Genomic DNA, 56,447 nt, shown 5'->3' with positions numbered 1-56,447 from the left:
AAGGCAGCCCGCATTTCAAATGCCGCCGCCAAGCAGGGGCGCAAGGAAGTAGGCCGAAAGGGAGGCGAGTCCGGCGACTACGACGATTGGACAGTGGACAAACTGAAATCCCGCGCCAAGGAACTCGGAATCAAGGGATACTCCGGCAAGAAGAAGTCCGAGATCATTTCACTGCTGCGGAACCACTAAGGCACGCCAGTCTAATCCTGCAGCCTCGGGGCAGGCCGCAACTTCTTCAGCCAGGACTCAGTCTGGGCAATATGCGCGGCCGTCGCGGTGGCGGCCAACGTAGGGTCTCTACGCGCTATTGCGTCCACGATTGCGCTGTGCCCCGCAGTGCTGCCTTCTCGGACTTGGGCCCCCACCGTGCCGTCGAAGATATGGAAGTGTCCACCGCGAGAGCGGAACAGGCTGACAAGTGCCGCGAGAGTCGAATTGCCGCTCGCGCGGCAGATTTCTTCATGAAAGCGTGAATCAAGTTCGGAATATTCGGCAGGGCTATCCGTAGCCTCCATAGTTTCAACGAGCGCCGTTAGCTTGGCCAGGACCTCTGGCGTGACATTCGCCGCGGCAGTTGCTGCAGCGTGTGATTCCATCAGCCTTCGGATCTCGAAGAGTTCTAACAGGCCGTCCAGCGGAAGCAGGTCCACCAGAAGGGCAAAATTCTGGAGGATAACCGTCGGCTCCAAGGAAGACACATAAGTTCCCGAGCCATGCCGTGACTCCATCACGCCCAGGGCAGACATGGCCCGCACAGCCTCCCGAAGGGAGCTCCGCGATACACCAAGCTGGGCGGCCAACTCGGCTTCTGGCGGGCATTTCTGCCCAGCCGCGAGTTCGCCAGAGGCAATCTTGTTTCTTAGGCCCTGCATGGCCGTTTCGACAGCACCCAATACGTCGCCTCCTTCCGATACTCGTAACACGCTACCCCACGCTCGCGGCGCGGGGCTCTGTAAGTCTCATTGTCATACCTCAAAGCACAAGACATCGTACCTATACACTGAGAATCCCGGAAAATCGGCACTTATGTCCGCTGCAATCCCCAAAGTCATCTTATGACTATTTTGGATTGTCCGTTGTCTTGATCGTGTCTGTGATGTAACTTACAGAGCGTTCACTCCTCTCCGACCACGAAGGACATCGTGCTCCCAGTGCCGCTCACGGCCCCGCATCCCATGTTGACCCCCGAGGGCGAACCCTCAATGGCCGACTGGAGCCTCACGCCGTCCAAAGTCCACCTCAATCACGGGTCCTACGGCTCCGTCCCCCGTGCAGCCCAAGCCAAACAGCTCAGCCTCAAGGGACACATGGAGCAGAATCCGTGCCCGTGGTTTATGACTCAGTTCGAACTGGTGGCCACGGCGAGGACAGAGATCGCAGAGTTCCTCAACGTCAAGGCTCAGGACACCGCCCTCGTGCACAATGCCAGCGCGGGCGTGAGCACCGTATACAACTCGCTGAGCTTCGAGCACGGCGCCGAAATTGTGACCACAAACCATGCCTATGGGGCGGTGTTGCAGGGCGCAGAGCGCGTTGCCCGCAGGAACGGTGGCCGGGTGAGGATCGCCGATATCCCTCTCGACGCGGATGCCGGGACCGCCTGCGCTCTCGTCATGGGCGAGGTCACCAGCAGGACGGCCCTCATCGTGGTCGACCAGATCACGTCCGCCACGGCCCGTGCCTTCCCCGTCGAGGCGATCGCCCAGGCAGCCTCGAGCCTGGGGGTGCCGGTCCTGGTGGACGCAGCCCATGCACCGGGTGTGCTCGAGTTCCCCGTACCAGACTTCGAGGGGTTCTGGGTAGGAAATCTCCACAAGTTCGCCTGCGCGCCGCGGGGAACAGCGGCGCTCATGGCACGCGGCCCAGCCGCGGCGACGCTGGAACCAATGATCGATTCGTGGGGCTTCCCCTACGACTTCCCGGAGAATTTCGACCATGTCGGGACGCAGGACGTGACCGCTTGGATGGCCGCCCGCACCGCGTTCGACACCATCGAGGAGCGTTACGGCTGGGCAACCTTCCGCAGCTACGCCCGTGAACTGTGTGACTACGGCCAGACCCTGATTGCCGGCGCCTTTGCCGACGTCACCGGCGAGGATCCAACGGTCAAGGTCGGCATGCCGGTGGGGCCCTTGCGCCTGGTCCGGCTGCCGAAGGGCCTCGCCACCACGCATGAGGATTCGCACGCCGTCCGCGCCTACATTTCGGATCGGCTGGACATCGAAACGGCCATCACGACCTTCGACGGCGAGGGCTTCCTGCGGCTCTCGGCACACCTGTACAACTCGCCCAAGGACTACGAAACCTTTGCGGAAAGGGCGGTCCCGGAGCTCGTCCGGCTCGCGCGCTCCCGCTAGCCGCCACCGCAGTCACCACCGACTATGCCGCCCCACCGGGGCAGCGATTACCCACGCTCACCAAGTCATTGGAGGATCCACGTGAAATCAAGATTCATCATGTCTGCCGCAGCCGGTCTCGCGGCCGTTCTTGCACTTGCCGGATGTGGCGGCACCGAGCCCGCCAAAGACGGAAAAGTCACGCTGAAGATGGTGGAGAGCCTCACCAATCCGACACGTACGGACACCTTGAAGAAGCTCATTTCCGGCTTCGAGCAAGAGAACCCGAACATCAAGGTTGACCTCATCTCTCCGCCAACCGATCAGGCGGACCAGAAGATCCAGCAGATGCTCCAGTCCGGCAAGGGAATCGACGTCGTCGAGGCCCGTGACATCACCGTAGGATCGTTCGGTGCCAACGAGTGGCTGTACGACATGTCGGCCGACCTCAAAGGGTGGGACGGCTGGGACAACCTGACGGACAACGCCGTCAAGTACTCGAAGCAGAACGGCAAGACCTACTACATTCCTTACGGCTTCTACGGCCTCTCACTGTTCTACCGTTCGGACGTCGTCAAGGAAGCCGGCTTCTCCGGTCCGCCTGCCAGCTGGTCCGAGATGCTGGAGCAGGCGTCGGCCATCAACAAGCCTGCAGAGAACAAGTTCGGCTACGCGTTCCGCGGGGGCACCAACGCCAACTCCAACGCAGTCGCCATCATCGAGGCCTACGTGGCTGACGAGATCGACAAGGAAAACGCCTTCAAGCTGACCAACGGCAAGACGATCTTCTCCTCCCCCAAAGCGCAGGAGGCCATGGATCTCTACATTGATCTCTTCAAGAAGGGTTCGCCGCCGTCCTCGGTGGCCTGGGGTTACCCGGAAATGGTGCAGGGCTTCAGCAACGGCTCTACCTCGTTCCTGCTCCAGGACCCTGAGGTCATCGCTACCGTGCGGGAGTCCAAGTCCATCAAGGAAGACCAGTGGAACGTGGCTCCCCTGTTGGTAGGACCGAGCGGGAAAGCCATTCAACCCGTGGCATCCGCCGGCTGGGGAATTGCTGCCGCTTCCACCGCCAAGCCTGAGGCCGTGAAGCTCATCAAGTACCTCGCCCAAGGCGACGCTGCAACCACGTTCAGCAAGGACAACAGCTTGGTGCCGACCCTGAAGTCCGCCGCCCAGGACAGTTTCTACAGCACCGGTCCCTGGGCCGCCTACGTCAAGATGACAGAAAATCCGGAGACGTATGTCTCGGCTGTCCAGCCGCGAAGCGTGTCCTGGTGGAGCGAGTGGATCAAGAAGTCCGACGGCGAACTCCAGCGCGTGCTGACCGGGAAGATGTCCACCAGTGAGTTGTTGTCCAGCTGGGACACTTACTGGTCCCAAAAGTGGGCGGGCTAGGTTCCAGTGAGCCTCGACACCAAACTCCCCGCGAAGAAGGCCGATGCCGGGTCCGTGGCCGCCGCGGGCCATCGGTCCAAGAAGCGGTTCAATCCCAGGACAGCCATCACTCTGCTGATCTTCCTGGCCCCGGCGGCAGTGTTCGTCGGCATCTTCACCTACTACCCGATGATCGCCGGCAGCCAGATGGCGTTCCGCAACTGGAACCTGAACGATCTTTCCGACACCTCGTGGGTAGGGTTCGGCAACTTCGTAAGCCTGCTCGAAACGCCGGAATTCTGGGGCATCGTCCGGAACACGGTGGTGTGGGTGGTTGGGTCGTTGGTGCCACAGGTGATCATAGGCTTTGCTGTGGCGCTGTTCCTGAAGCGAAAGTTCAGGATGCGCGGTGCTTACCAGGCCATGATTTTCTTCCCCTGGGCAGTGTCCGGATTCCTGATCGGCATGCTCTTCCGGTGGATGTTCAACGCGGAATTTGGCGTCGTCAACGACTTGCTGATGAAGGCGGGGATCATCAGTTCGCCCATCCCGTGGCTATCGGATCCCGGATTCGCGATGACCGCCATCATCCTTGCCAACATCTGGTACGGCGTCACGTTCTTCGCCATTATGATCCTCGCCGCACTGCAGTCCGTCTCCGACGAAATGTACGAGGCTGCTGCGCTTGACGGAGCCGGGAAGGTACGCACGTTCTTCAACATCACGTTGCCAAGCATCGCCACCACCTTGGCTTTGACCATCTTGCTGAGGGTGATCTGGATCTTCAATTTCCCGGACATCATCTTCGCCATGACAGGCGGCGGTCCGGCCGACCAGACGCACATCATCACCACCTACATGATCAAAATTACCCAGGAGGGTGACTACGGCAAGGCTTCGGCCCTGGGGCTGATTGTGGTCCTCACGCTTGCCCTCTTCGCCGTCTTCTACCTCATGGCTGTCCGTCCTCGAAAGGAAGCACGATGATCGATCAGCAGAGTTTCGTAGGGCGCGTGGGTAAGTTCGTTTTCCTGGGAGCATGCCTCGTTGCCACGATTTTCCCGCTGTACTGGATCATCCTGACGTCCTTGAAGGAACCCGGCGCTATTTACTCATTGCCGTTGGACTACTGGCCCCGGCAACTCTCCTTCGAAAACTACATCGGGCTTTTCACCAAGTCGGATTTCGGCCAGTACATGCTCAACAGCCTGGTGGTTGCCTTGGTGGCTTCGTCAGTGGCAACGCTGATCTCATTGCTCTCGGCGTATGTCCTGGCCCGGTTCCACTTCTCAGGTCGCGGCGCGGTGCTGGGGGCCTTCTTGATCACTCAGATGATTCCGGGCTTCATTGCCTTGGGACCGCTGTATCTGATGATGACCAATCTGGGCCTCGTGGATTCAAAGACCGGGCTGATCCTTATTTACATTGCGATCTGCATCCCGTTTTGCACCATCATGCTCCGGGGCTTCTTCGAGAACGTTCCTGACGCTTTGGAAGAAGCCGCGATGATCGACGGTTGTTCGCGGCTGGGAGCGTTGTTCAGGGTCCTGGTTCCCGTCATGCTGCCGGGCGTCGCCGCGAGCTTCGTCTTCAACTTTGTCAATTGTTGGAATGAACTCTTCTTGTCGGTGACCTTGATGAACAGCGACAGCAACAAGACCATCCCGACGGCGTTGGCCGGGTTCATCTCGAGCTTCAACATCGACTGGGGGTCGATGTCCGCCGCCGCAGTCCTCACCGTGGTCCCAACGCTGGCCATCTTCGCCTTTGCGAGCAAGTTCATTGTCCAGGGACTAACGGCCGGCTCGGTCAAAGGCTAGTTCCTGCTTGTCCAGAACCGTCGGGCGTCGCAAGACGCCCGACGCCGGGTCACGCCTTTTTCTTGGCCCGCGTCTTTGGCTTGGTGGTCGTTTTGCTGGCGGCAGCGTCGTCGTCGGCCGCTTTTTCCTTGCCGCGTTTCTTGTCCAGGCTCCGCTTCAGCGCCTCCATGAGGTCGATGACGTCGCCGCCCTCGCCTTCGCCTTCCGTGACACCGAAGGTGGCTTCCGTATCCAGCGCCTCGCCCTTTTCCAGCTTGGCCTCGATCAACGTGCGGAGCTGCACCTGGTAGTCGTCGGTGTATTCCTCGGGGTCGAAATCGTGGGCCATGGAATCCACCAGCGCGGAGGACATTTCGAGTTCTTTATCGGAGATCTTGATGTCCGTCTCAAGCGAGGGGAACTTGGCTTCGCGGACTTCGTCGCCCCAGAGGAGGGCCTGCAGCAGGAGTACATCCCCGCGCACACGAAGTGCGCCGAGACGGGTCTTTTGCCGCAGTGCATATTGGACAATTGCGATCCTGTCCGTATCTTCAAGTGTCTGCCGCAGCAACATATAGGCTTTGGGGGACTTGGAATCCGGCTCCAGGAAATAGCTGCGCTCGTACATGATCGGGTCCAGTTGCTCGGCAGGGATGAATTCCACTACCTCAATTTCGCGGCTGTTCTCTTCCGGCAAGGACTTCAATTCGGCCGCCGTGAGAACTACTGTGCGGCCTTCCTCTTCGTAGGCCTTGTCGATATCTTCATAAGCAACAACTTCGCCGCAAATTTCACATTTCCGCTGGTACCGGATGCGCCCGCCGTCTTTATTGTGGACTTGGTGAAGGCCAATATCGTGGTCCTCCGTGGCGCTGTAAAGCTTCACTGGTACGTTGACCAGACCGAACGCGATAGATCCCTTCCAGATGGCCCTCATGCACCCAGTCAACAGCACAAGACAGCAGAGGAGAAGAGGTGGCAGGCAAGCAACAGGAGCGGGTGAACGTGGAAGGCCACGAGCTGACCCTCACCAACCTGGGCAAAATCATCTACCCCGAGACCGGGACCACCAAGGCCGAGGTCCTGGAATACTACGCCGCAGTGGCGCCTTTCCTCATTCCTGCCGCCGCCAACAGGCCCGTCACCCGCAAACGCTGGGTCAACGGGGTGGGCACCGCCGAGCACCCGGGACAGGTGTTCTTCCAGAAGAACCTTGAAGACTCCGCGCCCAAGTGGATCCCCCGCACCGCCATTCAGCACTCGGACCACACCAACGTCTACCCCATGGTCAACAACCTCGCCACGCTCACATGGATGGCACAGATCGCGTCCCTGGAAATCCACGTCCCCCAATGGCAGGTGGACGCTGCGGGTAATTCGCTCCGGCCTGACCGCTTCGTCCTGGATCTTGACCCCGGTCCCGGCGCAGGGCTGCCTGAGTGTGTCGAAGTGGCCAAGCTTGCCCGCTCCATCCTGCAGGACATGGGCATGGATCCGGTGCCGGTGACCAGCGGCAGCAAAGGCATCCACCTCTACACCGGGCTGGAGGGGACGCTTAAGTCCGAGCAGGTCTCGGCCTTCGCCCATGAGCTCGCGCGCGCCCTTGAGTCCGACCACCCCGAGCTGGTGGTCAGCGACATGAAGAAGTCCCTCCGCCACGGCAAAGTGTTGGTGGACTGGAGCCAGAACAGCGGCAACAAGACCACGATCGTGCCCTACTCGCTCCGGGGGAAAGCCCACCCTACCGTCGCGGCGCCGCGCACGTGGCGGGAGCTCTCTTCGAGCACCCTGGACCATCTTGATTACACGGCGGTGATGAAGCGGGTCAAGACGGGCAAGGACCACTTCGCCCCCATCTCCTCACGGCACCTCCCGCCGCACGGAGAGTATACGGATGACGACGACGGCGCTGCTTTGAGCGGGTCCGGCCCTTCCCGCGAGCGCGTGGTGACGGTAGAGAACCGTCTCGCGAAATATGTTGGGATGCGCGATCCGGGCAAAACCCCTGAGCCGTTCCCGGCGTCGTCGGCTGCTTTTGCCTCGGCGTCGCCCGGAAGCTCCTCGTCAGACCAGCCCAAGCCGGGTGACCCTGCACCGCCCGGCGGGATCTTCGTCATACAGGAACACCATGCCCGGCGCTATCACCTGGATCTGCGTTTGGAGCACAACGGCGTCCTTGCGTCCTGGGCTTTGCCGCGTGGTGTCCCCGAAACGCCCGACCGGAACAACCTAGCCGTACATACGGAAGACCATCCGATGGAATATGCGGACTTCGCCGGCATCATTCCCAAAGGTGAGTATGGAGCAGGAACCATGACCATTTGGGACCGCGGCGAGTACACGTGCGAGAAATGGCGGGACGGCAAGGAAGTGATCGCAACGCTAACCGGCCAGCCAGGGGGTGGGCTGCACGGGACCAAGCGTTTGGCACTGATCAACACCGGCGACCGTTGGCTGATCCACTTGATGAAGGAGCAGCCGGGTGGCAGACGGGTTGCCAAGGCTGCTGCGGCACCTAAGTCGGCATCCGTTCAATCCCCTGCTCCCCAGCCAATGCCCAATTACACCCCCATGCTTGCCACTTCCGGCACCGTCGCCGACCTTCGTGGCGACGACTGGCTCTACGAACTGAAGTGGGACGGAATCCGGGCCATCATCACAGGCACCGAGGGCAGGATCCGTTTGATGAGCCGCAACGGCAACGATCTCACTGCCACCTACCCCGAACTAACAGATCGATCATGCTGGCCCGACGGCGATTTCGTGGCCGACGGTGAAATCGTGGCACTTGGCAAGGGTTCACGGCCGGATTTCGGCCGGCTGCAACTACGGATGAACCTGGTGAAGACCGCAGACATCCAGCGGGCCCGGGCTTCGGTCCCGGTGCAGTTGATGTTGTTCGACCTTCTGTACGACGGCGGCACGGATCTGAGCGGGCTGGCTTTCCGTGAGCGCCGGGAGCGGCTTTCGGCATTTGCTGGGCGCTTGCGCGCGGACTGCCCGCTACACCTTTCAGCCGTGTTGGACCACGACGTCGACGACCTCATGACAAGCGCGGCTGAACTCGGCTTGGAAGGAGTGATGGCCAAGAAAGCAGATAGCCGATACGTGATTGGCCGGCGTAGCCGTTCGTGGATCAAACTCAAGCTGGAGCAGAGCCAGGAAGTGGTTGTGGGCGGCTGGCGTCCGGGCGCTGGTGCCCGGAGTGGGACTTTTGGCTCGTTGCTGTTGGGCGTTCCGGATGGCGGGAAGCTGCACTATGTGGGCCGGGTCGGCACCGGGTTCAAGGAATGGCAGCTGAAGGATGTCATGGAGAAACTGGAGCCCCGCCTGGTAGCTGATTCCCCCTTCGCCGATATCCCCCGCGAGGACGCAACAGGTGCCCGGTGGGTCAATCCGGAGCTAGTAGCAGAGGTGACATTCGGCGAATGGACCGGCCCAGGCAGGCTACGGCATCCCGTGTGGCGTGGGTGGCGTCCGGACAAGTCACCGGAAGACGTAAGCCAGCCCAACTGACTGGCATTAGTGGTTGTTCTCAGCGCTCATAACAACCACAAGTGCTAGTTAGTTGGGCTGCCTACGTGGGTCGGCTCGGGTCGCAGCAACTAGGAGGAGTGCGGCATCTGCGGGCGGCTGGTCCGGTGGATCGCCGTCACGGCCGCACCCTGGCCCATACGTCCGCGGGCTTGGTCCTGGTCCTTCGGGTGCCGGCGTTTGCCGCTACCGTCCGGCCAGTGCTGTTCCTGCTCCAAACCCAGAGATACGTCAATGGTTGCCGGTTCAGGCATGGGAGCCATGTCCATGGCCTCCACCAAGTGACTGGCAACCTCGGGATCGATGTTTTCGGCTTCATTCTTTGCAGTCATGGTTCTTCCTTTCCCTATGAAACGAAGGAATTTCAATACTAGGTGGGCCGAAGATGGTTGTCTGCAGGACTTACCTGCGTCCAGGAATCACCAACGGACCTTCTTCTCCGTCTTGGCCTGCTTGCCGCTGGCGGACGTGGGTTTGTGGCCCTTGCCGGTGCTTTGCCAGCCAGCGGGAGCGCCGCCGCCGGACTTGCTGGCGAGCATCGCTTTCTGGGCATCGGTCAGTTTGGACTTGATGCCGCCGGTGGCGGGCTCTTTACTTCCCGACGCAACGGGGTCAGTTCCCGAGGCAGCGCTGTCAGGGGTGTTGTTTTCGGAAGGATTGGCAGTCATAAAAGTGGACTCCTCTTAGATGTGAGTCCTGAAGAAGCACCAAAACCATGGCGTTGCGGTTCGAAAAAAATAGCGTCGACAACGGGAACGGCATGGAGGCAGGGCCTCAACAGGCGTGGATTTTTGTCAGGTGAAACTCGGCTGTGCCATTAAGGGCGGAGGGCCGCTAAGGCGGAGGCCGGTCTACTCAAAAATCAGTGTTCCCATGCGTCATACCCTAACCAAGAATCGACGCTTTTGTGAACCCCTCGGCTAGCATGGCACCCGTGATCTGGAGAATGTCCGTCGCCACCACCCTCCGCGATGCCGGATGCGTTTTCGCGGACGACGAAGCGCAGCTCTTGATTGATGCCGCCACGAGTCCAGACCATTTGGACTACATGGTGGATCAGCGCGTCAAAGGAATGCCCTTGGAACACATCCTCGGTTGGGTGGACTTCTGCGGGAGCCGCATGGCTGTTGAACCCGGCGTTTTCGTCCCACGGCGTCGCACGGAGTTCCTGGTGCGCCAGGCGGCGAAAATCGCACTGCCGGGTGCCGTCGTCGTCGATCTTTGCTGTGGTTCGGGGGCGATCGGTGCGGCACTCAGCGACCTTTTGGGGAGCTGCGAGCTGTACGCCGCTGACATTGATCCGGCCGCGGTGAGCTGCGCGCGCAAGAATGTGGAGCCGCGCGGCGGGCGCGTTTTCGAGGGCGATCTATACGACGCCCTCCCCCCTGAACTTCGGGGACGCGTGGACGTGGTGCTCGCCAATGCGCCGTACGTACCTACGGGGTCCATCGGAATGATGCCGCCTGAGGCGCGCTTGCATGAACCGATGGTGGCGCTCGACGGCGGTACTGACGGTTTGGATGTCCAGCGCCGGGTTGCCCGGCACGCTGCTGAGTGGTTGTCGCCCGGCGGTTGCCTCCTGATTGAAACCTCGGAAGACCAAGCGCCCGAAACCGCCAGGATCATGGACCAGTCCGGAGTGCGTGCACGGGTGGTGACGGATGACGATCTGGATGCAACGGTAGTGCTGGGTATCGCCCGGGCAGAAAGCCAAGCAAGGACTCCCGATCAGTCAGCTTTCGACGCCAAAAACGCCCCGTTTCATGGGCTCAGCTAAACAATTTGGTAACAGCGTGCTCAGCAGGGCAAAAACCCTGCCGATTCCGCGTCATTGCAGGGCAAGACCGGGCAAAAAGATGTAAGACGACTAGGCAAATTGCCCCCTGAAACACCCCATAAATCGGATCTCAACTGGGGTTTGAGGGGGAAACCGCGTAAAATTGAACACCTGCCCGGAGCGGGGCAGCCAGAAGTCGCAAGCAAATGACCTCCCTAGGAGAAGCCCAAATGCCCATAGACCAAAGCAACACCGTCTCTCCGCCAGGCGCAAGGAACGCCACTGGAAACCAGGTTTCGGCCGCTACAACGGCCGCTGCCAACACTGTAAAGAACCCCAAGAAAACGAAGCTCCGCACCAAGCGCCGGTTGAAAGAATCCGACGTCAACGTTGTGGACCAGCCGATGCTGAAGAAAGCACTCGGCGGCACGATCGTCGGCAACACCATGGAATGGTACGACGTCGGCGTGTTCGGCTACCTCATCACCACCATGGGCCCCGTCTTCCTCCCGGAAGCGGACAAGTCCGTCCAAACACTCTTCCTCCTCGGCACCTTCGCCGCAACCTTTATCGCCCGCCCGCTTGGCGGCGTCGTCTTCGGTTGGCTCGGCGACAAGGTGGGCCGCCAGAAGGTGCTCGCAGCAACACTGATGCTGATGGCGGCAAGCACGTTCGCCGTCGGCCTCCTTCCCGGCTACGCACAGATCGGCATCTGGGCCGCCGCGCTGCTGGTGATCCTCAAGCTCGTCCAGGGCTTCTCCACCGGTGGTGAGTACGCCGGTGCAACAACCTTCGTCAGCGAATATGCCCCGGACAAGCGCCGCGGATTCTTCGCCAGCTTCCTGGATATGGGCAGCTACATCGGCTTCGCCCTCGGCGCCGCACTGGTTTCAGTCCTGCAGCTCACGCTCGGACAGGCAGCCATGGAGGAATGGGGCTGGAGGCTTCCGTTCCTGATCGCCGGTCCTCTTGGCCTGATCGCCGTGTACTTCCGTAGCAAGATCGAGGAATCCCCGCAGTTCCAGGCCACCCTGGACGCACAGGAAGCCATCGCCAAGGATGCCGCAGCGCAGGATGTTGACGTCGCCAAGGGCCCGGTTGGCATCATCAAGGCCTACTGGCGCCAGATCGTGCTGGCCATGATCCTCGCCGCCGCAGCCAACACTGTGGGCTACGCGTTGACCTCCTACATGCCTACGTACCTCACGGATTCCAAGGGCTACGACCCCGTTCATGGAACCCTGCTGACCATCCCGGTCCTGGTAATCATGGCCCTCTGTATCCCGCTCACAGGTAAGTTGTCCGACCGTATCGGCCGCCGCCCAGTGCTCTGGATCGGCGCCGGCAGCACCATCGCGTTCTCCGTTCCTGCGTTCATGCTGATCGGCATCGGCGATATCTGGTCCACGCTGGCCGGCCTCGCCCTCATCGCCTTCCCGGTGACGTTCTACATTGCCAACCTGGCCTCGGCCCTCCCGGCACTGTTCCCGACGTCCAGCCGCTACGGCGGAATGGGCATCGCCTACAACTTCTCGGTGGCCATCTTCGGAGGAACCACTCCGTTCATCGTGCAGGGCCTCATTGAAGGCACCGGCGATGACATGATGCCGGCCTACTACCTGATGGGAACGTCCATCGTGGGCGCCATTGCCATCTACTTCCTCCGTGAATCCGCCCAGCGTCCCCTGCCCGGCTCTATGCCCAGCGTGGACACTGCCGCCGAGGCCCGCGAACTCGTTGCCACCCAGGACACCAACCCGCTCATCAACCTGGACGAAATGCCGTTCGACGGCCAGCCCATTGATGACGAAGTGTTCGGCCGGCGTGACAAGGACCTGGACCTGACCCCCGCCTAGGGATCACGTGCCTGTAACTTCTGCGCAGCGATTCAGATAGTTCGCGGCAACCCGCCGCCCACCGTAGCCACCAAGACCAAGGCGCTCTCCTTGGGATTGGTGGCTACGGCTGTTAAGGCTCGACGGCGGCACTCGCCTACGCGACGTCACTCGCCTAACCCGGCAGCAAACCCTTGACCGCGTCGCCGATAATCCGCGCGCCCTCGGGAAATCCGCCGGGATTCGGACCGGCGTAGTTGAGCCTGATGTACGGACCTTCAGGTTCCGCAGGGAACCACTCCGTTCCGGCCGCAATGAGCACCCCGGCCGCTTCGCAATCCTTGGTGAGCTGATCGACGTCGAACCCGTCCGGCATGCGCAGCCACAAGTTCAAGCCGCCTTTGGGCAGGTGGCTGAGGTGCGCCTGTGGAACATGCTCGCGAAGGCTGGTGACCAACAGGTCGCGGCGCGACTGAAGTTGATGACCCAGGCCGCGAAGGTGCGTTTGCCAGCCAGGCTGGGTGACGACGTCCAGCGCTGCAGCCTGGAGCAGGCCGCTGACGTACATCGACTCAGCGGCTTGCGCGCCCATAATTCGTTCCCGGGCGGGACCGCGGGCGATAATCGCTGCCACGCGGATGGACGGTGACACACTCTTGGTCAGGGAGCGGATGTACACCACGTGGCCGGAATCGTCCTTGGCGGCGAGCGGGACGGACTGCGCGGTGATACCGAAATCATGGGCCCAGTCGTCCTCCACAAGGAAAGCTCCGTGCTGACGGACAATCCGTAGGACCTCCTCGCCCCGTTCGGGAGACCATTGGGCACCTGTGGGGTTGGCAAAGTTGGGCTGGGCGTAGAACATCCGGGCCCCGGATTCCTCGAAAGCCCTTGCCAGCTCGTCGGGATCGGGCCCGTCAGGACCGGACGGCACCGGAATGACGCGGACCCCGGCCTGGCCAGCGGCCAGCAGCGCACCCCAGTAACTGGGCGACTCCACCAGCAGCGGTCGCCCATGCCCCACCAACCCGCGGAAAATGGAGCTAAGTCCGCTCTGGCTCCCGGGAAGTACGACGACGTCGCTCGGCTGGGGCGGCGTGACGCCAACCGGCGTCGAGGTGCTGAGCTCGTGCGCGAACCAGGATTGCAGTTCAGGAAGTCCCTGGGCAGGTGGCCGCGACAGCGCAGCGTCGCCGCGGGCAGCCCTGGTAAGTGCGGCTCGGACGAGCCGCTCCGGCAGGAGTTCCCGGTCCGGATAGCCGGAGTGGAAGGCGATGACATCATTCGAAGCGCTGCGCATGGCACCAGAGTTCAAGAGGCGTGGCGTTTGGGCCGCTCGGAGCGCAGCAGTCTGCCAGCCGTAATCGGACGGCCTGGCAGTGCGGTATGCCCGGATGAAGGTGCCAACGCCGGGGCGGCTTTCTATCAGGCCTTGGGCAGTGAGGGTCCTCAACGCCTTCTGCACCGTCACCGGGCTTGCCTGGTACTCCGCCACGAGTTGACGGGTGGATGGCAGCTTGGCTCCCGGAGCGGACCCTGCGATCCATTCCTTTACTCGCGAGACAATGCGGGAACTGCTATCGTTATTCATGAGTCACAATAGTAGCGCTACTACAGTTTCACGGCCAGTGGTATCCAGACGGACGTCGACAGGCGTCTGGTGGGGGCTTCTTGGCGTGGTCGCATTCTCGTTCACGGTTCCCTTCACCCGCGTAGCTGTTGAAGGGTTGTCTCCCCTGTTCATCGGCGCAGGCAGGGCCGTGGTTGCGGCCATTCTTGCAGCATTGGCCTTGGGCCTGACCCGCCAACGCTTTCCGCAGGGCATCCAATGGGTTCGACTGGCTGTGGTGGCCGGCGGCATCGTTGCCGGGTTCCCCTTGCTGACAACCTTCGCTCTGACGTCCACCACCGCCAGCCACGGAGCCGTCGTCATCGCGCTACTGCCTGCGGCCACGGCAACGGTAGCGGTAATCCGGGGCCGTGAACGTCCCCGGCCCCTGTTCTGGGTCCTGACTGCCATCGGCGTTGTAGCCGCGCTGGTGTTCGCGTTGGTTCAGTCCGGCGGCTTTGGTTCGCTTCACTGGGCTGACCTGCTGCTGCTCGGTGCGGTGATCGCCGCCGCCATCGGCTACGCGGAAGGAGGGCTCCTGGCGCGCGAACTCGGCCCCTGGCAGACGATCTCGTGGGCGCTGGTGGTTGCCTCCCCCGCCATGCTGCTGTTGACGTTGCTTTCACTGGGTTCGGGAGCGCCCTCTGCTACACCGGTTCAGTGGTTGTCCTTCGCTTACCTGGGAGTTGTGAGCATGTTCCTCGGATTCTTCGCCTGGTACCACGGCCTGGCGATCGGACCCATGGCACAAGTCAGCCAGATCCAACTGGTCCAGCCGGTCATGACCATCGCGTGGGCAAGCCTGCTCCTGGGAGAATCGATGACGTGGACCACCGCGGTCGGCGGACTCGTCGTGATCCTCTGCGCAGGTGCCGCTGTCCGTGTAAGGCTCAACCCGCCGTCGAGCCCCTGACGGTGCCACCCGAGGGCCCTGATCTCGTAGACTCGGCCCATGCCTGACGCAACTGTGGGTTCGATCCATCACCTTGAGATCTGGGTGCCGCACCTTGAACGAGCCCGGGAGGAGTGGGGCTGGCTCTTGGGCGAGCTTGGTTACAAACCCTTCCAGGACTGGCCCACGGGGTGCAGTTGGAAGCTCAATGGCACGTACGTGGTGGTGGAAGGCACCGATGCCATCACCGCAACCGCCCACCGCCGCACCGATCCCGGGCTCAACCATGTGGCCTTCCATGCCGGCACCCGTGAAAATGTGGACCGGATTCGCGCACTCGGTGCCGACGCCGGTTGGTACGAGATGTTCGAGTCGAAGTACCCGCACGCGGGAGGTCCGGATCACTACGCCGCGTATTTGATCAACACTGACAGCTACGAAGTTGAGCTGGTCGCTGACTAGTAGCTACGTCGGCGGAACCACCGGACGCCACAGGGCGACCCGAGGCCAGCGGGTCAGCCCCAACTCAGCCTCGTGCTCCATGAGCCTGGCCAGCTCCGGCCCCCAGCTGCCGGCGTCGAGCGTTTGGAACCCCAGGCGCCGGTAGTACGGCGCGTTCCACGGCACGTCGCGGAACGTGCTCAGCGTCTGGCGCTGCATGCCATGCCCCCTTGCCCACACCCGTGCAGCATGCAGCAGCTCGCGGCCGAGTCCTTGGTGCGCTTGATCCGGGTGCACGCTTACCTGTTCCACGTGCGCATTGCCATCAACAATGTCCGTCAACAAGTAGCCCAAGGGGTAGTCCAGCCCATCGACCCACACCCAGGCACGCCCGGCAGCCACGTAGACATTCATCTCGTCCAGGGAGAAGGGTTCGTCGTCCGCGATCTGGTCCATGCCCAGGCCCCGGAAAGCTTCCCCAGCTGCCCGTTCAATGTCCTGCAAACGCGGCAGATCGTCAGTTCGAGCTAGCCGGATCACCGTTTATCCAGTGCGGGAGGTGCCTGTCCGACGAGGAATCCGTTGCGGGTTTCGATCAAGTCCTGCAGATATCTGGCCAGAACCAGCTTCTCCAGCAGGCGGCCCAGCGGCCCGAACGGGGCACCGAACTCCACGGTGTCCACCATCAGCGTCCCGCTGCCGTCCTGCCGGAACTCGTGCGTATGGCGGAGGTACTTGAAAGGGCCGCGCACCTGCTCGTCAGTGAACGACGCCGGTGCCTCCATGCGCGTGATGCGGCTGGTCATGCGAAAACGGACTCCGAGGTGCCACGCCTGCCACGTGACCTGCTCGCCTTCAGAGATCAGACCCGTGGTGACGCCATCTATGGCTTTTTCCCTGCTTTTGGTCATCGAGCCCACGTGGGCGTCGATGTTTCGGGACAGGTCGAACAGCTCCTGCGGTGACATGGCGGAGCGGGTTCGGCAGACGAAAGCTACGGGCATACCTTGATCTTCCCAGACTCTGCCGGGCAGCGCTCCAGTGTTGCTGTTACCTTCCCACGAGGCCCATGTGGTGATCGTTGTAGCGGTTGCCCTGCACCCCGATCCTGCTGGCCACGGCATCCAGATCGGCAACTTCATCGGCGGAGAGCGCAACGTTGGTTGAAGCAGCATTCTCTTCGAGCCGTTCCCGACGTCGTGTGCCCGGGATCGGGACAATCCATGGCTGCTGCGCGAGAAGCCATGCCAGCGCGATCTGACCGGGCGATGCACCTTTCGAGGCCGCAAGTTCGGCCACATGATCCACCAGGGCCTGGTTGGCCACCCGGTTTTCTGCGGTAAATCGAGGGATAGTGCCGCGGACGTCACCCTGCGAGAACTGCGTGGATGGATCAACAGTGCCCGTGAGGAATCCCTTGCCGAGTGGGCTGAACGGGACAAAGCCAATGCCGAGTTCCGCGAGGGCTGGCAGGACCTCCGGCTCCGGATCCCGGGTCCACAACGAATACTCACTCTGGACAGCGGTCACGGGAAAGGTTGCGTGGGCTGCACGAATAGTGGTGGCGGAGGCCTCGGACAGGCCGAAGTGGCGTACTTTGCCCGCTTGGACCAGCTCACCCACAGCACCTGCGACGTCCTCAATAGGCACCTTTGGATCAACGCGGTGCTGATAAAAAAGGTCCAGGGTCTCCAGGCCAAGCCTGCGGAGCGACTCGTCCGCGACGCGTTTGATCCGTTCAGGAGAACTGTCCAAGCCAACGGACTTGCCGTCTTCGATGCGCCAGCCGAATTTCGTGGCAATGACCACCTGGTCCTTGATAGGAGCAAGCGCCTCGCCGACGAGTTCCTCATTGACGAACGGCCCGTAGACCTCAGCCGTATCAAAGAAGTTGATTCCAATGTCCACCGCCTCACGGAGCACCTTGCTCATCGCCGCCCGGTCCCCCGGATTTGGGCCGTAGCTTTGGGACATACCCATGCAGCCAAGACCGATGGCCGAGACCTCCAGACCTTGCCCAAGTGTCCGTGTGTGCATGATGCCTCCCTTTGCTTCAAGTAACTCGATTGGTCCAGTCAACAACCTTCTCAACACATATGGGAGGTACTGACGTAAGGGGTACTGCCAGTGCCTTACTACGGGTTGTGACCCGGCTTATGGCGGCCCACCCGCCGCTCCTGATAATTTTCGATACAGATAGCTCGCCCACAAGCCCTGAATGATTGGTGGTGTTTCCCCTGCCCGCATTCATGGCGCATGCCCGCGAGCTCCACAAACTTGGGCCGGCGAACAACGACCGTCTCTCCGCCGTTCGGGTGGCCCTCAGCGTCGCAGTTCCGGGTCTGGTCCTGATTCTGGTAGGCCGTCCGGACCTGATGATGTATGCGGTGTTCGGCGCGCTCACTGGAATGTACGGACGCAATGAAACCCACCAACTCCGGCTCAAACACCAAGCCCAGGCCGCGCTGGTTCTGGTTGGCGGACTCTCCATTGGCACATTTCTTTCCGTCAACCACATCCACTCTTGGTGGCTGGTGTTGGTGGCAACGCTCTTTGCCGGTGCGGGTTCCTTATATGCAGATGCCGTGCGGCTTAAGCCGATCGGGCCTTTCTTCGGCATCCTCGCCTTGGGCGCGTGCGCTTCGGTCCCCACCAGCGTTCCGTTCCTGACTGCGGTGCTCATCGGTACTGCTTCAGCGGCGTTTTCGATTCTGGTCGGATTCGCTGGCTGGCTTCGGCACCGAAGGTGGGAGGCGGGCGCTGCCCGCGATGTCCCCGTGCTCCGCGGGCCCCTACGGCAATCTGCCCTTGTTCACGCGGCCCGCTACACCCTCGCTGTCGGTGCCGCTGGCGTGTGTGGAGTTCTGAGTGGGAGCGGCCATCCGCATTGGGCCATGGCCGCAGCCGCCGTGCCGTTGGCCGGTGCGGACCTCCCGAGCCGCGTCCACCGAGGCATCCACCGCATCGTGGGGACGTTCCTCGGGTTGGCGGTGGTCGCCGTCGTACTTTTCCCAACTCCGTTGTCACCGCTGCAGTATTTCCCGGGCCAAACGGCCATAGTCCTGGCCGTTGTGGTGGTCCTTTGCCAGTTCCCCACTGAGCTGTTCATGGCGCGGCACTACGGCTGGGCCATGGTGTTCTTCACGCCCGTGGTCCTGCTGATCGCCCAACTGGCATCGCCCATGGACCCGGGTGTGCTGGTGATGGAGCGGGCGGTTGAAACGTTCGTTGGAGCGGTGATTGGAATCGCGGTAGCGGTGCTGGTCAGGGCACCTGGCGCTGCAGTTCTTAAGGCTGCAGGGGCCGGCGCGGCGGGCCGGAAGTAAGCTTCGCCGGCAAGATACGCGCAAAGAAGCTCACCACTTTGTATCGACGCGTCGGGATGGAAACAGCCTTGCCCTTGGCGTTGTCCTCCAGCCCTTCCCGCACCACGCGCTCGGCGGTGAGCCACAGGAACCGCGGCGCCACGGACTTATCCATGCCCATGCGGTCGTGGAATTCGGTGTGGGTGAAGCCAGGGCATACAGCTGTAACCTGCACGCCCGAGTTCCCATACGCGATGTTTGCCCAGCGACTGAACGTCACTTGCCAGGCTTTGGCCGCCGAGTAAGTGCCCCTGTTGGCGAAGGCTGCGACGCTGGCAACGTTGATGATCCGGCCTTTTCGGCGAGCCAGCATGACTCCAAGGGCCGCATGGCACAGCTCCATGGGTGTCTGCACGTGGAGGCGGAGATGCCGCCTTTCGTCCTCCAACTCGTTCTGCTCGAACGACTTCAGCAGTCCGATTCCGGCGTTGTTGACCAGGACATCCACAGGTCGAGCAGCGTCCCGCAAGCGGTCGGCCACCAAGGAAACCCCGACGTCGGTGGTCAGGTCGGCGGACAGAACCTCCGCCGAGATACTAAAGTCGCGTTCGAACTCCTCGGCCTTTTCCTTGAGGCGTTCTTCATCGCGGGCTACCAGGACGAGGTGGTGTCCGGCTTCGGCGAGCTGGCGCGCGAATTCCGCACCGAGCCCAGCCGTGGCACCAGTAACCAGGGCGGTGAGTTCATTGGCTCGAGTCGTCATGCGCCTAGACTATGCGCTGAACGCCTCCGGCGCCCTGTCTTTTCTTCAGAGGGTCGAGTGCTCTTCGTCAGAAGATCAAATGCTCTTCGTCAGAGGGTATCGCCTGCTCTTCGTCAGAGGATCGCCTGCGCGGCTTGGTGGCGATGATGGCCAGCGCTATCGAGCCGGTGATGCCAAGGATCCACCAAGGGAATCCGGGGTCTGTTGTGGTGGACGGCAACGTGCGGGGTCCGTCAGCGCTGGTGGGTGCAGTGGTTCGTTCGCCACGAACCAGCAGTCGGTGGCTGTTGATGCCTTTGGGCGTGCAGGTAATGAGGGTGAGGTAATCCTTGCCCTCAACTTTGCGCAAGGCCTCGGTTTGGTCGGGCAGGACCGTGAGGATTTGGTCGACCTTGTAATAGAGGGTTTCATCCAGCACGTTGATGCTGAAGACGTCGCCTTCATGGACTTTGTCCAAGTCGTCGAAAAGAGTGGCGTTGACGAATCCTGAATGGGCACTTAAGACACTGTGAGTGCCCTTGCCGCCTACCGGCAGCGCTGACCCGAAGAGGTGGCCGGCGCCTTTGGAGAGGGTGTCCTCGTCCGTCCCATGAAAGATGGGCAGATCTGCGTGGATGGAGGGAATGCTGATGCGGCCCATCATCCCTCCAGGCCCGACAGCCAGCATCTTCTTGTAAGCCTCGGAGCCGGCACCAATGGTGGTTTGTTCGCCTGCTTCATTCAAGGAGTAAGGGTCGCGGAGGGGTCCTGAGGGAAGTTCTTCATTGAACTCCCGTGCCTGGTCCAGAAGGGACTTCTTCGCCGAGGGGTTCATCGTCTGGACGGAGTCTACGTAGCCGCTGATCTCGGTGGCATGGATCCGGTCCGAGAACCAGGCTGCGGCCGAGGGATAAAGGAGGATTCCGACGCCGATGACTGCCACCAGCACGATCAGGAGCCGTTGCCGGCTCCAGGGTCCGGTCAGATGCCGGAGTCCAGGACGGGTGCGGGTTGGTGCCTGTGTCATCAAAATCCTGTAGCTGGGTGAGTCGGTTGGAAGAGTGCAAAGGGGAATGCAAGTGGGGAAGAGCGCGTGGTTGGCGTTCTTCCCCACTTGGGGTCACTGCGGGGGCCGCGGGTAGCGGCCCCCGCAGTGTTGCTACCAGTTAGTGGTGCTACCGGTTGCGGTGGTGTTGGTGTTAGTTGTTGCTGGTGCGGCGGTTGCGGACGAACATCAGGGCTGCGCCGACGACGAGGAGGGCACCGGCTGCGTAGAGAATGCCGGTTCCCACGCCACCGGTCAGCGGCAGCTGGAAGCCGCTGTTGGAGGGGATGTTCTTCACGCTCAGGTCGATACCGACCGTGGTGGTGGCGGCGTTGATCAGGAAGGAGACCGGCTCGGCGAGCAGTTCATAGCCTGCCGGGGCGGTGGTCTCTACCAGGTAGTACGTGCGGTAGTCCGGGGTTCCGGGTGCCACGGCTGCGCCGTTGGCCCAGTCGGAGTACCGCAGGCCCGAGATCGTCAGCGTGCCGTCAGCGGCGACGGTGAAGACCGTCTGGCCGTTGAGGTCAACCGGGTTCGTCCCGGCCTTCGCGTCGGCTTCGTTGGTGTAGACGGAGAACGCGGCACCGGCAAGGGCTGCACCGTTCTCGTTGACCTTCTGCAGCGTCATTTCGCCCCACTTGGTCACAACCGGGGGTGTGACGATCGGGCCGCCGGGCTGGCCCGGGGTGGTAGTGAAGCTGGCAGCGTTCGGGTACACGAGGGCTTCGTTTTCGATCTCACCGATGGTGTTGACCTTGGTGTTGACCATGACCTGCACACGGGTGTCGGTGTGTGCAGCCAGTTTCGCCCGGCCGGCGGTAGTGAAAACAACTGAGACGGTGTTGGTCGCGGCGTCGAAGCTCACGGTGTAGTCCGTGCCGGCCGTGATGGGCGTGCCGTCAACGAGGGTCGCGGACGCGCCGACGTAGGTCAGTTTCGGGTCCAGGACGTCCACGATTTTGTAGCCATCGATGACCGCTTCGTTCGGGATGTCACCGGTGATGGTGAAGTCGATCTGGTCCCCGAGTTTGACGTCAGGGGCGTCCGTGACGGTCTTCTCGGCCGCGGCAACGGAGTTCTTCGGGTAGACGTGGACGTCGTAGATCCAGTTGTCCTTGTTATCCGGGTCCGTCAACGGCACGGACACCAGGAACGGTGCCGACGGAGTCACACCGGCGGGGTAGTTCGTTTCGGTCACCAGGTACAGGCCTACCGGCAACGCGGTGAAACCGGCGGTCCCGGCAGCGTCGGTGGTCTTCGCCTGGGCAGCGCCCAGGGTGTACCCGGCGCCGGTGATCGAGCCCGCCGGGTTGGCCGGGGCGAACACGCCCGAGAGGTTGTGGGCCGCGTCCCAGCCGGCGTTGGTCGAGAGGTCGATGGTGTTGACCTGCTGGATCGTGAACTCGATACCGGCCAATGGTGTCAGGCCGGTGGTGTCCACGGACGTGCCATTGTGCGGCAGGCCCGTCGGAGTGGAGGGGCGTTCGAACTTATGGACCGTGATGGAACCGGTCTTGTCCCCATCAACCAGGGGCGCAGCCGAGGCCGGGGCCACGGAGAAGGACATCGCCAACACCGCCCCGGCGATCGTAGCGGCGGCGGTCTTCCAAAGCCGCCCGGTGTTGTGATTACTCACTTGTTTCCTCTTTCATCGTGATGGTTTTCATGCTGGTGGTACTCGGAGATGGACATGTACCGCCCGGCCCCGCAACACTCGCGGGGCCTGGGGGAACTCTTCTTAGGTAGTGATCGACTCGTGTCAGGTAGTGATCGGCTCATGTCAGGTAGCGACAGGCTCGTGCCGGGTAGTGATGGACTGGTGTCAGGTAGTGATGGGCTCGTTCCGGCGGCGGCGGTTGCCGGCCAGGGTCAGTGAGAGGGCGCCGACCAGCAGGACGGATCCGGCGGTGGTGAAGGGCCACCAGCCGATGCCGCCGGACTCGGGCAACTTCAGTGCCGGCACGTCCCGGACCGTGAGCAGGAAAATCCCGTCCCCGTCAGCGTCGGTGCTGGTCACAACCCCGCCGCCTGCGCCTTGGCCGAGGGTGAGGGCACCGGTGGTGGCGATGGTGAACTTCACTGGTTCGGCGAGCAGGTTGAACCCGGCCGGTGCCTTGGTTTCCTTCAGCCAGTACGTTCCGGGCTGGATTCCTTCGAGTTGGAACCGGCCGGTTTGCCCGGCCACGGCGGTGACGGCCGGGCTGGCCAGGAGGGCGCCGGGGGCGCCGTTGTTGTCCACGTGCACGGCCCAGGTGGAGCCGGCCATCGGCACCCAGGTGCCGCCGGAGGACTCGCCGATCTTCTCGATCAACACCTTGCCCGGGGTGCGGTGCGTGGTGGTGCAATCAGGAGCCGGCCCGCTGGAACCTGGTGCACACGTCTGGGGCGGGCTGGTGGTCGCCGTGCCCGTCACCATGTTGACAAGCTCCTTGTTCCACGCCCCGGTCTTGACCACGACGCTGTACTTCAGGGTGGCGGTCTGCCCGGCAGGCAGGGTGAATGCCGCCGTCGTGAGCAGAGTGGAGGGCGGCACCGGGTTGGCCACCGCCACCGGTGTTCCCGTGCCGATCACCAGGGTCGCTGACCCGGACACGAACGTCGCGTCATCCAGGACCTCCCCCAGGTTGTCCTTCAGCACAACCCCGGTGATGGTGCCGCTGATACTGGTCGCCGTGACCGTGTACACGATGGTCTGCCCCGGGGTGACGGACCCGTTCGCGGGAACAGCCCCGTTGACCGTGGCGGTCTTTTTGATCTTCCACGCCGCCGGTGCGGTGACCTGCGCGTCATCGACCGCCGTGACGGGCAAACCCAGGGGCGGGTTTCCGGTGACCTTCGCCGTGTTGGTCAACAACCCCGTGGTGACATCCGGCGCCGTGACCACATATGTCGCGGTCGCGGTCACGGACTGCCCCGGCAAAAGAATCCCGGGAAGGCCCGGCCAGGTGTAGGACAGGGCGGACATCGTGCCGGTTCCGGAGAACTGGGTCTCGGTGATGACCACCGAGGTCAGCGTCACGTTGCCCGTGTTTTTCGCCACGAACGTGTACGTGGCGGTTTCACCGGCCACCAGGGTGGTCTTGTTCACCGTCTTCACCAGCGTGATCGCCGGAGCAGCGGCCGGAGCGACCGTGAAGATGTAATCCTCCACTTCGCCGGAATCGGAGGGTCCGATCGGGAGCTGGACCTGGGCGGTGGCGTAGCCGATCCGGAACCGCGCATACGTCGTCCCCGCAGTCACGGGAGCGATCGACGTCCAGGTCAGTGTGGCGGTCGTGGCACCCGCCAAGAAGGAAGCGCAGGCGCGCTCGGCAGTGTTATTGAAAATCCCGTCCTTGTTGAAATCAATCCACCCACAGGTCATGCCTGCTTTACTGGCCCCGCTGATCGCCACCGTTGTCGAGTAGCTGGTAGCACCCTGCACCATCGGAGCCAGCACCACGCCGTCGTCCATCAGGTCCTGGGCCGCCGTCAGACCCGCATTCGGCGAGGCGGTGCCGTTGGCAACCGTCGCGTTGTCCTCAGTGACGTTCGGCCCAAGAGTCACGTCCGACAGAACAGCCCGGGCAGCACTGCCTTGGTCATAACTGGCGGGAGCATCACCGAAATCCTGCAGAGCGCTCATCGCAATGACGAAGTTGTCCTGGTTGTGGTCTCCGATGTGTGTGATGTCGTTGTCGGTGTAACCGGGCATCGTGCTGCTGACTGGAATGAAGACGCTGCTGATGTTGAAAGTCAACGTGGTCACGATGCCGTTGATGCGGACCGATCCACATCCTGCCGTAGCCTGTGCGTCGACAGGGTCGGGTGTGCCGGTCTGCACACTCGTATTACACGCCGTTCCGGCATTGTTGTTGCTAGTAGTGATGGCGTTGTTTGCCACCGAAAGGTTGCCACCCGACAGCTTGGTCATCGTCAGGCCTGGGGTTGCGAGGTTAAGGACGGCGCTCAACTGGGATTGTCGGTCGACACTCCCGTTGTCAGTTTCATCCAAGTCGACCTCTCCGCCGAGGCCAGCGATGTTGAGCACGGGATTCCTCACCGGCTGGCTGAACGCGATCGTGACGGTCCCCAAGCCGCTACAGGGGCCGGTTGCCGCGCAATTATTGACTGCGTGGGTGGCGAATTCAACAGCAGGGGCCCCGGTTCCTACGTTTTGTGAGAAATCAGAGGCCACATATCCACGGCTGCCGATCGTTGATCGGCCCACCATGTAGGTATAACCCGACTGGCCATAGGTGGTGGTCAGACCAGACCCAGGCATGGAAAGTGTGGCGACAGTACCGGGACCATTGAGGGTCGCCGGGGCGGTCGCGATCTCGTAAGCCTGAGCCGGTGTCCCGAAGCCCAGCGTCCCGAATGAAAGCCCTCCCAGGACCATCATCAACGCGGCAACGAACGCCGTAATCTTCCCAACCGGATACTTCAAGGGGTTCCTTCCAAAGAACAGTGACCCGGTCGACCCCTCAACCGACGAGCAAGACAGTTACATCAAGAGAGACCATCCATTTGCGTCCGGCAGGGTTGGTCTCCAGTCAATGAGTGCGGCGTGGGAAAAGTTCATGCCGCAAAAAACGAAAACTTTTTCTGGCCGCGGATGGAACCATGTCCAAGGGAGAACGATGTCCAGTATTTGGACGAAATTGCGTCATGACTTGGCGCTCAATGGCACTCATTGGACATGAAAGATCAACGCGCTCATCTGAAAATCGAAAGCAGGTCCTTACAGCTCCGTGGGCGCTGGCGACAACGTAGTGAGCAAGCCGGATGGCTATTCCCGGGTGATTGGCTCGTTCCTGAAGTCGAGGACATGCTGAAGACCCAAGCGGAGGGTGGTGAGCTGCAAATGTCTGCCAAGAATCTCGGGGCGTCCCGTGCTTATCACGGCGTTGGAGTCCGCGAAACCATGCAGGATTTCAGTGCCTTTTTCGAAGCGGCAGGCGTGCCGGCTGATGACGGCTCCATGCGGGATCTCGTCGAGGGATGGGCAATGGAAAATGAACGTCTTGAACCGTTCTCCTGCACCGACGTCTATACAGGGCTTGCAACCATGGCGCACTTCGAAAGGCTGATCCATGAAATGTCGCTCGGCCGCAGCGCCGGGCGGAGAAGCCACACGATAGCAACCCTGCACCTCGGATGGTCTGAGGGCGGCAAACTGCTTAATTGGGACATGTTGGCGGAAATGGGAAACATATGCCGAGGCGAATTAGCGGCAGTGGACGCCACTGCCGCCTACCATCGCGGCAGCATTCACACGTTGATGACCCGCAAGCGGGAGAGCTACAAGGCGTTGTTTCGCTGTCTGCAACTCATTGACCGGCTACACGAGGGCATTGGGCGGCGCACGCTCCTGGAATTTTTGGATCTTCCCAGCTCCCGAGCTGAGTGCGACCGGGCCATGGCAGGCCTCCGCTATAGACGGTCAGCCTGATAAAAGGAATGACACGGAATTAGGAAATGTCGCGAAGTCGTGCCCATTTTCGCAACACGATTCAGTGGCAACTCGTACTACATAGGCGTGGCAGCTGCCTGGGGTCGGATCAGGCAGCCAGTCATGAGGAGGCGCCGCCGGATGAAGCAATTTTTCCCGGCGGCGCCTCCGCCAATTTTCCGCTTAAGCGAACTTTGCCAGGGGGTTGACCAACCGGCCAGCCATCTGCAGTCCACCGGACGGATCCGAGATATCGAGCATCTGCTGGTTGTTCCGCAACTGCAGCCTGTTAAGGCAGGACAACTCGAAGTCCGCAGCGAACAGATCATGCATAGCGAATTGGTCCGCTAGTTCCGGATGCCGTTCCTGATATTCGCGAACCACGGCGGCGGCAGTCCCCCAGAACTCGTCTTCACGCAGCATCCCGTGCTCCACAAGGATGGCCCCGAGGAAACGGAAGATGCAGTCGAACACGTCAGTGAAGATCGCGAGGACCATTTCCTCGGCAGGGATCTCAGCCTTGATGCGGGAGACTTTCTCGGGCAAGTCCAGCCGGTCCCCCATGACCACGACTTCCTCCGCGATATCCTTCATGATCGCCCGTACCGGCACACCGTCCTCGAGGATCAGGATGACATTCTCGCCATGAGGCATGAACGCGAGCTCATACTCGTAGAGGCAGTGGACCAACGGAACGAGGTATGCCTCGAAGTAGCGGCGCAGCCACTGAGTTGGAACCAACCCGGAGCGCTGAATCAGGGCTGAGACCACTGACGCGCCGGAGGAATCCACGTGCAACAAAGACGCCATGGTGGCCAACTGCTGGCCTTCTTTAAGCAGCGTGAGAGGACTTTCCCTCCACAGGGCCGAGAGCATTTTCCGGTACGGCGAGCCCTTGACCGAAGCAGCTTGGTAGTAGTGGTTGTGGTAACCGATGGCCGCCGTTTCACGGATCATGGCCAAGCCCCGGTTCTGGAGCTCCTGGTCATTGCCGATCAGTTCCTGCAGCCAATCGTTGATGGCCGGCGTTGCCTTCATGTACTGAGGAGAAAGACCGCGCATAAAGCCCATGTTCAGCACGGACAAGGCCGTCTTGACGTACGCCTTCTCCGGTGACGTGGTATTGAAAAACGTTCGGATGGACTGCTGCGCCTGATAGGAGTCCTCGCCGCTGCCCAGGTTCACGATGTGGCGTTTGGCGATTTCTGCCGCGAACGTCACGGTGAGCTTGTTGTCCCACTGCCACGGGTGGACCGGCATGAGCACGTAGTCCTCAGGATCAAGGCCGGAGGCGGCAAGTCCCGCGTTGAACCATGACAGCGTTGCAGCTCCAAGTTCGGCCTCAAAATGCGTCCTGTAATCCAACCCTGCGCTCGACGTAAAAACGGCTTTGCTGCGATGCACAGCGATCCACTGAAGCTTCACCACCGCACCGGTTTCCGGCGCGAACGCATGGTAATCGGCAATGCCAAAACCCAACCGGCCGTTGTTGGCAACGAAGCACGGATGGCCCTCGGTCATGCTGTGCTCGATCGCCTGGAAATCGGCCGACGGGTCCGAGCCGCGGGTGATGCCCGCCGCCAACTCGCCGGAGCAAAAAGTCTTGCCCTGCTTGTAGGCGTGGCTGGCCAACGTGCTGCTGATTTCCTCGAGGTAGACGGGCAGCATCTCCTGGCGAATGGCCAGCGCCTCGTGGAACTCGGTGATGAAGTCCAACGCATCCAGCGGCAGCTGGGCACCATCGCGGATTCGGGCAATGGATTCCGGGAAGACGGACCAGTGTTCAAGCGCCAAGAGTCGCGCACGGAAGCGGTACTCAACGGTGCCGTCGTCGCTGACAACCTTGTACAGTCCGACGCCGCCGTCCTCCTCACGGATCAGCTCCGGTACCAGGATCCGCTCGTGCGAGAACTCGGCAATGGCTTTTCGGATCAAGTGCCTGTTGGCCACGGCCCAACGCTCCGGAGTCAGGTGGGATACAGGCTCGGTTACCTCGTGGAGGGAAGTTTCAGCGGTAGTGGTCACAGGGAATCTCCTCTGGTCGCCGCGGCAGGCGCGGCCAGAATCGGGGTCAGGGTTGCGAGGAAATCCTCGCGCGTGCAGAAGCTCAGGAGCCCCTGCTTGTGGTCTTCGGCAGGATCGACGGCGGGAAGGGTCACCACTCCATGCGGGCGGAAGCCCACCTTCTCGTTCAGCACATGGATTTTGTGGTTGCGGGCGTCAGGCTCGACGACGACCCGCCGGGTTGCGGGGTCGGCGAACAGTTCGGCCATGACGGACTGCATGACGGCTGTGGTGTAGCCGGGCCGCGGCTCGCCACTGGGCGGAGACACCAGGAGGTGCATACCCACATCGCCGCTCTGGACCTCGTAAACGTCTGCCAAAGGCGACGACTCGGGACGATACCGCTCCATGAGGAAGGCGGGCACGCCGTCGTCGAGCCCCAGGAACACCTGATGGTGACCTGATTCGACGATTCGCGAGTACTCCTCCACAACGTCCTGCTCGGTTGCCGAAACCATGCCCCAGAACCGTGCATACTCCTGACTGACCCAGCTGTGGAGGACAGGTGCATCCGCTACGGGGTCGACCGGTCGGAAGGTGAAGCTCATACAGCGGCCCCCACGGTGTTCGGAGCTGTTGAAGCAACTGGGGCTGGCGCGCCGAACTGCTGGAACGCGATGCTCCGCTCGATCGGATAGACCTCACGGCCGGTGATTTCCCGCAGGATGCAGGAGTTGCGGTAGGCAGCCATGCCAAGGTCCGGCGTGACGAATCCGTGGGTGTGAAGCTCGGCGTTCTGGACGAAGATTTCACCGGGTTCGACGCCGGTTCCATAGTTTCGTTCGACGTCGAAGCGGCCCTTGGCGTCGCGGCGGATCCGGTCCTGGATGCCGGCCAGGACGGCGGGCTCCTTGTAGGTGTAACCGGTGGCGAGAACCACGGCTTCGGACTCCAGGCTGTAATCGCGGCCGTGTTCTTCGTGGTGCAACTGCAGTGTGTGAATGCCCGTGGCCGGGTCCCATTCAGCGGCTGTTAGCGACGAGTGGGTGTGCAGCTGAGTGTCCACCATGCCGGAGAGGCTCTTGGTGTACAGGAGATCGTAGATGTCGTCGATCAGGTCCGAGTTGATGCCCTTGTACAGGTTCTTCTGGCTCTTGATCAGGGAATCGCGCTGCTCCCCCGGCAGTGAGTGGAAGTAGTCCACGTACTCCGGCGAGGTCATTTCAAGGGTGAGCTTGGTGTACTCCAAGGGGAAGAAGCGGTCCGAGCGGGTCACCCAGTTGAGCTGGTAGCCGTACACGTCGATTTCCTGAAGGAGTTCGTAGTAAAGCTCCGCGGCACTCTGGCCGCCGCCGACGATGGTGATGCTGCGCTTGGACTGCAGCTCACTCTTCCTCGACAGGTACTCGGCGTTGTGGAGGACAAGTCCACCGCCGTCCACAATCCCTGCACAGGAGTCCGGAACATACGGCGAGGTGCCTGTTCCCAGGATCAACTTCCGGGCGTGAAGAACCTCAGCGCCTTCCGGACCCTGCACCGAAAGGCGGTACACGCCGTCGTCGTACGCCACATCCAGCACATCTGTGCTAAAACAGACCGACTCCAGTTGGCCGGCCACCCACTGGCAGTACTGGTTGTATTCCGCGCGCAGCGGGTAGAAGTTCTCGCGGATATAGAAGCGGTACAAGCGGCCGGTCTGCTTCAGGAAGTTCAGGAACGAGTAAGGCGACGTCGGATCGGCCAGGGTGACGAGGTCAGCCATGAACGGGACCTGCAGGTGCGCGGGCTCCAGCATCATGCCGGGGTGCCAGTCGAAGGATTCGCGACGTTCAAGGAAGACGCAGTCCAGGCCTTCAAGCGGCTCACTTAGCGCGGCGAGGCCCAGATTGAAGGGCCCGACGCCGATGCCAGCGACGTCGTAAATCCTGCTGTTGTCCGGGGTGCTCACGCTGCAGCCTCCGTGGTGGTCGCGAGCAGGCTGGCGCCCGTCCGGCGGATAAGTTCGATGATTTCCTCGATGTCCCTCAGGGACGCCTCGGCGTTGAGAAGGGTGAATTTGAGGTAGTGGCGGCCAGCCACCTTGGTGCCGGCAACCACGGCTTCGCCCGAAGCGAAGATTGCTGCCCGGATGGCAGGGTTGATGACGTCTGAGGCATCCTCGTCCAAGGTCACGCCGTCAACGGCCGGACGGTAGCGGAATACCAAAGTGCTCAACTGGGGTGTGGCGGCGAGTTCGAAGTCGGCGTCATCCACCAACAGGGTTCCCACACGGCCGGCGAGGTCGATTGCTTCGTCGAACAGCGCACCAATGGCGTCGGCGCCCATGATGCGCAAGGTGAGCCACAGCTTCAGGGCATCGAAGCGGCGGGTGGTCTGGATGCTCTTGTCCACCTGATTGGGAATTTCAGCCTTCGCGGCGCTCTCCGGATTCAGGTAGTCCGCGTAGTAGGTGACGTGGCGCATCATGGAGCCGTTGCGGACCAGGACCGCGCTGGAGCTGACAGGCTGGAAGAAGGTCTTGTGGAAGTCGACGGTGACGGAGTCGGCAAGGTGGATACCGTTCAGGAGGTGGCGGTAACGGCCAGAGACGATGAGGCCTCCGCCGTAAGCTGCGTCGACATGCAGCCAGGAATCATAGGCCCGCACCAAGGCCGCCAGTTCGGAGAGCGGATCGACTGAGCCGAAGTCGGTAGTCCCGGCAGTGGCCACGACCGCCATGGGTACCAGGCCGGCGTCGCGGGCTTCCGCCAAAGCAGCCGCAAGTGCGGTGCGATCCATGCGGTGATCGTCAGCGGTGGGCACGGAGACGACGGCGTCGAAACCGAGCCCGAGCATGGAAGCGGACTTCTGGATGCTGAAGTGGCTGTCTGCAGACGTGAAAATCCGGAGGCGGTCCAGAAGGTGTGGCAGGCGGGCGTCGCCATTCGTGGCATGGAGCTTGGCCACGGCGTGGTTGCGGGCGATCAGCAGCGCCTGGAAGTTGGACTGGCTCCCACCGGAGGTGAAGACACCATCCGCGGCGGCGTCAAAACCAATCCGCTCGGCAGTCCAATCGATGAGCCGGCGCTCGATCATGGTGGCGCCGGCACTCTGGTCCCACGTGTCCATGGAGGAATTCATGGCCGAAAGCACAGCTTCACCAACCAAAGCGGGAATGACCACCGGGCAGTTCAGGTGCGCCGCGTAACGGGAATCGTGGAAGTAGATCGCGTCCTTGAGGTAGAGCTCGTCAAGCTCCTCCAGGGCAGCAGCCATATCCGGCAGCGGACGTTCAAGATCGATCGCACCAACCCTGGCCCTGAGTTCTGCATGCCCGACGCCGGTAAACGGCCGGGCGGTGCGCTGGACTTTGGTGGAGACAGCGTTGACTCCCTGAAGAACCTGCGCCACATAGCTGGGCGAATTTCGTGCGTTGAACAGCTGGTTTGTGGCAGCGAGGGCCAGCTCCACCTTGGAGCCAAAGTCCTGCTCCTGAGCGATCCGCTCTTCGAGACTTGGTGACGTCACGTCAGCTTCCTTCCATCATTGGGCGCTAGTTAGCAAGGTAAGCCTTACTTAGGCTTACCTTTTCGTCAAACTTTTGTGATCTATTTCGCCTGATGCCCGTATTTTCGCCGAATGTGGGGGAAGAGGACGCGTCATTGACTTTTGTTGGAAGCTGGCCCCGTGGAAAATACCCCGGCTCTTGGGCGAGAGCTGTAGAGTCAACGGCACAGAAAACTCTTCGGTTGGGGGACCAGTGGCTGACGACGTACATGAACGGATCGGTTTCCGCGAGATCGATGAACACGGGAATGCGGTGCGGGCAGTAAGTCCACACGACCCGGAAGCCCCTGAACGGGGGCGAAGGCGAGTTCTCGTGAACCCCTTCGTCGTGGCCCTTTGGGTGCTGGACGCTGGGTTGGTGTGGTTTTGCTTCTGGGCTTTCGACGCCGTCGCGGCAATGACCGGTCCGACGGCGCCAAGTCCTTCAGCCCAGGTAAATTTCATGGTCCTGCAGTCCGTGCCCTACGTGATTCCAGGGACCATCCTGGTAACAGCCGCCCTCCTGTTCTGGCACGCCTGGCAGTGGCAGAAGAAACGCTCCAGTACCTAGACGTGCACCTGACTCCGGACAGCTTTGCGGCGTCCCATCACGAACAGGACCAGACCGGAAAGGATCAGGACAGCAACCGGCAGCAAGGTTAGAGTGACTCCCGTGTTAGCCAATGCTGCAGCCGATGAATTGGTAGCGGTCACGGACTCGCCGGGCTGACCTTGCTCCCCGGGCTGTTTCGAGACGGACGCATTCGGAACGGCGCGCGAAGAGGCCTCTCGTTCTGATTGAACTGCCAGCCGTTGGAAAGCCTCCGCAGTCTCCTTCTGCCCTGTCTGCGGGAATGCTATTGCCGTTGTGGCAGGATGCGTTGTTACCCGCCCGCCTGCCGACGACGTCCCCATAGCTGTTGCCACATTAGTGATGGTGCCTGCTTTGACGTCCCACCACGTGAGTTTGTAGCTTGCCGAAGCAGTCACAGTTTCGCCGGGCAGCAGTTCACCGGCGACTCCGGGCCACGCGTAGGCCAGTTGCCCGCGTCCAGGCACCTGATCCTCAATGGAGACGGCCTTGAGGGCGGCGTTTCCGGCGTTCTTCGCAGTGAAGTTATATGTGATGACCTGGCCCACCTGAGCTGGATCTCCCACCGCAGAGGCATCTGCAGTAGTGGAGAATTCAAGGCGTGCATCCGGCGACAACAGTGTATCCGTGGCCACCGGCAACGAGGCCGTGAGGCCGCCGGCGCCTGGAACGCCAGCGAGGGTAGCCGAGTTGGCGACCTTACCGGCGTCGAGATCTGCTTGGGTGATCCTGTAAGCAGCAACAGCGGTCAGTGTTTGACCCGGTAGCAGTTGGCCTGGGATTCCGGGCCACGAGTATGCCAATTCCGGAAGTCCGGCAAGGGTGTTGTTGATGACCACATCCCTCAATGGCACGTTTCCACTGTTCGTTGCCCCAAAGCTGTAGCGAATCACATCCCCCGCCTGCGCCGGCGAGTGGATGGCGGAGGCATCAGCGCCATGAGTAAACCCGAGGCCTGGAAGTGACGCAGCGGTGCCAGCCAGAATGCAGTTGATGTCTGCGCCAGCGACGGGTGTAAGTGCAAACGGCCGGTCAACCGCTGCTCCCGCAGGCAAATTCGGTTGCAGGCCAGCCGCGTCCGTACAGGTGATGCTCCGGAGGTAATTGGACGGGATGCCGCCCGCTTCCATGAGGTAGTAGGTAGTGCCTGCATTGGCCGTAGTCTGACCTGTGACACCACTACCAGCGGCGATGTCTGCCACAGACCCTGAGGTAGTGGAGTGATTGATGGCATTTACCACGGGACCGGTAGGAGACCCCGCACGGATCTCCATGGTGAATTGGTCCGAGACGGCAGCGCGGGCGGTGGTCAGCGCTTTGCCCAGCGTGATCCGGGGAGCCCGGACCACGAGGGACGCCTGAGCGGGTGCGTTCAAGTTTGTTGCAATGTCCGTGGATGCGCTGGAATACGTGCCCTCGGCTGCCACCGTCACATCCACCTCAACGGTGCACGAGGCCTGACCCCGACGGAGATCGCCGCCGGAGATCGAGAGACTTCCCCTGCCGGCATCTGCCAAACGAAGGAATGGATCGGTTCCGGGAACCTGAACGCACGTACCCCCGACGTTCGGATCTCCGGCGATCGTCAGTCCGGAAGGAAGCGCCTGGTTGATGGACCAGTCATGCTTCGCGTTGAGCTCGCTGGTATTGGTGACAGTGAGGGTGAGGGTGGATATCCCGCCGGGGCCCACCACTGAGGGTGTGAAGGATTGCTTCAATTGCGGAGTCACGTCCATCAGGCGCACATCGTCAAAGGCGCCATCGTTCCCGTTGGTGGTGCCATTGTTGTTCCACATTTCAAGCGACAGGGAGTTTCCGGTGGCTTGGATCGCCGTGTTCGACGTCATCGAGTTGATGTTGACGGTCCTGGTGACGGTTCCTGGAGTTCCGCCGACATCGCTGGTCACTTGTTGCTGGAAGGACTCCACGTTGGGATCGTCCGAGGTTTGGCACCCGTTAAGTGGATTCCCGATGGCTGTGACCGCCCCAGCACTATCAACCGTGGCGAATTGATAGGATGGATCGCCCGCAGCCAGGCCGCAATTCATGTACGCCGTATTCAGGCCAAAAGTGTAATAGTGACCCGCGGTCACCGGGATGGGGCTCGCCGTCCTGAACATGACTCCATCCGTGGGACCGGACGGGATGGCATCGCACGCCGACCCGCTGGAACTGCTGGACGGGCATTCAGTGTATGAGCTGTTGACGTGATTTGTACTGGGAGAAGCTGGGGTGAACTGTTGACCCATGGCCAAGGCCAACATGCGCATGTACTGATAGCTGCGAATATCCGCGAGCTCGGCACACCTGTTGTCATTGCCTTCGGCCGCCGTTCCGGACTGCGCCCATCTGGGCGTGGTCGAATTCCGGTAGCTCAGGATAACGCCATTGCACCTGGAGGCGTCGATCCAAGCTGGAGAACCTGTGTACGACTGGCCGCCCTTGCCAACATAATGCTTTGACCCGGGAGCGGAGTAGGACTGCGCACCCAGGGCGGAGTTGGGGCTACCGTGCTCGAAATTCTCCGAGAACACTACAGTGCCAGGCTGCGTAGCATCGGGCGTCGAGGATGTTGACGGGGTAGGTGGCTTTGATGGCGTTACCGCCTGCGCAGGAGAAAGTTGAAGGCCGCCCAGCGCTGAAGCAGCGGTAAGGGTGGAGAGAAGTATCACCAAGGTTCTGGCCAGGAGAGAATTCTTCACGGCTGTTGCTTATCTTTCCATCGTCCCCAAGCGCCCCAGGCTCAAGTCCCAGGCAGCTGCGCTTGGTGCTTCCGCTTCCAAGGAAGCCGATGCGCACAGATATTGTCAGCCTCTTAGTGTTGGCCAACGCCGAATCGTGACGGAGAAAATAGAAAAAGTTTTGGAAACCGCAAGCGCCTAGTGAAAGCCGTTGGCGAAGGACTTGGTAAGGACGTGTTGACCGCCGAATCGATAGCTCAACGTGCTGCCAACTTCCGGATTCCCAAGGGAAACGCCCATCTTGAATGCCAAGTTGGCCGGTTCGATGGACGCCGTGGCGCAGCGGATCAACCGATGGTCCGCAGCAGGATCTGAGCACGACCATCCGGTCGGTGCCGAGAATTTCCCCGGGATGAAGGTGGCATTCTCCGGCAAGCTGAAGGTTGTTTCACCGGAACCTGATGCCGGGCCTCCCAGAAGTGAAAAGCCCACACTGATATCGCGCTCGAGTACTCCGCCCCCAGCTTCCATGCCAAAAACAGCGTCGACCGTCGGTGACGGGGCAGCCGTTGAAGGCGTGGCCTCGGTGGTTGAGGACACTGTCCCGGAGTTCGTGACAACTGCTGCCCGCTGCTTGGCTATTTCCTCGGACACAGGATGCGACCGAACCTCTTCACGTACAAAAGGTTGCGGCAACTGAACCGCTGGCTGAGCTGGGGACGGCATGATGGGTGCGTCCCTTGTGGGGCTGGACGCCGTGGGGCTGGATGCCGAGGGTGACGCGGAGGTGCTTGGAGCATCGCCGGCGTTATTGACCTGGGCACCGGACTGCCCGAACCACGCGACCAGACCAAAAATCGCCACCCCTGCAGCAACCGCCGCAGCAGCAGCAACCTTCAACACGTGACCGAGGGATCGAACGGTTGCCGGGCCTTCCCCTGTGAGGGCGGAAGAGTTCGATGCTGAGAGCAATCCCGCAACCGCGCCAGGCGTCAACACGATGCCGGTCACCAGGGGGAAGAGAGCCGCCCGCATGGCCCCTTGGATGTGGTTGAGTTCAAACAGCAGTGCAGTGCACTTTGAGCACGTCTCCAGATGCGCAGTGACCTTTTCGTGCGAAGTCCGTTTCAGGGCGTTCCGTGCATATTTGCCCAATTGGCCGGAATACTCCGAACACTCATCGTCCGGAGCCACCACCACGTGGTTTTGCAAATAAGCCTGACGCAGTCCCTCCCTTGCCCGTATGAGCAGAGACGACACTCCATTGGGGCTGATACCGATGAACGGCGCAGCAGCTGCGGGCTTCATGCCCTCAATGTCCACATGCCAGAGCACCGCTTGCCAACGTTCCGGCAGCGACTTGAACGCCGCCGCCACGGCCGAGGATTCGAATTCCTTCAGGATGGGATCAGCATCGACGACGGCCGTATCCAGCATGGCGTCGTCAGGGGCAGACTGGGTGAGCCTTGCTTTCCGGTTCCGTGCATGCGCCGTCCGCTGCACGACTGTCAGCAGGTAGGCGCGAAAGAACTCCCGCGGTCCTTTGCCGCTGCTAAGGGCCTGGAACACTGATGCGAATGCCTCGGCAACGATGTCGTCGGCGTCACTCGGGTTATCAGTATTCGCCCGCGCAACGTATTGCGCAGCAGCCAAATGCCGCCGGTACAACGAGTCGAAGGCATCGGTGTCGCCTCCACGGACCATCGCAATTATTACCTGATCAGTGACTGGTCCAGCGGTGATGGTTCCGCCGCTGGAACCAGTATCAAAATCGCTCCCCATAAACCCAGTGTGACAGCAAATTCCGGGATGACTTGAATCGCAGGGTACTTACGACTAGGGGGTTAAATTACTCGCAATTTCAGCGACACGATCCGGCAGGAAGGTGCACTATTCAGTTGGGAGGCGTCCATTATCAGCGGCCCTGCAGGCGTCCAAAGAGACCCGGAAACCCTACTCGTTTTCCGGTTCGCCTACGGGCTTCTCGGCAGGCCAGTCGACGTCCTGCTCGTAGCCCTCATGCTTCTGCAGGTATGACGCGATGTACGGGCAATGCGGAATGATGCGCTTACCGGATGCCACCACATCGTCCAAGGCAAAATGTGCCAGCACCTTGGCCAGCCCCTGGCCTTTGAACTGCGACTTTGTCTCGGTATGGGTGAAATCGATGTGACCGGGCCTATCGATGAATTGGGAAATCACCGCCAACTCCCCGTCTACGCGGAGTTCATAGCGATGGAATTTGTCGTTTCGAACTGTGGTGACGCCAGCGCGGAACGAGTCTGCCAATGATTCAGTGTGCTCGGTCATGATTCGAGATTGGCACGTAAACCCTGCGCTGGCAATGTGGACCGCTTTACCCCGGGCGTTGGCGTCCCGTCCGGCCCGGACAGCGGCAGCACCGGCGTCGGGACCCTGCCAAGCAGCAGGACTGCGAGCGCGAAGCAGGCAGCTCCCCCGCCCAGGAGCGCCAGCGTCAGACCGTTGAAGGCGGCATCGGCAACGGGGATAAGGACCACGACGGCGGCGGTCACCACAGCGGTGCGTGAGGGACCCCGGGCGTGGCTGGCCGCCGTCGGACGGTTCTCGAGGCGGCCAAGGAGCAGCACCACCGGCAGCAGCAGGGCTATGACGGCGAAGAAGACGGGGATGCGTGCCCACCACCATTCCGCTGTGCCCGCGGCCGGTTTGGGGAAGTCGGCGAGCAAGAGGAGTCCGGACATGCCCACCAGGAGAGGAAGATGCCAGAGGTAAACGGTCATGGACCGGCGGCCCGCCACCGCGATGATCGTCTGGACCCAACGCACAGAGGCGATCCAGCGTATGCCTTTGCCCAGAAGTTGGAGCGTGGCAGTCTGTGAAATGGCCAGCAGAAGCAGGCAAAGATTGGGTGGGTTGATGTTCACCACCATGTTGCCCGGATATACGCCGACACCGGTCACCAGCCCGAGCAACACATTACTGACCAGGATCGCCCCTACCAGCCAGGTTCTGCTGCGACGCTCAAAAAAGCCGTCGGCCATGAGGAAGCCAAGCTGCTGGACTGCGCACCAAACAAACACCATATTGACGAAGGCAAGAACCGGGACGGCGCCGCGGAGGGAGTCGACGGTAATGATCAGCGCTACGAGGACGGCCAATGTCGGTAGCGGGGCACGTTGGTGGAGCCTGGCCATGAGCGGGATGCTGACCTGGGCTGTGAGGTAGGCGGCCAGGAACCAGAGGGGCATTGCGGCACCAGTGGTCATCAACTGGATCACCTGTGGATCAACGCCGAGGAGCAGTGCCGCCCAAAGCCCCGCCCACATCAGGGCGAGCAGGGCCATGGCGGGGCGGACCAGGCGAAGGAGTCGCAGCTGGGCGAAGTCGAAGCCTGTGCCGCCGCGTGCTTTCAGGCGTCGCCACGACTGCAACCCAGTGACACCGCCCAGGACAAAGAACAACGGGACGATCATGAGCACCCAAACCACCGGCGTGAACCAGCCTTGCTCCATGAGCGTGTTTTCCGTGGTGACTTTCCCGTCCCTGTGCAGAACGGGACTGACCATCATGCAGTGGGCTGCGACCACCAGAAGCAGGCAGATGAAGCGGACAAGGTCGATTGCTGGATCACGCTGCACAGTCGGTTGCGGCTGCACAGCCGGTTGCGGTCCCACAGCCGAAGCTCCCGGCACAGCCGCGCTCCGGCTGGCGGGAGGCGGAACCGGCTTTGCCCGCTGCATGGCCCTCCCTACAAATACACGCCCCTGCGTGTTGACTCCATTGTCCGCCCCGGGTGCCGTGGGGACCAGCGGTCGTGGCGTTGGCAGGTGCTAACAGCCGAAGTGACAACGAGTACGGAGAAAAAGATAGTCTAGTGTCAGATGAGCAGCAGCTCATCGCACTGTTTAAAGAACAATGGACCCGACGTACAACCCGGTCCTTGTTCAGCGCAGTGCGCTCATTGATGCGGTAGAGGGCCATAGAACCTCAACACGCCACATCCTGAGTCGATGGCCACAAATCTGTCGGCGGCCTCTGTCCGTTATCCACAACTGCCTGCCGTGCTCTGGACGGGATGACGAAACACCGGCAGGATCAAACCCATGACTACGTCCATTTTCGTGAACCTGCCCGTCAGCGACCTCGAGGCGTCCAAGGCCTTCTACACGGCCCTTGGCTACTCCATCAATCCAAACTTCACCGATGAGACAGCGGCTTGCGTCGTCTTCGGCGACACCATCTACACAATGCTCCTGACGCACGACAAGTTCAGTCAGTTCACTGATCAGCCCATCGCGGACACCCGGAACTCGGCCGGGGCAATTGTTGCCATCTCCGCCGACAGCCGCGAAGGTGTTGATGCCCTGGCCACTAAGGCGGTGGAAGCCGGAGGTTCCGAGACGTATGATCCCAAGGACCTCGGGTTCATGTACAGCAGGGCGTTCCGCGACCTTGACGGCCACCACTGGGAGGTTGTCTATATGGACCAGGCCGCAGCGCAGAGTGGCCCGCCGGAGCACTAAGGCGCATCGGCCCCGCCGGCTCTAGCCCAGCGCCAAAGCCAGCACGCCAAGCACGACGGCGAGCAACGGCGTTGTCCCCTGGAGAACCGCAGGGTGCAGGTACTTTTTGCCGCTCGCTGCGAGCACCAGCGCCGCAAGGAGCATGGAACCGCAGCAGCTGAATACGAGGGTCCAGCCAACCTGGGGTGCACCCATGGCCACTGCGATGATGCCTATCAGTGCGCCAATGGCCAGGAACAGATTGTAGAAGCCCTGGTTGTAGGCGAGCGGCTTGGTGGTTTCGGCATCAGCCTGCGACGTGACGCTGAACCGCTTCCACGTGGCTGGCTTGGTCCATGTGATGGACTCCATCGTGAAGATGTACACGTGGAGCAACGCCGCAAGCAGGGCAAAAATCAGGGAGGCCAGAATCATGGTCTGATCCTAGCCTCCCTGCGTTACAGAGCCTGTGAGGGCGGGGTTGTGTCAGTCACTCAGCATCGCCAGCGTTGCTCCGGCGAAGGACCACGCGGAACCATTCCATCGAGCCAGCAGGCCTTGGAGGTTCTCACCGTCCGCCCGGTGCGCGGGGGTTTCGGCCTCAAGGGTGGCCAGGATTCCGGTGCGTAACTCCGTGTTGAAGTTCACCTTACCGACCTGCATGGAAGGAGCCTTTGCGAGCTGCTCAGCCGGGATGCCTGAGGCGCCATGCAGCACCAGAGGCACGTCCGTGCGCGCAGCAACTTCCTGGAGTACGTCCCAGCGAATGTTGGGCTCACCCTTGTACTTTCCGTGCACGTTACCCACGGCGATTGCCAGGAGTTGGGCACCAGTGCGTGCAACGAAGTCCGCCACCTGCGAAGGGTCAGTCAGCCCGGCGACTGAAGTACGGGCGTCGGGCGCTGAACCTTCCGTACCGAAAGCCTTGTCTTCGTCACCGGCGAGGCCGCCAAGTTCTGCTTCGATCACGACGTCGAACGCGCCCTGGGCATCCAAGGCGGCACGGACTTCGCGGACCAAGGCGATGTTGTCCTCGTAGGCCAGGGACGAACCGTCGGCCAGGACCGCATCCGCCCCGGCTGCCACAGAATCCTTGATGACCTGCAGGTCCGAGGCGTGATCCAGTTGGACCGATACGGGAACGCTGGCGTCGTCGGCCAGGCCGCGAAGTGCTGCGATGAGCCGGAGTCCGTTGGGAGTGGATGCCGTCTTGGGTGCTACCAGCAGGATCACACCGAGCCTGGCTTCCTCCGCCGCCGAAACAACGGCCAACGCAGTGGTGAAGTCGTAGCAGGTGAAAGCCGGAACAGCAGAGCCATCAGCGAGGGCGGAGATGACCAGCTGATCGAGTTTGGCGCGCATTAGTGGGCCAAACCTCCCACCAGGATCCATGCGACGTACGTCAGTACGAAGCCGGCCAGGCCGAGGATCGTGGTGAGGACGGTCCAGGTTTTGAGACCGTCGGTGACGGTAAGTCCGTAGTACCGGATCACGGTCCAGAAACCAGCATCCGTCACGTGGGACAGCCCCAAGGCGCCGAATCCGATGGCGATCACGATCACAGCGATCTGGGCGGGCGTGTAGCCGCCTTCCATCACAGCGGAGGTGAGCAGGCCCGTCGTCGTGACAATGGCAACGGTGGCCGAACCCTGGGCGGCGCGGAGTGCCAGGGAGATGATGAAGCCGAGCACGATAACCGGCAAGCCCAAGCTGTCCAGGGTGTGGGACAGGGCGGCGCCGATGCCGGAGGTGCGGAGGACTTCACCGAATACGCCGCCCGCTGCGACAACCATGAGGATTGACGCAATCGGAGGAAGGGCGCCTTCGAAGATCTCACCGGTTTCCTTGAGGGACCAGTTGCGGCGGACGGCCAGCAGGAAGAAGGAGAGGGCTACAGCTACAAGGAGCGCGAAGAACGGGTTGCCGATGAACGCGGCCACGCCGTACCAGTAGTTGTCTTTGGCAATGGTCAGCGTTCCCAGGGTGCCCACGAGGATCTGGACGATCGGAGCTGCGATCAGGAACATGATCAGGCCCGGACGGGGAGGAGCGATGGCGCGGGCGCCGGGGCCGTCATGGCCGACATGCACGAGGGAGTCAGCAGAACCGAACTCGTCCACCTGCGCCTTGACACCCGGGAGCAGTTCGTAATCTTTGCGGTTCATGATGCTGGCTACCCAGTAGGAGAGGAAGCCGAGCGGCACGCAGATGATCAGGGCGATAAGAGTGATGAGCCCAATGTCGGCACCAAAGACACCGGCGCCGGCAACGATTCCCGGGTGGGGCGGCACAGCCACGTGGATGGACAGCATGATGCCGGCCATGGGCAGGCCGAACTTGATCGGGTGAACGTTCGCGATCTTGGCAAAGGCGTAGACAATCGGGACGAGGACGATGACGCCAACCTCGAAGAACACCGGAATCGCCACGAGGAAGCCCACGGCCGTCAAAGCGATGGCAACGCGTTTGGCTCCGAGCTTCTCAGTGAAATGTGTGGCCAGCGACTGCACGCCCCCGGATACCTCGATCATGCGGCCAAGAATGGCGCCGAGGGCAATCAACAAAGCAACCTTGCCCATGGTGCTGCCAACACCGTTGGCCACCACAGTAAAGATGTCCTTGAGCGGAATCTGGGCCGCCACACCTACCAGGATGCTGACAGCCAACAGGGCAACGAAGGCCTGGATCTTGAAGCGGATGATCAGCACCAGCAGCAGGGCAATGCCCGCGGCGGCGATAGTCAGCAACAGGGGTGTTCCCAGTTCCACTGCCGGTTTGATAGCGGGGGCGTCAGCAGCCCGGACCATCAACGAGTTGATGAGGGGATTCATTGGGGGTGTCTCCTTTGACAAACCAGTCTAAAAGACCGGCGGGAGGTGGCGACGACGGCGAAGGGGGGACCGCCGTCGTCGCGGGTTTTTGTTGGGTTAGTTGGTGCGCTTTGTGGGCGCGACAACCTTGATGACGGCGGAGTCGTCGGCGGCGGCGAGGCCTTGGGCCTGGCCGAGGAGGTAAAGCTGTTCTGCGGCGGCAGCAACGGGCGCGGCAAGGCCGGCAGCGCGGGTGGCCTTGCCGACGATGCCCATGTCCTTGACGAAGATATCCAGCCGGCTGAGGACCTCGGCTCCATCTTCGGTATAGGCCTCCAGGATGCGGGGGCCGCGGTTGGAGAGCATGAAGGAGCCCGCAGCGCCGGCTTCGAGGGCGGCGAGGGTCTTCGCCTGATCCAGACCCAGGGCATCCGCCAAGGCCATTGCCTCGGCAGCAGCGGCGATATGTACGCCACAGAGCAACTGGTTGACGGTCTTGAGCGCCTGGCCATCGCCGGGCTTGTCGCCCACAATGCTCAGGGTGGAGGCCAGCAACTCCAACGCGGGGCGGGCCTTTTCGAGGGCCTCTGGTTCGGCTCCAACAACAATCAGCAGGTCACCTTCACCCGCGCGCTTCGGGCCGCCGGACAGCGGAGCATCCACCAGCGCGACTCCATACCCTGCGAGCTTTTCAACAGTGGCCGGGATGGCTTCGGTGCCTACGGTGCTGCCGAGGATGACGACTGCGCCGGGCTTCAGAACCGAGGCAACGCCGTTTTCGCCGAACAGGACATCGTTAAGCTGCTCACCGTTGCGAACGGCCAGGAGCAGCGCATCGGCATCCTGCGAAGCTTCGCGGGCAGAAGCGAAAGTCTTGATACCGGCTGCTGCGGCGAGCTCCAGGCGAGGTTCGGCGATATCGAAACCGTGGACGGTCAGCTCGGAGGCCAAGCGTGTGGCCATGGGCAGGCCCATGGCGCCGAGGCCCAGGACGGTGATGGTGTAGTTGCTGCTAATCATGGTGTTCTCCATTGAATTTGTGGGCTTCCAGGAGCTTAGAAAGTGGCGCTGAGTTTGCGGGTGACCCGGGCGAGCGACTGGTCATCGCCCACATTGCCGGCGAACACGATGTACGGGATGCCTTTCGCGGGGCCATCCACCGGTTCCCAGAGCGAGACGATGCCCGGCAGCATGGGCCCGCGGACGATCGCGTGGCGGATCTCCAAGCCGTGCGCCGCAACGTCCGAGGATGTGATGCCACCCTTGGCGATGACGAACCGCGGCGGGAAGGTTTTCAACGTCCGGTTCACTACATTGACGACGGCGGCGGAGACGGTGCGGGCGATCTTCAGGCTCGCTGCGGCGTCGTCTGTCTTGATGAGCAGGCGGCTGGTGTGGACGATCACGTCGCCTTGGTGGAGGGCATCGACGACGTCGGACACCACTGTGGCGATGTAACCGTCAGCCTGAGGAACCAGCAACTTCTCAACGTCGATCTCGATAATGCGCGCAGAGCTGTGCGCGGCCGTCAGGGCGCTGAGCTGGCGGGTGGTCACACCCACGTGGGAGCCGACCACGATCAGGCCACCGGCTGTGGAGGGAGTGTTTCCCGCGTACGCTTCTTCGGAGGTCAGCGCGGTGCGGATTTCCTGGCCGATCCGGCCTCGGACAAACGGGGGGCCTACGCGGTAAAGGAGCTTCTTGCCGCGGCGTTCGGCTTCTTCCAGGCCAAGCGCGAGGGCACGGAGGTCGTTCTCTGTGACGATGTCGGCCACGATCGGAGTCGAGTTGGTGGCGGACTCGAGGGCGTCGGCGATCGCTTTGGCGGAAATGGCGGGGTCCTGCGCGGAGGCCCCGGCGCGGATAATGTTCAGATCCAGAACGATCACGTCGCTGGCGGGGAACCGGCCGTGCGACTTCTCCTGCACATACTTGGCCATCTCGGAGTTGACGAAGCCGAAGCTGGCATCCTTGGCGAATTCCGTCTCTGCCACGGGGGTGAGCTTGCCGGCATCTTCTCCGGTGCCGCGCATGTAGTGCACGCCGCCGATGGTGACCCTGCCGGCGTCGGGGAATGCTGGGACAATTACTACGCCGTCAGTGGTTTCACCGGTCTCAGCGGCTACGGTGGCGGCGATGACATCGGGCTCCAGCGGGTAGTGGCCACGCAGGGTGGAGTCGCTGCGGCTGACGAAGCCCAGCTTCACGTTGCCGGAGGCTGCCGCCGTGAGGGCGTTGCGGACAATCTCTTCATTCCGCGCTGCCGCTTCGGCCGGATCCAGGCTGCGGGTGTTGGTCAGGACGTACACGGCGGGCTTGGTTTGGTTCTCCCGTATGTAGGCAAAGGCCCAGGAAAAATCAGCGACGTCCCAACGGGTGAGGACGGCGAGGTCCGAAACAGACTGGGTTCCGGTGGGATCGTCATCAAGGACGACCAGGACGCGAGGGGCCTCAGCCGAGGACGCAGCAACGGCGTCGGCAACCAGGTGGGCAGGAATCTGGACTTCCGCCGGGAAAGCGGCCAGAACGTCGGCTTCAAGGGTCACTGTGCACTCCATCGTGGGAAATCTTTGTAGCGGATTCGTGAATGTAAGATGTCAGACATCTAACATTTCATAGCCAGTGTGACACAGCGCTCTTCCCCACGCAAGATGCCGTGCGTCACTAGTCTGGAGACATGGCCGGCACTGCAGTTCCACTCCCCTTCGTGGAGGTTCGCACCCCCGCGTCTTCCTCCGACGAGCAAGTCCCCGTTGTGCTGATCCACGGCTGGGCTTCGGGCTCCGTGTACTGGGAACCGCTCGCAAAGATACTGCTCGACGCCGGACGCGAAGTTTGGATTCTCGACCTCCCGGGCTATCACCCGGGCCAGGATCTGCCGCCCGACTTCCTTTGGACGTTGGACACCGCCGCTGCATCGCTTGGCGCTGCGATTCCCGCCGGCACAGAAGGGCCGGTGCACCTGGTGGGGCATTCGATGGGCGGCAGCGTCTCGCTGACCCTGGCGGCAAAGCATCCAGAACTAGTGGCAACAGTGACGTTGGTAGGAATGGTTCCCGCGCCTCAAAACGAGGCGTTCAAGAAGCTCTTGGTGTCACAGCTGAAGCAGGGACATTTCGACGCCGACACCAAGCTGAAGCTCATGAACGCTTGGTACGGGGACCTCTCCGCGGAAGACATGGAGCTGCTCAGCAAAGGATTCGATACGCCGTTCCGGATTCTGTCCGCCAGCGCCTGGGCGGCCATGACCGGCGTCGAACCCTCAGTGCCCAGCCGCGTTCAGGCCCCGCTTCTGGTGATCGCTGGAACGGGCGACCGCGTGCGGTCAATCGAGCAGATGACTGCGTTCGTGGCGGCAAGCCCGACACGCACCCTGAAGGCAATTCCCGACGCCGGCCACAGCGTCCACTGGGAGCAACCGGAAGAATGTGCCAAGACTTTGTGTGAATTTTGGAAAACGAGCTGGCCACCGCCAGCGTAAGATGTCTGACAACCATCCGCGCCTGGAGGAAAACATCCATGAGGTGCCGGACGGTCTGAATCACAGGAAATGGGGATACATGGCACGCAAGTCGCTGGTGGGCGTCGTTGCTGATGAGCTGCTGGACCGGATCATCGCGGGCGAGTTTCCGCCCGGGACGATTGTCCCTGGCGAACTGGAGCTCAGCGCCCGGCACGAGGTGAGCCGCATGACCGTGCGCGAAGCCATGAAAACACTCGAGGCGCAGCGGATCCTCAGCGTGGAACGTGGCCGCGGTACGTTCGTTAATCCGCTGAACCAGTGGGCATCCTTGGAGGCCGTCCTGCGCGCCGCTTCCGAAGGAACCAAGGATGCGGCAGCTGCCGTTCAGCTCATCGAGCTACGCCGGATGCTCGAGACCGGCGCCTGCGAACTCGCTGCGGAACGTATCTCGGACAATGAACTGATCGCGCTCAAAGAGCACGTTGAAAAGATGCAAGCCGCGCACGAGGTTTATGACGTGGCCGCCTTTGTGGAAGCCGATCTCGCCTTCCACGATGTCATCCTCCATGCCTCGGGCAACGTGTTCGTGGCAGTACTGTTCGAGCCGCTTCATCGTGTACTCGAGGCACGGCGCACGGAGACCTCAGCTTTCGCTGACATCCAGGAGCACGCGATCGGCCATCACCGGAAAATCGCGGCGGCCTTGGACTCGCGGAATCCGCATGAGGCCCGGCTGGCCATGGACGCCCATATGCAGCAGACCTTGGACGACCTGAAGACGTACGTCCTGGAGGCGTAACCCAAGCGGCTCGGCCGATGTCTACTATTGTATTTATAAGTGCACAATAGTAGATCTGGGAGACACGATGCGGCTGCAGAACCCCTTGACGACCATCAGCCCCACGCTTGACATGGGTGTGCTGTACGTCTTGGCGCGGGCTGATGCCGAGTTCACAGCCCCCAACCTCTCCAACCTTCTTCCCGAGCGCAGTTCCCTTGCCGGCGTCCGCAAGGCCCTGATTCGCCTCGTCGCTCAGGGCATCGTCTTGGACAAGGTGGCCGGAAGAACGCACGTTTTCCGGCTCAACCGTGATCACCTTTTGGCCGAGGCAGTGATCGCGATGGCCTTCTCAAAAGATCGCCTCTTCGCCCGCATCCGGAGCGAAATCGAGATGTGGGAATTCTCGCCCATTGTCGTCACGATCTTTGGCTCAGCTGCACGTAATGACATGCGCAACGATAGCGATATAGACCTTTTCATAGCCCTCAATGACCCCAGTGACGAGTCGCAGGCTGACACCAGGATTGCGCAGCTGGCCGCCGATGTCAGTGCGTGGACAGGCAACGACACGCGGCCCCTGGTCTATCTGGAGTCCGAAGTTGCACCCTCCCCGATCTTCGATTCGATCATCACCGACGGGTACACACTTTTCGGCGACGCTACCTGGCTGAGGCGCGTACTACGCGCCGACAGCGTCGCGTAAATGAGGACCGCCCAAGGAAGCGAAGCCATCCGCCTGGGTCGTTTGAATAAGGCTGTGCAATTCCAAAAAGTTGCCTTGGACGCACTCGAACTGGCTGAGGAACACCATGGAGTGGCTGATGCCGTGGCAACACTCTGCGTCCACGCCGGCATTGCCGCCTCTGACGCCATCTGCATTGCCCGACTCGGACGATTCGCACAGAGTCAAGACCACAGTGAGGCTGCGGGCCTTCTGAGGACGGTAGATGAAGCTGCAGCCAAGCACCTAACCACTCTGCTTGGCATGAAAACTCGTGCAGGGTACGGGCACCATGCTGTCACCACGGAGCAGCTCAAGAAGGCCACCAGGGCCACGAGCGCCCTGTTGGAATTCGCCCGAAGATAGCACTCAGCGGCTTGCCGAGGCCTTTTCCACGGCCAGGAATTCTCCCCAACTGAACAGCAGCAGAGGCCGTTTTGAGCTTCCAAAACGGCGTCTGCTGCTACCTAATAAGAAACGGCTACGCGTCCACGTCCGTGTTCACGATGTAGACGTCGCACGGAGCACCGTGTGCCACGCTGTTGGCGATGCTGCCAAGGACACGGCCCAGGCCCTTCATCCGCTTGTTTCCCACGACGATCAGCGAGGCGTTGTTGGTCTCGGCGTAGTTGATGAGCGCGTTGGCCGGCGTACCGCGGGCTGCGAAGTACTTGATGTTGCCGCTGGGGACGTCAAGTTCCTCAGAGACCTTGCGGGCCACGTATTCTGCGGAGTCGGCCGAAGAAACCGTGATCCGGTCGCTGCCGCTGCCAAATTCTTCAATGCGGTCATCGGAGAACCCGCTGATGACATGCAACTCGGCGCCAAGGGCTGTGGCAAGCTTCGCTGCTGCCACTGCTGCGCGTTTGGCCGTTTCGCTGCTGTCAACGCCGACGACAATAACTTCAGACATGAGTACTCCTGGTTGTGGGAATTCACTGGTGGTGCTGCTAAAAATCTACACTCCATCACCATCCGCCGCCGGGACCTGGCATCTTCCAACCGAGTGTTTACGATCCGGTGTGTCCGGGTAGGGATAAGTCATCGGAACCATCACGCGACCGAAAGGCAAGGACATGAGCGAGGCATCATTTTCCCCGCAAACCGCCATCGTCACCGGATCTGACTCAGGGATAGGACGTGCCACGGCGGTTGCTCTGGCCAAGGCAGGCATGGATGTCGGCATCACCTGGCACACGGACCAGCAGGGTGCCGAGGACACTGCAGAAGAAGTCCGTGGTCTGGGCCGCAAGGCGGTAGTGCACCACCTGGACACCACCAAGGTCTCGGAGACCGCTGCCAGCATTGAGAAGCTGGCCGACGAACTCGGGGGCGTGGACGTGTTCGTCAACAACTCCGGAACGGGCGATGGCACAAAGTTCCTGGAACTGGACTATGACACCTGGATGTCCACCTTGGACACCAACCTCAACGGCGCATTCGTGGCTATGCAGGCAGCTGCCAAACGCATGGTCAATGCGGGCCGCGGCGGGCGCATCATCGCTGTCACCAGCGTGCACGAGTTCCAGCCGCGCGTTGGAGCTTCTGCCTACGACGCCTCCAAGCATGGCCTTGGCGGGCTCATCAAGACCATGGCTTTGGAACTTGCAGAGTTTGGCATCACCGCCAACAATGTTGCTCCCGGTGAGATCGCAACGCCCATGACGGGGCAAACGGACGAGGACCCCAGGCAGAAGGAGCGGCCGGGCGTGCCCCTTGGCCGTCCCGGTGACGCGCGGGAAATTGCCGCCGTCATCGCTTTCCTGGCCTCCCCGGATTCGAGCTACGTCACTGGCGCGTCGTGGCCCGTGGACGGCGGAATGCTCCAGATGGGACCTCATGCAGGATCGCACATCACGGGCAATGACTGGCGCGAAAGCTGAGCCCGCCCGACCTCTGGCCCGCACGGACGTCCGTGGGCTAGTCTGCAGGAACGGCCTGCCGAGCGGGCCAGCATTTTCAAAGATTCAGGGACGATGATGAGGAGCACCATGGCTGACCACACATATAGCGTTTCCGAAATTGTTGGCACTTCTTCCGAGGGCGTCGATGCGGCCGTCAGGAATGGCATTGCCGCCGCCTCCCAGACGCTGCGTAACCTGGACTGGTTCGAGGTGAAAGAGATCCGCGGTCATCTGCAGGACGGTGCAATTGCCGACTGGCAGGTGACCATCAAACTTGGTTTCCGCTTGGAGCGCTGATCCCCTCCCCCGCGAGATGACAGTTGACGCCCATGTTCAGCAAAAACATGGGCGTCAACTGTCATCTCGGCGGGCGGGTTCGGGGGCCGGCTGGATCGTTGCGGGTACCTCGCCAAAGCTGCTGAGCAGGGTCAAGGCGTCCGACGACGGCGAGCCCGCCTTCGCGGAATGGACCCTCAGCAGCTGGTCGGGATCGTCCGGGAGGCTTAGCGTTTCAAAGTTCAGTTCAAGATCGCCAACCAGCGTGTGGTGCAATCTCACCGTACCGGCAGAGCGTGAGGCCACCCTGTGCCCAGCCCACCATTGACGGAAATGCTCACTGTGCACTGCAAGTTCGCCTACGAGCTGGTTGGTTTGCGGATCGTTGGGGTGTCTGCCGACATCCATCCGCAAGGCACCCACTGCCTCGGCGGCCACGGTTTTCCAGTCCCTGAACAGGTCCTTGGCTGCAGGATCCAGAATGATCCAACGGGTCAGGTTCCGCTCAGTGGCGGGCAGCGCCGTGAAATCCGTGAACAGCAGATGAGCCATCCGGTTTCCGGCCAATACATCCGCGCGTCGCCCCAGGACCATCGCCGGAACATCCCCGACGGCGTCCAGCAGCTGCCGCAACGCGGGGCGCACCTTTTGGGCGGGGCCGGGATTGCCGGCCGAACTCGCGCAGTGCTCCAGCAGGTCCAGCATGTGCGCGTGCTCCCCCGCGTCCAGGCGAAGTGCTCTCGCTACAGAGTCGAGGACTGCCTTGGAGGGGTGGATGTTCCGGCCTTGCTCGAGGCGTGTGTAGTAGTCAGTGCTCACCCCCGAGAGCCTCGCCACCTCTTCCCGGCGGAGACCGGGCACCCTGCGTGAACCGGTGGACCCCTGGCCCCCGGCGTCCTCCGGCGAAAGGCGGGCTCGCATGACTTTGAGGAATTTTCCGAACTCGGCGCTTTGACCCATCCGTTCATTCTGCCGTTATCGCGGCGGGCATGACCAGAGCAGGACCACCGATTTGGGTAGGACTGCCAGACCTAGGAAAAACAGGATCAGGCTGGGTTGCTGACTCTCCGACGAAAACTGAATAGGCTCAGTACAGAGCCTGCCGAAAACGCTTTCTGGAAAACCGGCTTACCCGGCCGAACTCACAGGAACCAGGGCAGGCTTGGACATATCTACCTCGAAGGAGACCTCATGCCAGAGCTGACCCTAAACAACGGCGTCACCATTCCCCAGCTCGGATTCGGTGTTTTCCAGGTGCCTCCGGAAGAAACACAGAAGGTGGTGGAAGACGCTTTGGAGGCGGGATACCGGCACATCGATACTGCCGCCGCCTATCGGAACGAGGCCGGCGTGGGCGCCGCCCTCGCCGCATCAGGCCTTCCCCGCGAAGACCTTTTCATCACCACCAAGCTCCGCAACGGAGAGCAGGGCGAGGCGTACGACGCCTTCCAACGCAGCCGCGACGCCCTCGGCTTGGAGGCGGTTGACCTCTACCTGATCCACTGGCCCGTCCCTTCGCAGGGACTGTACCCGCAGGCCTGGAAGGAGATGGAGAAGCTCTACCAGGACAAGCAGATCCGGTCCATCGGCGTCTCCAACTTCCTCTCGGACCACGTGGACACCCTGTTGAGGGAAGCGAACGTAGTGCCGGCCGTGAACCAGATCGAGCTGCACCCTACGTACCAGCAGGCCGATCTTGCAAACAAGTGCCGCGATCTCAGCATCGCCGTTGAGGCGTACAGCCCGTTGGGGCAGGGCAAGGACCTGAACGCCGAGGTAGTGGCCCTGGTGGCTGCCGCACACGAAACAACCCCGGCACAGGTAATTCTGGCCTGGCACCTCGCGCAGGGAACCATCGTGATCCCCAAGTCCGCGGACTCTGCCAGGATGCGGGAAAACCTCGGCGCCGCCGATCTCACCCTGACCCAATCCGAACTGGCTGCGGTCACCGCCTTGGAGGCCGGGGCCCGCATAGGTTCCGATCCCGCCGTCGCGGCTTTTACCCAGCTCTAAATAGACAAAGTAGAGGACCAAAAACATGCAGTACACCAACCTTGGGCGCTCCGGCCTGAAAGTTTCGCGTCTCTGCCTGGGCACCATGAACTTCGGCCCCCAGACGGACGAAGCAACGGCGCACTCCATCATGGATTCCGCACTGGATTCCGGCATCAACTTCTTCGATACCGCCAACGTCTACGGCGGTTCGGGCCACCGGGGATGGACCGAGGAAATCATCGGGCGCTGGTTCGCGAAGGGCGGCGAGCGCCGGGAACGGACTGTGCTGGCCACCAAGCTGTATGGCACCATGACGGACCGGCCCAACGAATCCAAGCTCTCCGCCCTGAATATCCGCCGCGCACTGGACGCGAGCCTGAAGCGGTTGCAGACGGATTACATCGACATCTACCAGTTCCACCACATCGACCGTCAGACGCCGTGGGACGAGATCTGGCAGGCGATTGAGGTGGCTGTCCAGCAGGGCAAGATCCTGTACTCGGGCAGCAGCAACTTTGCCGGCTGGCACATTGCCCAGGCTCAGGAAGCCGCGCGCAGGCGGAATTACACGGGCCTGGTCAGCGAGCAGTCCATCTACAACCTCTTCCGGCGCGAACTGGAACTTGAGGTCATCCCCGCCGCGCAACAGTACGGACTCGGCTTGATCCCGTGGTCTCCGCTGCAGGGCGGTCTGCTGGGTGGCGTACTGAAGAAAGAGGAGCAGGGCGTTCGCCGCACCGAAGGCCGTGCGCTGGAGACGCTGCGCAAGCACGAGGATCAGATCCGTCAGTACGAGGATTTCGCTGACGAACTCGGGCAGAAGCCCGGCGACGTTGCCCTGGCTTGGTTGCTTCATCAGCCTGCCGTGACAGCGCCGATCGTTGGACCGCGCACGCAGGAGCAACTGGATGCCGCAATCCGCGCCCTGGACGTGACCCTCAACGAGGATGCGCTCAAGCGCCTCGATGACATCTTCCCGGGCCACCGCACTGCCCCGGAGGACTACGCCTGGTGAGCAGCCTCCTCCCACAAGCGGACACCGTCTCGCCGCGGAACATCCTGTTCATCGGCGGGACCGGGGTCATCAGTGCGGCGGCGGCTGAACGCGCCGTCGCGCTGGGCCACCGGCTGACCATCCTCAACAGGGGACGGTCAGCCGGGCGGCCGGTTCCCGAGGGCGCCGAGGTGCTCCATGCTGACATCCGGGACACCGGGGCTGTGCGGGAGGTACTTCGCGGAAGGGAGTACGACGCCGTTGCGGACTTCATCTCCTTCACTCCGGCTCATGCGCGGGCTGGCTTGGAGCTCTTCCGGGGGAGGACTGGTCAGTACGTTTTCATCAGTTCCGCCTCGGCCTACCAAAAGCCGCCCACCACCTTGCCCATCCGGGAATCAACTCCTCTGAAGAACCCGTTTTGGAAGTACTCGCAGGACAAGATTGCCTGTGAGGAGTTGTTGTTTGAGGCCTACCGCGAGCAGGACTTCCCTGTGACCGTGGTCCGGCCATCGCACACCTATGACCGGACCAAGATCGCGCTGGTGGGTGGTTGGACTGACATTCACCGGATGCGCGCGGGAATGCCCGTGCTGGTTCATGGGGACGGGACCTCGCTGTGGACGCTGACCCACAGCCGTGATTTCGCCAAGGCCTTCGTCGGCCTCTTGGGAAGGCCGCAGGCTGTCGGTGAGAGCTACACCATTACTTCCGACGAGTTCTTGCCGTGGAACCAGATCTATCGTCTCTTCGCCCGGGCAGCCGGCGTTCCTGAACCCGAGCTGTTTCATGTTTCCTCCGAGACCATCGCCGCCCATAGCAAAGAGCTCGGCCCCAACCTCTTGGGGGACCGCTCGCACTCGGTCGTGTTCGATAACTCCAAGATCAAGGCACTCGTGCCCGATTACCAGGCAACCATCCCTTTCGCAGACGGCGCGAGGGAGATCATTCAGTGGCACGATCAGCATCCGGAGCTGCAGGTGGTGGCGGAAGACTTCATGGAGCTGAGCGATCGGCTCTATGAGTGGTCTGCTCGAAGAGTGGCGGGGCGGTAGCTGTTGCCAAGCAGTCCGTGGCCAGCGTAGAACAGCAAAGAGACCCGCCCGTCGAGATTGAAGCATTAGAGGAGATCATGCACATGACACTTGCCCCGCTCATTGAACTCAACGACGGCTACAAGATTCCGCAACTGGGGTTGGGTACGTGGCCCCTGGATGATGCCCAGGTTGCTGACGCCGTCGTCGAAGCTGTTTCACACGGTTATCGGCACATTGATACGGCAGTCAAGTACGGCAATGAGAAGGGTGTGGGCAACGGAATCCGCGCCTGCGGAGTGGACCGGGGTGAACTCTTCATTACCACCAAGCTGGACGGCGGATTCCAGGGCTCGGGCAAGGCAGTGGCAGGGCTCGATGGTTCGCTGGAACGTCTGGGGCTGGAGTACGTTGACCTGCTGCTGATCCACTGGCCGCTCCCCCGCCGCGACGAGTTCGTCTCCACCTGGAAGACCTTCGAGGAACTGCAGGCCTCAGGCAAGGTTCGTTCCATCGGCGTTTCCAATTTCAAGCCTTCGCACCTTGACCGCCTGTTCAGGGAAACGGATGTTGTCCCGGCGGTCAACCAGATCCAGGTCAGTCCCGCCATCCCGCGTCCTGTTGCCATCGCGTTCAACGAGCAGCACGGGATTGTCACGGAGTCCTACAGTCCACTTGGTGCCAGCAGCGATCTCCTCAATGCCCCGGTTCTGGGAAGCATCGGCAGCAAGCACGGAAAGACGCCCGGCCAGGTTGTTCTGCGTTGGCACGTCCAGCAGGGCCTGGTTGCCATCCCCAAGACCTCCAACCCGAAACGGATGCAGGAGAACCTTGACGTCTTCGACTTCGAGCTGGACCAGGATGACCTGAGAAGGTTACAAACCCTCGACGCCGGACCTGATGCCGGCGTCGACTCGGACGTACAGGGACACTAGGGGATGGGGACGCTAAACATGGGGGAAGTGAATATGGAAACAGCAGGCACTGAAACACTGATCTGGACCGGCTCCTACACCGCGGACCGGAACGGAAATGGTGAAGGGATCGGCGCCATCACCCTGGATACAGACGGGAAACTCACTTCGCTTGGCTTGGCCGTCGCAGCGAACTCGCCATCTTTCCTGGCCGTCCACCCAACCCTCCCTGTGCTCTATGCCGTGGCCGAGGAAGGCAAGATGGTGCGGGCTTACCGCACTACCGGCACCGCTGAACTCGAGCAAATGGGCGAGCCGTGGACGGCGGGCGAGGCCGCTTGCCATGTCGCAGCGGATCCGCAGGGGCGATTCATTGTAGTTACCTGCTGGGGTGACGGCCAAGTGATTCTGTACGAACTGGACCACGACGGCGCCATCACGTCGCGTACCACTGCGGAAGCCGCCGTCGACCCCCATCAGACCGCACCCACCGACGAGCCGCGGCCCAGCCGCGCACACTCAAGCCTCATGCTTCCCGATGGTCGCGTGATGACCACGGACCTCGGACACGACCTTGTGCGGATTTGGCGGTATGAGCCGGGCAAGGGCCTGTTGCCGGACCACCACGTGATCCTGCCCAAGGGCTCGGGCCCGCGGCACATGGTGCGGCATCCCAGCGGAACGGTATTCATCGACACGGAATACTCGATTGAGGTTGCAGCTGTCAGGGCCGAACCCCAAGGAGTCTACCAACTCACCGCCGTGGTTCCGGCCAGTGTCAACAAAGCGTTCGACGGCGACTCCGCCGCCGAGATTGCAATGTCCACTGACGGCCGGTTCGTCTATGTGGGAGTCCGGGGCTCCAACCGGATCTGCGTCCTGAAGGTGGGCGGCCAGGGCACGGACGTGACGCCCCTGGCCGATGTGCCAAGCGGGGGCGATTGGCCACGGCACCACCTGGTCTACGACAGCTGGCTCCTGGTGGCGCATGAAGGTTCCAACGACGTCCTGAGTTTCAAGCTCGACCCCGAAACCGGCCTGCCCGACGGACCCGTAGGCAGGGTGGAGACGGGGTCCCCGAGCGTGCTGGTTCCGGCGGGTTAGGCCGCCCAGACCTGGACGTCGTCCGTTCCGCAAATCAGCTTGCGGCCAGTGGGTTCAAGGACCACCCACAGCAGTTCCTGGTGCTGCGAAACGTCGTCAACACGGCCGGTACCGGCACCCCAGGCGACATCGTAGATCCAGACGCGATCCCCGGCGCCCAGTTCAGTCCACTGGGTTGCCGGCACGTGCCGGTAGTCGGCGGGCCTGTTCAGAATGGAGCTGGTCATGCTGAGACTTCGCCAGCGGTCCGGCGCCGCCAGACAGTGGGCACTCCGTTGTGCGCCGGGAGGACGTGACCTTCGGCGAACACCTGGACGGCATCGGGGTCCGAGTCCGGGCTCCACAAACCCGAGGCCGGGCAGTGGGAACCGGTGGGCATGACACGGGTGGCTCGTTCGCGCAGGAGGGCGATGCTCTTCATCGTTGAAACTCATCCTTGGGTAGTTCAGGGCGCCGAATACTGGGAAGCAGCGCCTGGTGTGAAGCAGATCTCCTCAACCCTATGCAAGTCATGGACGGTTCGTTATAGGCAATTGCATAGCATTTCCGCATGGTGTCATGCACACGAACAGTAGGATTCCGGCCCGTTCTCCAGTAGGAAAGCGCGCCACCCGCCCAAGTAAGTCGCAGTAGAGCGCGTTTTGAGGGCTCAGAACGCGCTCTACTGCTACTCAGATGGGGTTATTTGTAGCTGACGCTCAGGAGCAGGGACTTGAGCTGGGCGTACTGCGTACTGCCCATCCAAGCCTTCGCTGCCTCGGGGGTGGCGAAGGTGGGTTGCTTGTCAGGATCGAACACAACGTATGCGTTCATGAATCCGTTGGGCATCCGGATCAGGTTGGTGCCAGAGCTAGTAATTCCTGGCTCCAGCTCGGACGACAACCGAATATCCATGGCGTAAATGGGAGGATCATCGCTGGGGCCGGAACGAGCTGAAGGCATGCCCTCGTAGGCCGGTCCGTCGTACGGGATGAATTGGATTTTGTTTGAAAAGAAGCCAAACTCCACTTGCTGGTCTGACATGTCCCTGATACCAGGA

General features: G+C 61.8%; 55 protein-coding genes (2 of these 55 only partly in view). 25 read left to right on the top strand and 30 right to left on the bottom strand.

Annotation, left to right across the window (positions count from 1 at the left end; genetic code table 11):
• Positions 1–189: the 3' portion of a DUF7218 family protein gene (locus AC1DD5_RS13845; protein ID WP_442016323.1), read on the top strand. The gene continues 78 nt to the left of window position 1, outside the view; the window shows 189 of its 267 coding nt (coding positions 79–267); its start codon lies off the left edge, out of view; it ends in the stop codon at positions 187–189.
• 11 nt (positions 190–200) lie between these two features.
• Here the strand turns inward: AC1DD5_RS13845 and AC1DD5_RS13840 are convergent, their stop codons facing one another.
• Positions 201–893 carry a FadR/GntR family transcriptional regulator gene (locus AC1DD5_RS13840; RefSeq protein ID WP_477521809.1) on the bottom strand — a complete coding sequence of 231 codons (693 nt, stop codon included), beginning with the start codon at positions 891–893 and terminating at the stop codon, positions 201–203.
• Between the two features lie 309 nt (positions 894–1,202).
• On the opposite strand from AC1DD5_RS13840, the gene AC1DD5_RS13835 reads away from it, so the two are divergent.
• The 4 genes from AC1DD5_RS13835 to AC1DD5_RS13820 all read left to right on the top strand — a co-directional run bounded on the left by AC1DD5_RS13835 (position 1,203) and on the right by AC1DD5_RS13820 (position 5,533).
• A complete protein-coding gene (locus AC1DD5_RS13835; RefSeq protein ID WP_477521808.1) occupies positions 1,203–2,357 on the top strand; it encodes an aminotransferase class V-fold PLP-dependent enzyme in 1,155 nt (384 codons plus the stop codon).
• Between the two features lie 81 nt (positions 2,358–2,438).
• On the top strand, positions 2,439–3,734 hold the full coding sequence (locus AC1DD5_RS13830; RefSeq protein WP_477521807.1) for an ABC transporter substrate-binding protein: 1,296 nt from the start codon (positions 2,439–2,441) through the stop codon (positions 3,732–3,734).
• 6 nt (positions 3,735–3,740) lie between these two features.
• The gene (locus AC1DD5_RS13825) at positions 3,741–4,700 is read left to right on the top strand and encodes a carbohydrate ABC transporter permease (RefSeq protein WP_477521806.1); all 960 of its coding nucleotides are present in this window, start codon (positions 3,741–3,743) and stop codon (positions 4,698–4,700) included.
• Complete coding sequence (locus tag AC1DD5_RS13820) at positions 4,697–5,533, top strand: carbohydrate ABC transporter permease (RefSeq protein WP_477521805.1); 837 nt, start codon at positions 4,697–4,699, stop codon at positions 5,531–5,533. The genes AC1DD5_RS13825 and AC1DD5_RS13820 overlap by 4 nt, the downstream gene beginning before the upstream one ends.
• A gap of 49 nt (positions 5,534–5,582) precedes the next feature.
• Here AC1DD5_RS13820 and ku read toward each other — a convergent pair whose 3' ends face one another.
• A complete protein-coding gene (gene ku / locus AC1DD5_RS13815) occupies positions 5,583–6,449 on the bottom strand; it encodes a non-homologous end joining protein Ku (protein ID WP_477521804.1) in 867 nt (288 codons plus the stop codon).
• Between the two features lie 38 nt (positions 6,450–6,487).
• Here ku and AC1DD5_RS13810 point away from each other — a divergent pair, with 38 nt between their 5' ends.
• Positions 6,488–9,028, top strand: coding sequence for an ATP-dependent DNA ligase (locus tag AC1DD5_RS13810; protein ID WP_477521803.1), 2,541 nt, complete (start codon positions 6,488–6,490; stop codon positions 9,026–9,028).
• Positions 9,029–9,117: 89 nt separating this feature from the next.
• Here the strand turns inward: AC1DD5_RS13810 and AC1DD5_RS13805 are convergent, their stop codons facing one another.
• Complete coding sequence (locus AC1DD5_RS13805) at positions 9,118–9,378, bottom strand: hypothetical protein (RefSeq protein ID WP_477521802.1); 261 nt, start codon at positions 9,376–9,378, stop codon at positions 9,118–9,120.
• An 87-nt stretch (positions 9,379–9,465) separates the two neighbouring features.
• The gene (locus AC1DD5_RS13800; RefSeq protein WP_477521801.1) at positions 9,466–9,714 is read right to left on the bottom strand and encodes a hypothetical protein; all 249 of its coding nucleotides are present in this window, start codon (positions 9,712–9,714) and stop codon (positions 9,466–9,468) included.
• A gap of 257 nt (positions 9,715–9,971) precedes the next feature.
• Here AC1DD5_RS13800 and AC1DD5_RS13795 point away from each other — a divergent pair, with 257 nt between their 5' ends.
• Together AC1DD5_RS13795 and AC1DD5_RS13790 are read left to right on the top strand one after the other, a co-directional pair.
• Positions 9,972–10,823, top strand: coding sequence for a putative protein N(5)-glutamine methyltransferase (locus tag AC1DD5_RS13795; RefSeq protein WP_477521865.1), 852 nt, complete (start codon positions 9,972–9,974; stop codon positions 10,821–10,823).
• 230 nt (positions 10,824–11,053) lie between these two features.
• Positions 11,054–12,679, top strand: coding sequence for an MFS transporter (locus AC1DD5_RS13790; RefSeq protein WP_477521800.1), 1,626 nt, complete (start codon positions 11,054–11,056; stop codon positions 12,677–12,679).
• Between the two features lie 154 nt (positions 12,680–12,833).
• Here the strand turns inward: AC1DD5_RS13790 and AC1DD5_RS13785 are convergent, their stop codons facing one another.
• Positions 12,834–14,249, bottom strand: a complete 1,416-nt coding sequence (locus tag AC1DD5_RS13785; protein WP_477521799.1) for an aminotransferase-like domain-containing protein — start codon at positions 14,247–14,249, stop codon at positions 12,834–12,836.
• On the opposite strand from AC1DD5_RS13785, the gene AC1DD5_RS13780 reads away from it, so the two are divergent.
• Both AC1DD5_RS13780 and AC1DD5_RS13775 read left to right on the top strand, forming a co-directional pair.
• Entirely contained in the window at positions 14,248–15,180 is a 933-nt protein-coding gene (locus AC1DD5_RS13780) for a DMT family transporter (RefSeq protein ID WP_477521798.1), read from the top strand. The two genes, AC1DD5_RS13785 and AC1DD5_RS13780, sit on opposite strands and share 2 nt — an antisense overlap.
• Positions 15,181–15,219: 39 nt before the next feature.
• Complete coding sequence (locus AC1DD5_RS13775) at positions 15,220–15,621, top strand: VOC family protein (protein ID WP_477521797.1); 402 nt, start codon at positions 15,220–15,222, stop codon at positions 15,619–15,621.
• A gap of 3 nt (positions 15,622–15,624) precedes the next feature.
• Here AC1DD5_RS13775 and AC1DD5_RS13770 read toward each other — a convergent pair whose 3' ends face one another.
• The 3 genes from AC1DD5_RS13770 to AC1DD5_RS13760 are packed head-to-tail and all read right to left on the bottom strand — an operon-like array spanning position 15,625 to position 17,637.
• Positions 15,625–16,140 (bottom strand): GNAT family N-acetyltransferase, encoded by a 516-nt coding sequence (locus AC1DD5_RS13770; protein WP_477521796.1) that lies wholly within the window; start codon positions 16,138–16,140, stop codon positions 15,625–15,627.
• The gene (locus AC1DD5_RS13765) at positions 16,137–16,604 is read right to left on the bottom strand and encodes an SRPBCC family protein (RefSeq protein ID WP_477521795.1); all 468 of its coding nucleotides are present in this window, start codon (positions 16,602–16,604) and stop codon (positions 16,137–16,139) included. The genes AC1DD5_RS13770 and AC1DD5_RS13765 overlap by 4 nt, the downstream gene beginning before the upstream one ends.
• 46 nt (positions 16,605–16,650) lie before the next feature.
• Positions 16,651–17,637: an aldo/keto reductase gene (locus tag AC1DD5_RS13760; protein WP_477521794.1), complete on the bottom strand. Its 987-nt coding sequence runs from the start codon at positions 17,635–17,637 to the stop codon at positions 16,651–16,653.
• Positions 17,638–17,828: 191 nt separating this feature from the next.
• Here AC1DD5_RS13760 and AC1DD5_RS13755 point away from each other — a divergent pair, with 191 nt between their 5' ends.
• Positions 17,829–18,926, top strand: coding sequence for an FUSC family protein (locus tag AC1DD5_RS13755; protein ID WP_477521793.1), 1,098 nt, complete (start codon positions 17,829–17,831; stop codon positions 18,924–18,926).
• Here AC1DD5_RS13755 and AC1DD5_RS13750 read toward each other — a convergent pair.
• From AC1DD5_RS13750 to AC1DD5_RS13735, 4 genes are all read right to left on the bottom strand, one after another.
• Entirely contained in the window at positions 18,889–19,668 is a 780-nt protein-coding gene (locus AC1DD5_RS13750; RefSeq protein WP_477521792.1) for an SDR family NAD(P)-dependent oxidoreductase, read from the bottom strand. The genes AC1DD5_RS13755 and AC1DD5_RS13750 overlap by 38 nt on opposite strands.
• 67 nt (positions 19,669–19,735) lie before the next feature.
• Positions 19,736–20,674 carry a class C sortase gene (locus AC1DD5_RS13745; protein WP_477521791.1) on the bottom strand — a complete coding sequence of 313 codons (939 nt, stop codon included), beginning with the start codon at positions 20,672–20,674 and terminating at the stop codon, positions 19,736–19,738.
• Between the two features lie 172 nt (positions 20,675–20,846).
• Positions 20,847–22,328, bottom strand: coding sequence for a SpaH/EbpB family LPXTG-anchored major pilin (locus AC1DD5_RS13740; protein WP_477521790.1), 1,482 nt, complete (start codon positions 22,326–22,328; stop codon positions 20,847–20,849).
• A gap of 186 nt (positions 22,329–22,514) precedes the next feature.
• Complete coding sequence (locus AC1DD5_RS13735) at positions 22,515–25,121, bottom strand: DUF7507 domain-containing protein (RefSeq protein WP_477521789.1); 2,607 nt, start codon at positions 25,119–25,121, stop codon at positions 22,515–22,517.
• A 381-nt stretch (positions 25,122–25,502) separates the two neighbouring features.
• Between AC1DD5_RS13735 and AC1DD5_RS13730 the strand changes: the two genes are divergently transcribed.
• A complete protein-coding gene (locus tag AC1DD5_RS13730) occupies positions 25,503–26,126 on the top strand; it encodes a hypothetical protein (protein ID WP_477521788.1) in 624 nt (207 codons plus the stop codon).
• Between the two features lie 183 nt (positions 26,127–26,309).
• Here AC1DD5_RS13730 and AC1DD5_RS13725 read toward each other — a convergent pair whose 3' ends face one another.
• Genes AC1DD5_RS13725 through AC1DD5_RS13710 form a run of 4 tightly spaced genes read right to left on the bottom strand, consistent with a single transcriptional unit; the run spans position 26,310 to position 31,637 of the window.
• Positions 26,310–28,151: an IucA/IucC family protein gene (locus AC1DD5_RS13725; protein ID WP_477521787.1), complete on the bottom strand. Its 1,842-nt coding sequence runs from the start codon at positions 28,149–28,151 to the stop codon at positions 26,310–26,312.
• The gene (locus tag AC1DD5_RS13720; RefSeq protein ID WP_477521786.1) at positions 28,148–28,738 is read right to left on the bottom strand and encodes a GNAT family N-acetyltransferase; all 591 of its coding nucleotides are present in this window, start codon (positions 28,736–28,738) and stop codon (positions 28,148–28,150) included. Before AC1DD5_RS13720 ends, AC1DD5_RS13725 begins: the two co-directional genes overlap by 4 nt.
• Positions 28,735–30,078: a lysine N(6)-hydroxylase/L-ornithine N(5)-oxygenase family protein gene (locus tag AC1DD5_RS13715; RefSeq protein WP_477521785.1), complete on the bottom strand. Its 1,344-nt coding sequence runs from the start codon at positions 30,076–30,078 to the stop codon at positions 28,735–28,737. The genes AC1DD5_RS13720 and AC1DD5_RS13715 overlap by 4 nt, the downstream gene beginning before the upstream one ends.
• Positions 30,075–31,637 carry a pyridoxal phosphate-dependent decarboxylase family protein gene (locus AC1DD5_RS13710; RefSeq protein WP_477521784.1) on the bottom strand — a complete coding sequence of 521 codons (1,563 nt, stop codon included), beginning with the start codon at positions 31,635–31,637 and terminating at the stop codon, positions 30,075–30,077. The genes AC1DD5_RS13715 and AC1DD5_RS13710 overlap by 4 nt, the downstream gene beginning before the upstream one ends.
• A 232-nt stretch (positions 31,638–31,869) precedes the next feature.
• On the opposite strand from AC1DD5_RS13710, the gene AC1DD5_RS13705 reads away from it, so the two are divergent.
• The gene (locus tag AC1DD5_RS13705; protein ID WP_442016297.1) at positions 31,870–32,226 is read left to right on the top strand and encodes a hypothetical protein; all 357 of its coding nucleotides are present in this window, start codon (positions 31,870–31,872) and stop codon (positions 32,224–32,226) included.
• Here AC1DD5_RS13705 and AC1DD5_RS13700 read toward each other — a convergent pair.
• The 4 genes from AC1DD5_RS13700 to AC1DD5_RS13685 all read right to left on the bottom strand — a co-directional run bounded on the left by AC1DD5_RS13700 (position 32,223) and on the right by AC1DD5_RS13685 (position 38,650).
• A complete protein-coding gene (locus tag AC1DD5_RS13700) occupies positions 32,223–34,949 on the bottom strand; it encodes a DUF7507 domain-containing protein (RefSeq protein ID WP_477521783.1) in 2,727 nt (908 codons plus the stop codon). The two genes, AC1DD5_RS13705 and AC1DD5_RS13700, sit on opposite strands and share 4 nt — an antisense overlap.
• A 177-nt stretch (positions 34,950–35,126) precedes the next feature.
• Positions 35,127–36,710 carry a sigma-70 family RNA polymerase sigma factor gene (locus tag AC1DD5_RS13695; protein WP_477521782.1) on the bottom strand — a complete coding sequence of 528 codons (1,584 nt, stop codon included), beginning with the start codon at positions 36,708–36,710 and terminating at the stop codon, positions 35,127–35,129.
• 171 nt (positions 36,711–36,881) lie between these two features.
• On the bottom strand, positions 36,882–37,238 hold the full coding sequence (locus AC1DD5_RS13690) for a GNAT family N-acetyltransferase (RefSeq protein WP_477517886.1): 357 nt from the start codon (positions 37,236–37,238) through the stop codon (positions 36,882–36,884).
• Positions 37,235–38,650, bottom strand: coding sequence for an acyltransferase family protein (locus tag AC1DD5_RS13685; protein WP_477521781.1), 1,416 nt, complete (start codon positions 38,648–38,650; stop codon positions 37,235–37,237). Before AC1DD5_RS13685 ends, AC1DD5_RS13690 begins: the two co-directional genes overlap by 4 nt.
• A gap of 363 nt (positions 38,651–39,013) precedes the next feature.
• Between AC1DD5_RS13685 and AC1DD5_RS13680 the strand changes: the two genes are divergently transcribed.
• A complete protein-coding gene (locus tag AC1DD5_RS13680) occupies positions 39,014–39,433 on the top strand; it encodes a VOC family protein (protein ID WP_477521780.1) in 420 nt (139 codons plus the stop codon).
• 21 nt (positions 39,434–39,454) lie between these two features.
• Here AC1DD5_RS13680 and AC1DD5_RS13675 read toward each other — a convergent pair whose 3' ends face one another.
• The 5 genes from AC1DD5_RS13675 to AC1DD5_RS13655 form a co-directional block, all read right to left on the bottom strand.
• Positions 39,455–39,847 carry a DUF1304 domain-containing protein gene (locus AC1DD5_RS13675; protein ID WP_477521779.1) on the bottom strand — a complete coding sequence of 131 codons (393 nt, stop codon included), beginning with the start codon at positions 39,845–39,847 and terminating at the stop codon, positions 39,455–39,457.
• Positions 39,848–39,898: 51 nt separating this feature from the next.
• Positions 39,899–40,774: a class II fructose-bisphosphate aldolase gene (locus AC1DD5_RS13670; RefSeq protein WP_477521778.1), complete on the bottom strand. Its 876-nt coding sequence runs from the start codon at positions 40,772–40,774 to the stop codon at positions 39,899–39,901.
• Positions 40,774–42,243, bottom strand: a complete 1,470-nt coding sequence (locus AC1DD5_RS13665; protein ID WP_477521777.1) for a GntP family transporter — start codon at positions 42,241–42,243, stop codon at positions 40,774–40,776. Before AC1DD5_RS13665 ends, AC1DD5_RS13670 begins: the two co-directional genes overlap by 1 nt.
• A gap of 96 nt (positions 42,244–42,339) precedes the next feature.
• On the bottom strand, positions 42,340–43,239 hold the full coding sequence (locus tag AC1DD5_RS13660) for an NAD(P)-dependent oxidoreductase (protein ID WP_477521864.1): 900 nt from the start codon (positions 43,237–43,239) through the stop codon (positions 42,340–42,342).
• 38 nt (positions 43,240–43,277) lie between these two features.
• Positions 43,278–44,768 (bottom strand): four-carbon acid sugar kinase family protein, encoded by a 1,491-nt coding sequence (locus AC1DD5_RS13655; RefSeq protein WP_477521776.1) that lies wholly within the window; start codon positions 44,766–44,768, stop codon positions 43,278–43,280.
• Positions 44,769–44,899: 131 nt separating this feature from the next.
• Between AC1DD5_RS13655 and AC1DD5_RS13650 the strand changes: the two genes are divergently transcribed.
• The 4 genes from AC1DD5_RS13650 to AC1DD5_RS13635 all read left to right on the top strand — a co-directional run bounded on the left by AC1DD5_RS13650 (position 44,900) and on the right by AC1DD5_RS13635 (position 47,553).
• Positions 44,900–45,703, top strand: a complete 804-nt coding sequence (locus AC1DD5_RS13650) for an alpha/beta fold hydrolase (protein WP_477521775.1) — start codon at positions 44,900–44,902, stop codon at positions 45,701–45,703.
• A 79-nt stretch (positions 45,704–45,782) separates the two neighbouring features.
• Positions 45,783–46,484 carry a FadR/GntR family transcriptional regulator gene (locus tag AC1DD5_RS13645; protein WP_477521863.1) on the top strand — a complete coding sequence of 234 codons (702 nt, stop codon included), beginning with the start codon at positions 45,783–45,785 and terminating at the stop codon, positions 46,482–46,484.
• Positions 46,485–46,551: 67 nt separating this feature from the next.
• Positions 46,552–47,169 carry a nucleotidyltransferase domain-containing protein gene (locus AC1DD5_RS13640; RefSeq protein WP_477521774.1) on the top strand — a complete coding sequence of 206 codons (618 nt, stop codon included), beginning with the start codon at positions 46,552–46,554 and terminating at the stop codon, positions 47,167–47,169.
• Complete coding sequence (locus AC1DD5_RS13635) at positions 47,170–47,553, top strand: hypothetical protein (RefSeq protein WP_477521773.1); 384 nt, start codon at positions 47,170–47,172, stop codon at positions 47,551–47,553. It begins immediately after the preceding gene.
• Between the two features lie 115 nt (positions 47,554–47,668).
• On the opposite strand, the gene AC1DD5_RS13630 is transcribed toward AC1DD5_RS13635, so the two are convergent.
• Positions 47,669–48,100: a universal stress protein gene (locus AC1DD5_RS13630; protein ID WP_431117519.1), complete on the bottom strand. Its 432-nt coding sequence runs from the start codon at positions 48,098–48,100 to the stop codon at positions 47,669–47,671.
• A gap of 163 nt (positions 48,101–48,263) precedes the next feature.
• Here AC1DD5_RS13630 and AC1DD5_RS13625 point away from each other — a divergent pair, with 163 nt between their 5' ends.
• Both AC1DD5_RS13625 and AC1DD5_RS13620 read left to right on the top strand, forming a co-directional pair.
• Entirely contained in the window at positions 48,264–49,070 is an 807-nt protein-coding gene (locus AC1DD5_RS13625) for an SDR family oxidoreductase (protein WP_477521772.1), read from the top strand.
• A gap of 108 nt (positions 49,071–49,178) precedes the next feature.
• The gene (locus tag AC1DD5_RS13620; protein WP_442002951.1) at positions 49,179–49,388 is read left to right on the top strand and encodes a dodecin; all 210 of its coding nucleotides are present in this window, start codon (positions 49,179–49,181) and stop codon (positions 49,386–49,388) included.
• Between the two features lie 54 nt (positions 49,389–49,442).
• Here the strand turns inward: AC1DD5_RS13620 and AC1DD5_RS13615 are convergent, their stop codons facing one another.
• Positions 49,443–50,327, bottom strand: coding sequence for a helix-turn-helix transcriptional regulator (locus AC1DD5_RS13615; RefSeq protein ID WP_477521771.1), 885 nt, complete (start codon positions 50,325–50,327; stop codon positions 49,443–49,445).
• A 231-nt stretch (positions 50,328–50,558) separates the two neighbouring features.
• On the opposite strand from AC1DD5_RS13615, the gene AC1DD5_RS13610 reads away from it, so the two are divergent.
• From AC1DD5_RS13610 to AC1DD5_RS13590, 5 genes are all read left to right on the top strand, one after another.
• Positions 50,559–51,380 carry an aldo/keto reductase gene (locus AC1DD5_RS13610; RefSeq protein WP_477521770.1) on the top strand — a complete coding sequence of 274 codons (822 nt, stop codon included), beginning with the start codon at positions 50,559–50,561 and terminating at the stop codon, positions 51,378–51,380.
• Between the two features lie 25 nt (positions 51,381–51,405).
• The gene (locus AC1DD5_RS13605; RefSeq protein ID WP_477521769.1) at positions 51,406–52,377 is read left to right on the top strand and encodes an aldo/keto reductase; all 972 of its coding nucleotides are present in this window, start codon (positions 51,406–51,408) and stop codon (positions 52,375–52,377) included.
• Positions 52,374–53,411, top strand: coding sequence for an NAD-dependent epimerase/dehydratase family protein (locus AC1DD5_RS13600; RefSeq protein ID WP_442016278.1), 1,038 nt, complete (start codon positions 52,374–52,376; stop codon positions 53,409–53,411). The genes AC1DD5_RS13605 and AC1DD5_RS13600 overlap by 4 nt, the downstream gene beginning before the upstream one ends.
• An 83-nt stretch (positions 53,412–53,494) precedes the next feature.
• Positions 53,495–54,325: an aldo/keto reductase gene (locus tag AC1DD5_RS13595; RefSeq protein ID WP_477521768.1), complete on the top strand. Its 831-nt coding sequence runs from the start codon at positions 53,495–53,497 to the stop codon at positions 54,323–54,325.
• A gap of 33 nt (positions 54,326–54,358) precedes the next feature.
• Positions 54,359–55,408, top strand: coding sequence for a lactonase family protein (locus AC1DD5_RS13590; RefSeq protein WP_477521862.1), 1,050 nt, complete (start codon positions 54,359–54,361; stop codon positions 55,406–55,408).
• Here AC1DD5_RS13590 and AC1DD5_RS13585 read toward each other — a convergent pair.
• The 3 genes from AC1DD5_RS13585 to AC1DD5_RS13575 form a co-directional block, all read right to left on the bottom strand.
• Positions 55,405–55,635 (bottom strand): hypothetical protein, encoded by a 231-nt coding sequence (locus tag AC1DD5_RS13585; RefSeq protein ID WP_477517866.1) that lies wholly within the window; start codon positions 55,633–55,635, stop codon positions 55,405–55,407. The genes AC1DD5_RS13590 and AC1DD5_RS13585 overlap by 4 nt on opposite strands.
• Positions 55,632–55,829, bottom strand: coding sequence for a hypothetical protein (locus AC1DD5_RS13580; RefSeq protein WP_442016274.1), 198 nt, complete (start codon positions 55,827–55,829; stop codon positions 55,632–55,634). Before AC1DD5_RS13580 ends, AC1DD5_RS13585 begins: the two co-directional genes overlap by 4 nt.
• A 260-nt stretch (positions 55,830–56,089) precedes the next feature.
• Positions 56,090–56,447, bottom strand: the final stretch of a protein-coding gene (locus AC1DD5_RS13575) for a hypothetical protein (protein WP_477517865.1). 674 nt of this gene lie beyond the right edge of the window; 358 of the gene's 1,032 nt are visible here — the last part of the coding sequence; its start codon lies off the right edge, out of view — the gene reads right to left on this strand; its stop codon occupies positions 56,090–56,092.

This window comes from Paenarthrobacter sp. 10L420, assembly GCF_056395385.1.
The sequence above is the reverse complement of the archived record's forward strand: the minus strand, read 5'-3'. Positions and strand labels throughout refer to the sequence as shown.

Bases quoted from the DNA above. Each gene is read 5' to 3' on its own strand.
- ku (WP_477521804.1), bottom strand. From the start codon at position 6,449: ATGAGGGCCATCTGGAAGGGATCTATCGCGTTCGGTCTGGTCAACGTA.
- AC1DD5_RS13750 (WP_477521792.1), bottom strand. From the start codon at position 19,668: ATGACGACTCGAGCCAATGAACTCACCGCCCTGGTTACTGGTGCCACG.
- AC1DD5_RS13605 (WP_477521769.1), top strand. From the start codon at position 51,406: ATGCAGTACACCAACCTTGGGCGCTCCGGCCTGAAAGTTTCGCGTCTC.
- AC1DD5_RS13645 (WP_477521863.1), top strand. From the start codon at position 45,783: ATGGCACGCAAGTCGCTGGTGGGCGTCGTTGCTGATGAGCTGCTGGAC.
- AC1DD5_RS13615 (WP_477521771.1), bottom strand. From the start codon at position 50,327: ATGGGTCAAAGCGCCGAGTTCGGAAAATTCCTCAAAGTCATGCGAGCC.
- AC1DD5_RS13720 (WP_477521786.1), bottom strand. From the start codon at position 28,738: ATGAGCTTCACCTTCCGACCGGTCGACCCCGTAGCGGATGCACCTGTC.
- AC1DD5_RS13665 (WP_477521777.1), bottom strand. From the start codon at position 42,243: ATGAATCCCCTCATCAACTCGTTGATGGTCCGGGCTGCTGACGCCCCC.
- AC1DD5_RS13760 (WP_477521794.1), bottom strand. From the start codon at position 17,637: ATGCACACACGGACACTTGGGCAAGGTCTGGAGGTCTCGGCCATCGGT.
- AC1DD5_RS13790 (WP_477521800.1), top strand. From the start codon at position 11,054: ATGCCCATAGACCAAAGCAACACCGTCTCTCCGCCAGGCGCAAGGAAC.
- AC1DD5_RS13590 (WP_477521862.1), top strand. From the start codon at position 54,359: ATGGAAACAGCAGGCACTGAAACACTGATCTGGACCGGCTCCTACACC.
- AC1DD5_RS13685 (WP_477521781.1), bottom strand. From the start codon at position 38,650: ATGCAGCGGGCAAAGCCGGTTCCGCCTCCCGCCAGCCGGAGCGCGGCT.
- AC1DD5_RS13595 (WP_477521768.1), top strand. From the start codon at position 53,495: ATGACACTTGCCCCGCTCATTGAACTCAACGACGGCTACAAGATTCCG.
- AC1DD5_RS13795 (WP_477521865.1), top strand. From the start codon at position 9,972: ATGGCACCCGTGATCTGGAGAATGTCCGTCGCCACCACCCTCCGCGAT.
- AC1DD5_RS13625 (WP_477521772.1), top strand. From the start codon at position 48,264: ATGAGCGAGGCATCATTTTCCCCGCAAACCGCCATCGTCACCGGATCT.
- AC1DD5_RS13775 (WP_477521797.1), top strand. From the start codon at position 15,220: ATGCCTGACGCAACTGTGGGTTCGATCCATCACCTTGAGATCTGGGTG.
- AC1DD5_RS13785 (WP_477521799.1), bottom strand. From the start codon at position 14,249: ATGAATAACGATAGCAGTTCCCGCATTGTCTCGCGAGTAAAGGAATGG.
- AC1DD5_RS13800 (WP_477521801.1), bottom strand. From the start codon at position 9,714: ATGACTGCCAATCCTTCCGAAAACAACACCCCTGACAGCGCTGCCTCG.
- AC1DD5_RS13650 (WP_477521775.1), top strand. From the start codon at position 44,900: ATGGCCGGCACTGCAGTTCCACTCCCCTTCGTGGAGGTTCGCACCCCC.
- AC1DD5_RS13695 (WP_477521782.1), bottom strand. From the start codon at position 36,710: ATGGGGAGCGATTTTGATACTGGTTCCAGCGGCGGAACCATCACCGCT.
- AC1DD5_RS13835 (WP_477521808.1), top strand. From the start codon at position 1,203: ATGGCCGACTGGAGCCTCACGCCGTCCAAAGTCCACCTCAATCACGGG.
- AC1DD5_RS13680 (WP_477521780.1), top strand. From the start codon at position 39,014: ATGACTACGTCCATTTTCGTGAACCTGCCCGTCAGCGACCTCGAGGCG.
- AC1DD5_RS13585 (WP_477517866.1), bottom strand. From the start codon at position 55,635: ATGACCAGCTCCATTCTGAACAGGCCCGCCGACTACCGGCACGTGCCG.
- AC1DD5_RS13620 (WP_442002951.1), top strand. From the start codon at position 49,179: ATGGCTGACCACACATATAGCGTTTCCGAAATTGTTGGCACTTCTTCC.
- AC1DD5_RS13820 (WP_477521805.1), top strand. From the start codon at position 4,697: ATGATCGATCAGCAGAGTTTCGTAGGGCGCGTGGGTAAGTTCGTTTTC.
- AC1DD5_RS13635 (WP_477521773.1), top strand. From the start codon at position 47,170: ATGAGGACCGCCCAAGGAAGCGAAGCCATCCGCCTGGGTCGTTTGAAT.
- AC1DD5_RS13745 (WP_477521791.1), bottom strand. From the start codon at position 20,674: ATGACACAGGCACCAACCCGCACCCGTCCTGGACTCCGGCATCTGACC.
- AC1DD5_RS13805 (WP_477521802.1), bottom strand. From the start codon at position 9,378: ATGACTGCAAAGAATGAAGCCGAAAACATCGATCCCGAGGTTGCCAGT.
- AC1DD5_RS13780 (WP_477521798.1), top strand. From the start codon at position 14,248: ATGAGTCACAATAGTAGCGCTACTACAGTTTCACGGCCAGTGGTATCC.
- AC1DD5_RS13630 (WP_431117519.1), bottom strand. From the start codon at position 48,100: ATGTCTGAAGTTATTGTCGTCGGCGTTGACAGCAGCGAAACGGCCAAA.
- AC1DD5_RS13580 (WP_442016274.1), bottom strand. From the start codon at position 55,829: ATGAAGAGCATCGCCCTCCTGCGCGAACGAGCCACCCGTGTCATGCCC.
- AC1DD5_RS13730 (WP_477521788.1), top strand. From the start codon at position 25,503: ATGCTGAAGACCCAAGCGGAGGGTGGTGAGCTGCAAATGTCTGCCAAG.
- AC1DD5_RS13640 (WP_477521774.1), top strand. From the start codon at position 46,552: ATGCGGCTGCAGAACCCCTTGACGACCATCAGCCCCACGCTTGACATG.
- AC1DD5_RS13670 (WP_477521778.1), bottom strand. From the start codon at position 40,774: ATGCGCGCCAAACTCGATCAGCTGGTCATCTCCGCCCTCGCTGATGGC.
- AC1DD5_RS13690 (WP_477517886.1), bottom strand. From the start codon at position 37,238: ATGACCGAGCACACTGAATCATTGGCAGACTCGTTCCGCGCTGGCGTC.
- AC1DD5_RS13765 (WP_477521795.1), bottom strand. From the start codon at position 16,604: ATGCCCGTAGCTTTCGTCTGCCGAACCCGCTCCGCCATGTCACCGCAG.
- AC1DD5_RS13675 (WP_477521779.1), bottom strand. From the start codon at position 39,847: ATGATTCTGGCCTCCCTGATTTTTGCCCTGCTTGCGGCGTTGCTCCAC.
- AC1DD5_RS13610 (WP_477521770.1), top strand. From the start codon at position 50,559: ATGCCAGAGCTGACCCTAAACAACGGCGTCACCATTCCCCAGCTCGGA.